At 67.0% G+C, this 57671-nt stretch carries 48 protein-coding genes, 1 tRNA gene and 1 pseudogene; 36 read left to right on the top strand and 14 right to left on the bottom strand.

Annotated elements, in window-relative coordinates:
• The first annotated feature begins 25 nt into the window (after positions 1-25).
• Both groL and VEA98_RS10175 read left to right on the top strand, forming a co-directional pair.
• A complete protein-coding gene (groL, locus tag VEA98_RS10180; RefSeq protein ID WP_324813783.1) occupies positions 26-1678 on the top strand; it encodes a chaperonin GroEL in 1653 nt (550 codons plus the stop codon).
• Positions 1679-1988: 310 nt separating this feature from the next.
• On the top strand, positions 1989-2315 hold the full coding sequence (locus tag VEA98_RS10175; RefSeq protein ID WP_324813780.1) for a DUF3592 domain-containing protein: 327 nt from the start codon (positions 1989-1991) through the stop codon (positions 2313-2315).
• A gap of 23 nt (positions 2316-2338) precedes the next feature.
• Here the strand turns inward: VEA98_RS10175 and VEA98_RS10170 are convergent, their stop codons facing one another.
• Positions 2339-2740, bottom strand: coding sequence for a hypothetical protein (locus tag VEA98_RS10170; protein WP_324813776.1), 402 nt, complete (start codon positions 2738-2740; stop codon positions 2339-2341).
• 14 nt (positions 2741-2754) lie between these two features.
• A complete protein-coding gene (locus VEA98_RS10165; protein ID WP_324813773.1) occupies positions 2755-3390 on the bottom strand; it encodes a DUF4337 domain-containing protein in 636 nt (211 codons plus the stop codon).
• A gap of 190 nt (positions 3391-3580) precedes the next feature.
• On the opposite strand from VEA98_RS10165, the gene VEA98_RS10160 reads away from it, so the two are divergent.
• Positions 3581-5257, top strand: coding sequence for an alkaline phosphatase family protein (locus tag VEA98_RS10160; protein WP_324813771.1), 1677 nt, complete (start codon positions 3581-3583; stop codon positions 5255-5257).
• Between the two features lie 128 nt (positions 5258-5385).
• Entirely contained in the window at positions 5386-5676 is a 291-nt protein-coding gene (locus tag VEA98_RS10155) for a hypothetical protein (RefSeq protein WP_324813768.1), read from the top strand.
• Positions 5677-5834: 158 nt separating this feature from the next.
• Here VEA98_RS10155 and VEA98_RS10150 read toward each other — a convergent pair whose 3' ends face one another.
• On the bottom strand, positions 5835-7940 hold the full coding sequence (locus tag VEA98_RS10150; RefSeq protein ID WP_324813766.1) for an energy transducer TonB: 2106 nt from the start codon (positions 7938-7940) through the stop codon (positions 5835-5837).
• 255 nt (positions 7941-8195) lie between these two features.
• Between VEA98_RS10150 and VEA98_RS10145 the strand changes: the two genes are divergently transcribed.
• From VEA98_RS10145 to VEA98_RS10120, 6 genes are all read left to right on the top strand, one after another.
• Complete coding sequence (locus tag VEA98_RS10145; protein ID WP_324813763.1) at positions 8196-9695, top strand: ATPase domain-containing protein; 1500 nt, start codon at positions 8196-8198, stop codon at positions 9693-9695.
• Positions 9692-11371, top strand: coding sequence for a response regulator (locus VEA98_RS10140; protein ID WP_324813761.1), 1680 nt, complete (start codon positions 9692-9694; stop codon positions 11369-11371). The genes VEA98_RS10145 and VEA98_RS10140 overlap by 4 nt, the downstream gene beginning before the upstream one ends.
• Positions 11372-11547: 176 nt before the next feature.
• Positions 11548-13446, top strand: a complete 1899-nt coding sequence (locus VEA98_RS10135; protein WP_324813760.1) for a TonB-dependent receptor plug domain-containing protein — start codon at positions 11548-11550, stop codon at positions 13444-13446.
• 28 nt (positions 13447-13474) lie between these two features.
• On the top strand, positions 13475-13999 hold the full coding sequence (locus tag VEA98_RS10130; protein ID WP_324813758.1) for a YfiR family protein: 525 nt from the start codon (positions 13475-13477) through the stop codon (positions 13997-13999).
• Positions 14000-14012: 13 nt separating this feature from the next.
• Entirely contained in the window at positions 14013-15764 is a 1752-nt protein-coding gene (locus VEA98_RS10125; protein ID WP_324813756.1) for an ATP-binding protein, read from the top strand.
• A gap of 55 nt (positions 15765-15819) precedes the next feature.
• Positions 15820-16671, top strand: coding sequence for a Ku protein (locus tag VEA98_RS10120; RefSeq protein ID WP_324813754.1), 852 nt, complete (start codon positions 15820-15822; stop codon positions 16669-16671).
• Positions 16672-16838: 167 nt separating this feature from the next.
• Here the strand turns inward: VEA98_RS10120 and ligD are convergent, their stop codons facing one another.
• The 3 genes from ligD to greA form a co-directional block, all read right to left on the bottom strand.
• Positions 16839-19436, bottom strand: a complete 2598-nt coding sequence (gene ligD, locus VEA98_RS10115) for a DNA ligase D (protein WP_324813752.1) — start codon at positions 19434-19436, stop codon at positions 16839-16841.
• Positions 19437-19503: 67 nt separating this feature from the next.
• Entirely contained in the window at positions 19504-19650 is a 147-nt protein-coding gene (locus VEA98_RS10110) for a hypothetical protein (protein ID WP_324813750.1), read from the bottom strand.
• 133 nt (positions 19651-19783) lie between these two features.
• The gene (gene greA, locus VEA98_RS10105; RefSeq protein ID WP_324813748.1) at positions 19784-20260 is read right to left on the bottom strand and encodes a transcription elongation factor GreA; all 477 of its coding nucleotides are present in this window, start codon (positions 20258-20260) and stop codon (positions 19784-19786) included.
• 49 nt (positions 20261-20309) lie between these two features.
• On the opposite strand from greA, the gene VEA98_RS10100 reads away from it, so the two are divergent.
• Together VEA98_RS10100 and VEA98_RS10095 are read left to right on the top strand one after the other, a co-directional pair.
• Positions 20310-21542: a TIGR03862 family flavoprotein gene (locus tag VEA98_RS10100; RefSeq protein WP_324813746.1), complete on the top strand. Its 1233-nt coding sequence runs from the start codon at positions 20310-20312 to the stop codon at positions 21540-21542.
• Positions 21539-22672 (top strand): serine hydrolase domain-containing protein, encoded by a 1134-nt coding sequence (locus VEA98_RS10095; RefSeq protein ID WP_324813743.1) that lies wholly within the window; start codon positions 21539-21541, stop codon positions 22670-22672. The genes VEA98_RS10100 and VEA98_RS10095 overlap by 4 nt, the downstream gene beginning before the upstream one ends.
• A gap of 10 nt (positions 22673-22682) precedes the next feature.
• Here VEA98_RS10095 and rarD read toward each other — a convergent pair whose 3' ends face one another.
• Positions 22683-23612, bottom strand: coding sequence for an EamA family transporter RarD (rarD, locus tag VEA98_RS10090; RefSeq protein ID WP_324813741.1), 930 nt, complete (start codon positions 23610-23612; stop codon positions 22683-22685).
• Positions 23613-23647: 35 nt separating this feature from the next.
• Entirely contained in the window at positions 23648-24694 is a 1047-nt protein-coding gene (locus tag VEA98_RS10085) for an aspartate-semialdehyde dehydrogenase (RefSeq protein ID WP_324813738.1), read from the bottom strand.
• Positions 24695-24861: 167 nt separating this feature from the next.
• Here VEA98_RS10085 and zapE point away from each other — a divergent pair, with 167 nt between their 5' ends.
• A complete protein-coding gene (zapE, locus tag VEA98_RS10080) occupies positions 24862-25974 on the top strand; it encodes a cell division protein ZapE (protein WP_324813735.1) in 1113 nt (370 codons plus the stop codon).
• Between the two features lie 57 nt (positions 25975-26031).
• On the top strand, positions 26032-26544 hold the full coding sequence (locus VEA98_RS10075) for a YbjN domain-containing protein (protein WP_324813733.1): 513 nt from the start codon (positions 26032-26034) through the stop codon (positions 26542-26544).
• Positions 26545-26551: 7 nt separating this feature from the next.
• On the opposite strand, the gene VEA98_RS10070 is transcribed toward VEA98_RS10075, so the two are convergent.
• Genes VEA98_RS10070 through tsaD form a run of 3 tightly spaced genes read right to left on the bottom strand, consistent with a single transcriptional unit; the run spans position 26552 to position 29033 of the window.
• A complete protein-coding gene (locus tag VEA98_RS10070) occupies positions 26552-26935 on the bottom strand; it encodes a Rieske (2Fe-2S) protein (RefSeq protein ID WP_324813731.1) in 384 nt (127 codons plus the stop codon).
• A complete protein-coding gene (locus tag VEA98_RS10065; protein ID WP_324813729.1) occupies positions 26932-27930 on the bottom strand; it encodes an NAD(P)H-dependent glycerol-3-phosphate dehydrogenase in 999 nt (332 codons plus the stop codon). The genes VEA98_RS10070 and VEA98_RS10065 overlap by 4 nt, the downstream gene beginning before the upstream one ends.
• Positions 27931-27947: 17 nt before the next feature.
• Positions 27948-29033, bottom strand: coding sequence for a tRNA (adenosine(37)-N6)-threonylcarbamoyltransferase complex transferase subunit TsaD (gene tsaD, locus VEA98_RS10060; RefSeq protein ID WP_324813727.1), 1086 nt, complete (start codon positions 29031-29033; stop codon positions 27948-27950).
• A gap of 120 nt (positions 29034-29153) precedes the next feature.
• Here tsaD and hemC point away from each other — a divergent pair, with 120 nt between their 5' ends.
• The 7 genes from hemC (at position 29154) to VEA98_RS10025 (ending at position 37836) form a co-directional block, all read left to right on the top strand.
• Positions 29154-30104: a hydroxymethylbilane synthase gene (gene hemC, locus VEA98_RS10055; protein WP_324813725.1), complete on the top strand. Its 951-nt coding sequence runs from the start codon at positions 29154-29156 to the stop codon at positions 30102-30104.
• Complete coding sequence (locus tag VEA98_RS10050) at positions 30101-30775, top strand: uroporphyrinogen-III synthase (RefSeq protein WP_324813794.1); 675 nt, start codon at positions 30101-30103, stop codon at positions 30773-30775. The genes hemC and VEA98_RS10050 overlap by 4 nt, the downstream gene beginning before the upstream one ends.
• A 43-nt stretch (positions 30776-30818) precedes the next feature.
• Positions 30819-30894, top strand: a tRNA-Thr gene (locus VEA98_RS10045).
• Between the two features lie 173 nt (positions 30895-31067).
• Complete coding sequence (locus VEA98_RS10040) at positions 31068-32795, top strand: class I SAM-dependent DNA methyltransferase (RefSeq protein WP_324813722.1); 1728 nt, start codon at positions 31068-31070, stop codon at positions 32793-32795.
• On the top strand, positions 32792-34564 hold the full coding sequence (locus VEA98_RS10035; RefSeq protein WP_324813721.1) for a restriction endonuclease subunit S: 1773 nt from the start codon (positions 32792-32794) through the stop codon (positions 34562-34564). Before VEA98_RS10040 ends, VEA98_RS10035 begins: the two co-directional genes overlap by 4 nt.
• Complete coding sequence (gene hsdR, locus VEA98_RS10030; protein WP_324813719.1) at positions 34561-36876, top strand: EcoAI/FtnUII family type I restriction enzme subunit R; 2316 nt, start codon at positions 34561-34563, stop codon at positions 36874-36876. The genes VEA98_RS10035 and hsdR overlap by 4 nt, the downstream gene beginning before the upstream one ends.
• 51 nt (positions 36877-36927) lie before the next feature.
• The gene (locus tag VEA98_RS10025; protein ID WP_324813717.1) at positions 36928-37836 is read left to right on the top strand and encodes an FRG domain-containing protein; all 909 of its coding nucleotides are present in this window, start codon (positions 36928-36930) and stop codon (positions 37834-37836) included.
• Between the two features lie 12 nt (positions 37837-37848).
• Here VEA98_RS10025 and VEA98_RS10020 read toward each other — a convergent pair whose 3' ends face one another.
• The gene (locus VEA98_RS10020; RefSeq protein ID WP_324813715.1) at positions 37849-38094 is read right to left on the bottom strand and encodes a helix-turn-helix transcriptional regulator; all 246 of its coding nucleotides are present in this window, start codon (positions 38092-38094) and stop codon (positions 37849-37851) included.
• Positions 38095-38282: 188 nt separating this feature from the next.
• Between VEA98_RS10020 and VEA98_RS10015 the strand changes: the two genes are divergently transcribed.
• From VEA98_RS10015 to VEA98_RS10000, 4 genes are all read left to right on the top strand, one after another.
• Positions 38283-38651, top strand: coding sequence for a hypothetical protein (locus VEA98_RS10015; RefSeq protein ID WP_324813712.1), 369 nt, complete (start codon positions 38283-38285; stop codon positions 38649-38651).
• A gap of 153 nt (positions 38652-38804) precedes the next feature.
• Positions 38805-39194, top strand: a complete 390-nt coding sequence (locus tag VEA98_RS10010) for a hypothetical protein (protein ID WP_324813709.1) — start codon at positions 38805-38807, stop codon at positions 39192-39194.
• An 84-nt stretch (positions 39195-39278) separates the two neighbouring features.
• Positions 39279-39674 carry a hypothetical protein gene (locus VEA98_RS10005; RefSeq protein WP_324813706.1) on the top strand — a complete coding sequence of 132 codons (396 nt, stop codon included), beginning with the start codon at positions 39279-39281 and terminating at the stop codon, positions 39672-39674.
• Positions 39671-39961 carry a hypothetical protein gene (locus VEA98_RS10000; RefSeq protein WP_324813704.1) on the top strand — a complete coding sequence of 97 codons (291 nt, stop codon included), beginning with the start codon at positions 39671-39673 and terminating at the stop codon, positions 39959-39961. Before VEA98_RS10005 ends, VEA98_RS10000 begins: the two co-directional genes overlap by 4 nt.
• 65 nt (positions 39962-40026) lie before the next feature.
• Here VEA98_RS10000 and VEA98_RS09995 read toward each other — a convergent pair whose 3' ends face one another.
• The gene (locus tag VEA98_RS09995) at positions 40027-40401 is read right to left on the bottom strand and encodes a LysR family transcriptional regulator (RefSeq protein ID WP_324813702.1); all 375 of its coding nucleotides are present in this window, start codon (positions 40399-40401) and stop codon (positions 40027-40029) included.
• Positions 40402-40797: 396 nt separating this feature from the next.
• Between VEA98_RS09995 and VEA98_RS09990 the strand changes: the two genes are divergently transcribed.
• The gene (locus VEA98_RS09990; RefSeq protein WP_324813700.1) at positions 40798-42300 is read left to right on the top strand and encodes a hypothetical protein; all 1503 of its coding nucleotides are present in this window, start codon (positions 40798-40800) and stop codon (positions 42298-42300) included.
• A gap of 301 nt (positions 42301-42601) precedes the next feature.
• Positions 42602-43756 (top strand): tyrosine-type recombinase/integrase, encoded by a 1155-nt coding sequence (locus VEA98_RS09985; protein WP_324813698.1) that lies wholly within the window; start codon positions 42602-42604, stop codon positions 43754-43756.
• Positions 43757-43938: 182 nt separating this feature from the next.
• Here VEA98_RS09985 and VEA98_RS09980 read toward each other — a convergent pair whose 3' ends face one another.
• A complete protein-coding gene (locus VEA98_RS09980) occupies positions 43939-44352 on the bottom strand; it encodes a nuclease (protein ID WP_324813695.1) in 414 nt (137 codons plus the stop codon).
• A gap of 203 nt (positions 44353-44555) precedes the next feature.
• Here VEA98_RS09980 and VEA98_RS09975 point away from each other — a divergent pair, with 203 nt between their 5' ends.
• From VEA98_RS09975 to nusA, 9 genes and pseudogenes are all read left to right on the top strand, one after another.
• Positions 44556-51995: a peptidoglycan DD-metalloendopeptidase family protein gene (locus tag VEA98_RS09975; protein WP_324813691.1), complete on the top strand. Its 7440-nt coding sequence runs from the start codon at positions 44556-44558 to the stop codon at positions 51993-51995.
• Positions 51996-52377: 382 nt separating this feature from the next.
• Positions 52378-52527 (top strand): annotated as a pseudogene (locus tag VEA98_RS15250) (helix-turn-helix domain-containing protein); the annotation flags it as partial.
• 109 nt (positions 52528-52636) lie between these two features.
• Positions 52637-52906, top strand: a complete 270-nt coding sequence (locus VEA98_RS09970; protein ID WP_324813688.1) for a hypothetical protein — start codon at positions 52637-52639, stop codon at positions 52904-52906.
• A gap of 149 nt (positions 52907-53055) precedes the next feature.
• On the top strand, positions 53056-53544 hold the full coding sequence (locus VEA98_RS09965) for a hypothetical protein (RefSeq protein ID WP_324813686.1): 489 nt from the start codon (positions 53056-53058) through the stop codon (positions 53542-53544).
• 57 nt (positions 53545-53601) lie between these two features.
• A complete protein-coding gene (gene metK, locus VEA98_RS09960; protein WP_324813684.1) occupies positions 53602-54798 on the top strand; it encodes a methionine adenosyltransferase in 1197 nt (398 codons plus the stop codon).
• A gap of 71 nt (positions 54799-54869) precedes the next feature.
• Positions 54870-55235, top strand: coding sequence for a hypothetical protein (locus VEA98_RS09955; RefSeq protein WP_324813682.1), 366 nt, complete (start codon positions 54870-54872; stop codon positions 55233-55235).
• 46 nt (positions 55236-55281) lie between these two features.
• Positions 55282-55977 carry a tRNA (guanosine(46)-N7)-methyltransferase TrmB gene (trmB, locus tag VEA98_RS09950; protein ID WP_324813680.1) on the top strand — a complete coding sequence of 232 codons (696 nt, stop codon included), beginning with the start codon at positions 55282-55284 and terminating at the stop codon, positions 55975-55977.
• A 116-nt stretch (positions 55978-56093) separates the two neighbouring features.
• On the top strand, positions 56094-56639 hold the full coding sequence (gene rimP, locus VEA98_RS09945; RefSeq protein WP_324813678.1) for a ribosome maturation factor RimP: 546 nt from the start codon (positions 56094-56096) through the stop codon (positions 56637-56639).
• A 4-nt stretch (positions 56640-56643) separates the two neighbouring features.
• Positions 56644-57671, top strand: a 1028-nt coding sequence (gene nusA / locus VEA98_RS09940; RefSeq protein WP_324813676.1) for a transcription termination factor NusA, incomplete at its 3' end; no start/stop codon positions are given.

The following is a 57671-nucleotide window of genomic DNA, read 5'->3' as shown; positions in this document are numbered from 1 at the left end:
GAATTCAGAGAGAAAGCACACGAACATGGCGGCTAAAGACGTCTATTTCGCTTCCGACGCGCGCGACCGCATGCTGCGCGGCGTCAACACCCTCGCCAACGCGGTGAAGGTCACCCTCGGCCCCAAGGGCCGCAACGTGGTCATCGAAAAGTCCTTCGGCGCCCCGCGCTCCACCAAGGACGGCGTCTCGGTGGCCAAGGAGATCGAGCTGGCCGACAAGTTCGAGAACCTCGGCGCCCAGCTGATCCGTGAAGTCGCCTCCAAGACCAACGACAAGGCCGGCGACGGCACCACCACCGCCACCGTGCTGGCCCAGGCCATCGTCACCGAGGGCCTGAAGTCGGTCGCGGCCGGCATGAACCCGATGGACCTGAAGCGCGGCATCGACAAGGCCGTCGCCAAGGTGGTCGAAGAGATCAAGAGCTCGGCCAAGAAGGTCACCACCAACTCGGAAATCGCCCAGGTCGGCACCATCTCGGCCAACGGCGACATCGAGGTCGGCGAGATGATCGCCAAGGCGATGGAGAAGGTCGGCAACGAAGGCGTCATCACTGTCGAGGAAGCCAAGACCGCCGAGACCGAGCTGGACGTCGTCGAGGGCATGCAGTTCGACCGCGGCTATCTGAGCCCCTACTTCATCACCAACGCCGACAAGATGGAGGCCCAGCTCGAGGAGCCGCTCATCCTGCTGTTCGAGAAGAAGCTCTCCTCGCTGCAGGCCATGCTGCCGATCCTGGAAGCCGTCGTCCAAAGCGGCCGCCCGCTGGTCATCATCGCCGAGGACATCGAGGGCGAGGCCCTGGCCACGCTGGTGGTCAACAAGCTGCGTGGCGGCCTGCGCGTCGCCGCCGTCAAGGCCCCGGGTTTCGGCGACCGCCGCAAGGCGATGCTGGAGGACATCGCCGTCCTGACCGGCGGCCAGGTCATCTCGGAAGACCTCGGCATCAAGCTGGAGAACGTCACCCTCGACATGCTCGGCAAGGCCAAGAAGGTCACCATCACCAAGGACGACACCACCATCGTCGACGGCGCCGGTGAGAAGGACGCCATCGAGGCCCGCGTCTCGCAGATCAAGAAGCAGATCGAGGACACCACCTCGGACTACGACAAGGAGAAGCTGCAGGAGCGTCTGGCCAAGCTGGCCGGCGGCGTCGCGGTGATCCGCGTCGGCGGCTCGACCGAGGTCGAGGTCAAGGAGAAGAAGGACCGCGTCGACGACGCCCTCAACGCCACCCGCGCGGCGGTCGAGGAAGGCATCGTCCCGGGCGGCGGCATCGCCCTGCTGAAGGCGACCCGCGCGCTGGAAGGCCTGACCGGCGACAACGCCGACCAGACCGCCGGCATCGCCATCATCCGCCGCGCCATCCAGGCCCCGATCCGGCAGATCGTGGAGAACGCCGGCGTCGAGGGTTCGATCGTGGTCGGCAAGGTGCTGGAGAACTCTTCGGCCACCTACGGCTTCAACGCCCAGACGGAAGAGTACGGCGACCTGGTCGCCATGGGCGTCATCGACCCCGCCAAGGTGGTCCGCACCGCCCTGCAGGACGCCGCCTCCGTGGCCGGCATCATGATCACCACCGAAGCCGCGGTGGCCGACGCGCCCAAGAAGGCCTCGGCCGGCGGCCAGGGCGGCGGCATGGGCGGCGGCATGGGCGGCATGGGCGACATGGACTTTTAAGTCCGCGTCGCTCGGCTAGCTAAAGCTGAAACAGAAGAGGGCGGGTCCGGAGACGGGCCCGCCCTTTTTCTTGACTTCAGCGTCTCGATTCGTCGGAGACCTTCGGCTGTTGCCGACGCGCGATGGCCGGCGGGTCAGGCCAGAGCATGGATGGGCGGTTGTGGATTTCTCGTGGCCGCGGTCGACAACCGAGTGGCGTGATGACAGGCTTAACCCCGCGTTAGGGTTGTGGGGCTTTGGTCGTTGTCGCCGACGCCGCGGGGGAGCCGGCCTTTCGTTCAGGACCTTTCGGATGCTGAAGCGTACTCTCATGATTGCCGGCATCCTGGCCGGGGTGGCCGTGCTGGTCTTCGCCGCCGTCTATTTCGAAGGCCGTCGGCTGGCCAAGCTGACCGCCAGCGCGCCGGGCCAGGTGACACGGGTGGTGGTCCAGACCGATTCCGAGTCGGACGACTCCTCGACCGTGGTGCACTTCACCTATGCGGTGAACGGGGAGACGCTCAGCGATCAATCGACCAAGGCCGGCGACGTCAGCGACGACTTCCTGCAGGGCGCACCGGTCACCGTTTGCCACGACCCCGCGAAATCTACGGAAACCGAGGTCTACGAAGTCGGCCACGCCTGCCCGCCGCGGTAGCGCGGGCGGTCACAGCACCATCGTCAGAAGCGGAAACCGGCATGGAGCGGCGCGCCGTCAAGCGTCGCGCTGACCACCAACTGCTGGCCGTCGGCGACGTCCATCACGCAATCGCCGCCGTGGGTTCCGGGGCCGTCGTCCTCGGTGATCGCGCCTGGGGCCCAGGCAAAACGGACCACGTCCCCGGTGCGCTGGACGGCCGGGTCGGCGAAGGTGGCGATGCGGCGGCGCAGAACCCCGTCTGGACTTAACTGCTCCGTCGTGGCGATGGCCCGTTCGAGCACGTAACGGCAGTGCCAGGCCGCCTTCTCGACCGGATCACGGATGCGGTCGACCTCGGGCTCGAGGCAACCGCCCAGCGGCAGACAGAGGCCGGCCGCGACGAGTGGCGCGGCGAGGCGGTCAAGCAGGGCGGCGTGCGCCATGGGAACTCCGGCGATCACAAGGGCAGGGGGACCAGCAGCAGGAAGCCGTTGAGCGTCAGCAACGCGCCAGCGACTCCGAGACCGGCCGAGGCCAGCAGCACCGGCCGGTTGAGGGCCAGAATCGCGACCGATCCCAGCACCAGGGCCAGTTGGAGGCACACCTCGGCCAAGTCGAAATTGTTGTCGCGCTGCGAGGCGATCTCAAACTGGGCCTCGAAATGCTTCGCCCGGGCGCTGATCTGCTTCTTGCCTTCGCCTCGCAGGGGATCGTCCGGGGCAGCCGCATCCGGCTCGCTGTCGTACCGGGCGATGGTGGCGACGTAGTCGGCCCGACGGGCCTCCAGCCGTTCGCGCCGCGCCGGCGACAGTCCACTTTCGGTCAGGGCCGTATCGATCTCTTCCAGGCCGATCTCATAGGCCGTCTGGCGGATATTCTTGGCCTGGAAGAAGGCCCAAGTGTCGCTGGCCTGGATGTTGCTGGCGATCATGTCGTCGGTCGCGTTGCCGCCGCCCATCCCGCCGATGGCCAGCACGGCCGCCAACACGGCGATGAGCAGTGCGGCCCGGTTTCGGAACCGGTCGGCGTCGGCGTGCTCGGCCTTCTCCTCGGCCATTTCCGAAATCAGATCGGCTGCGTCCTGCGAATCCATGAAGCCCCCCGGCATTGTCCCTCACCCGACCGTCGCCGCCCCGGGTCGTAAAATCAAGCGTTGTGGGCCGCGTGCCTCCCGCGCCCGGCCCTTGAGTCGCCATTCCCCCTCCTCTACGGAGTCATGGGGGCGGGAAATTCTCCTGCCTTCGGCGTGGTTTGGACGCTGAACCGGCGATGGGGGGATGAGGATGGACCGTCTGCGGATCGGCGCCGGACTGGCGCTGGCCTTGGCGCTGGGAGCCGCGCCCGCCATGGCTCAGGCCCAACCTGACGGCGAGCCGCCGCCCCCGCGCCTCATCGTGACCGTCGTCATCGACCAGTTCGGCAGCGACCTGTTCAACCAGTACCGGCCGGCGTTTACCGCCGGCCTGCGCGTGCTGGCGGATGAGGGGTTGGTCTATCCCAACGGCTATCAGACCCACGGCATGACCGAGACCTGTCCCGGCCATTCGACCGTGCTGACCGGCGTGCACCCCAACCGCACCGGCATAGCAGCCAACGACTGGATCGACCGGGCCACGCGCGAGGAGATCTACTGCCTTGCCGCGCCGGCGAACCGGCTGGCCGACGGCGGCGAGGGCGACAACGGGCCGGTCGGACCGGACAACCTGCGCGCCAGCGGCCTCGGCGACTGGCTGAAGGCCGCGCACCCCGACGGCCGCGTGTTCGCGGTTTCGGGCAAGGACCGCGGCGCCATCAACCTGGCCGGATCCCATGCGGACGGCAGCTTCTGGTGGGCCGACGGCTTCGGCTTCACCACCTATCTCCGGCCCGGCGAGGAAGCCGCCGACCGCCTCCGGCCGATGGCGGAGTTGAACGCCGCCCTGCGGGCGCGGATGGAAACGCGGCCGGCGCTGTGGGCTCCCATGGAGGGGCGCTGCGCCGCCCTGGCCGGCGACTGGGCAATCGGCGACGGCATCTTCCATTCGGTCGTGCCGCCCCAACGCCTGACCGTTGACACCTCGCCGCTGCTGGACGAACTGACCGTGGACGCAGCGATCACCCTGCTGCGCGAGCAGCACCTGGGGCGCGGCCCGTCGGTCGACCTGCTGGGGATCAGCCTGTCCGGCACCGACCGGATCGGCCACCGGTACGGATCGCAGGGGCCCGAGATGTGCCAGCAGATGCTGCGCATGGATGCGGCCATGGGCCGGCTGATCGCGGAATTGCGGGAAATCCCGGGGACCCTGGTGGTACTGACGGCGGACCACGGGGGCTCCGACTTCGCCGAACGGTTGGCCGCGCGGGGCTATCCAGAGGCCGGCCGGATGGACCCCGGCCTGATGGGCCGCCTCAACGCAGCCGTGCGCGCCCGTTTCGAACTCGGCTTCGACCCGTTGAAGTCCGATGGCACCAACATCTATATCCTCGGCGACGGCGGGGCCCTGCCCGAGTCCCTGCGGGGCGACATCGCCACCGCGGTCGCTGCCCTCCTGCGGGACGAGCCGGGGGTGGCGGGCGCCTTCACCATCGACGAACTTGTCGCGACGCCGTCGGCGGCCCGCGACATCCATCCAGAGGATCTGGACCTGCGCCAGCGGATCGCGCTCAGCACGGTGCCGGTGCGCTCGGCGGACGTGATCTTCGCCCTTGAGCCGGGCGTATCGCCGTTCCCCGGGTCCGTGGGCGGCTACCTCGCCGGGCACGGCACGCCGTGGGACCATGACCGCCGGGTGCCGATGATCTTCTGGAGCGCCGGTCAGGCCGGACAGGAGCGCACCCTGCCGGTGCGCACGGTGGATATCGCTCCGACCCTCGCCAACGCGGTCGGCTTGCCGGTTCCGGATGACCTGGACGGCCGCTGCCTGGCCCTGTCTCCGCTGGCGCGCGACTGCCCGGCGACGGAGGCGGCGGCCGGCCGGTAGTCCCGCAGCCCCACGCCTGGGGTGAGCCGCAACCAAGTCACGCTGCAGACCTGCGGCGCCCAAAGGACTGGCCCCCCCCTTTCCGGGGATGAGCGGATCAGGTGGGGATGTCTGGGCGTTTGGTTCGGATGACCACCTCCCGCGATCCCCAGACCTGCCGCCGCGCCCTGCGCGAGATCGGGGAGATCGCGGCGGCAGCCCGGCTGGAGGGCGGTCAGATGACCGACCAGGAGGCGCTGCAGAGCATCGCCGCCATCGCCGAATGGGTGCTGGAGACGGCGCCCGGGGCGCGGGCGGACTGCGGAGAGGTGGTGCGGCGGCTGGAGCGGATGACGGCCGGGGTGGACTTCGAGGCGCTGGGCGACCGGGAGGCGCAGGCGCTGTTCGGGGCGGTGCTGGGGGTGCTGGAGGGGGCGTAGCGCGGCGGTGTCTCACCGGGGCGCGGTGCGCTCTCCTCCACCCCTCCACCCCTTGACTGCTACGCGCCGCCCTTCGGGTCGGGGTCCCCCTCCCCATCGCAAGCGACAGGGAGGAGACCTGGCCGTTCCCGGGCGCGCCGAAGCCGCCGGTCCCGGGGCTACTGCAGGGAGAACCGCACCGCAAACCGGACCCGCGAGCCCACCGCATCCCCGTCCTCCTGGCGGGGGTTCAGCCGGGCCCGCCTCGCGCCGTTCAGCGCAGCCTGGCCGAAGCCGACCCCCTCCGGCGTCTCGGAGAGGATTTCACAGGCGGCGAGGCCCCCGGCCGGGGTGGCGGCACACGTCAACTCGACGACGCCGGACTCCAGACCGCGGCTTATGGCGCGTTCCGGAAACTCGACCGAGGGCGGTCGTCGCCAGCTCGGATTGCGGATCTCGACGGGACCGTCCTTCCGGGTGGGGGTCGCCGCCTCGTTCGGGGAGAAACCGTCGGGCGAGGCCGCCGCCGAGGCGTCCTCCTGCTCCGGCGCCTCGGCGTCGAGCGACGCCGGGTCCGGCTCCGTGACCGGTTCGGCGGGAACGGCGGGCGGGAGCGTCGCCGCGGCGAGCTCGGCCACCCGGGCCGCTTCGGCTTCGAGTGCGGCCGCATCGGCGTCGGTCGGCGCGGCCGCGGCGGCGGAGGGCGGAGCCACCACGACCGGCCAGGGCGGGGCGAAGATCATGAAGCCGGCCAGACAGGCGCTCGCCGCGACCTGCAGCAGAACACCGGCGCCGGCTTCCGACCGCTCCTTCCGGATGGCTTCCCGTCGGGCGCCGGCGGGCTCGCTCGGCGCCGCGACCCGCTGATGGAACCGCTCCATCCGCCGGCCGAACAGGATCCAGGCGATCAGGCCCCAGACCGCCAGGCCGATGACCGAGAGAATGCCTTTCCAGCCCCCGACCGCGTTCGGATCGAGGGTGAGGAACATGCTGTCGAGCAACAGAGCCGCGAAGGCCGCCACGCCCAGTCCCAACCCCGTCAGGGCGACCACGATCATGAAACCGCTGACGACCTGACCCTGCTCCTGGCGCGTCTCCCGGACGATCCGGTTGATGGCGTCGCCCACGACGTCTCCGGCGTCGGCGTGGACCGACTCTGCGAACAACTCCCGGATGATGTCGCCGATTTCTCCCGCCGGAGCGCGGCGGGCTTCCGCATCCGCGAAGCGCCTCAGACCCTCCGGGGCGTGATCTCCGATGGACTCGCTGATCAACTGGGAGACCCATGGCCGGGAGCCGGCGAGTTGTTCCAGCGCGGCGCGCCCGCCCTCCGCGGCGCGTTTCGCGCTTTCGACGAACGAGCGGGCCGTGGCTGCGAGGCGGCCGTCGATCCGGAACGCCTCGGGCCGGTTGCCGACAAAGGCGGCGCTGGCGACTTCGCCGCTCCCGCGAACATTCACCTGGTGGACGGTCAGGCGGCCCAGGAATTCGGCGGACGCCTCGCCGACCTCCCGGCCGGGCGTTTCAAACCGGGCGCAGGCTCCCGCCGCGCCCTGCCGGCGCTTGAGCAGTTTGGCGATGGGCTCGGCAAGGTCGCCCATGGGGGTCACGGCGACCGCCGGCGTGACGGTGACCTGTCCGGAGAACACCCGCGTGACAGCGCCGCTGGCGGCGCAGGTATCGCAGGGCACCCGACCGCTGGCGTTGCACCTGCCACAGCGCACCCGACCGGATGAACCGCAGGTCCCGCAGTTGATGGCGCCGCTGCCGCCGCATGGGGAGCAGGTGACGTCGTGATAGGCCTGGTTGCGGTATACGCTGCTCTTTCCCCTCCCCCGGCAGGACTGGCAGGTCATCCGCCTGGAGCCGTGGCAGGTGCGACAGGTCACCTGGCCGTCGCCGCTGCAGGATCCGCAGCGGACCTCAGCGCTGCCCCCGCAGCCCCCGCAGATCAGCTCGACGCCGCACGGCGACAGGTCCTGACGTCGGGTTTTTCCCGCCTGCCACCGCTCGGGACAGTCGCAGAGCGCCGCCGCTTCATCATCGAAGATGTCTCGCGCCTCGTCGTCGAGAGCGCGATTGGCGTCCTCGATCCGGGAAACGGGCCGTCCCCTGGCCGCGGTCCAGGGGCCCGGCAGCTCGTTCCAGCCGCCCGACCAGTCCCAACCCAGGCGGATCTTGCCGGTGACCCGGACGCTGAGTTCCGTTTCCTCAAGCTGGACGCCGGCCGCGTCATCGCCGAGGACGCCGGCGAGCGCCCGCCTGATCGCACCAATCCCCGTCATAAGCCCCCCGGCCCGGCAAAATACACGCCAAGTCAGAAGCAAGGCGAAGACGCTCGGATTAGGAGAATCGACCCGCTATGGTCAAGCTCGGCTTGTCCGTCCGTCGGCCGCCCGTGCCCGGACCGAATGCCGGAGCAGACGGGCCAAAGGCGTCCCGAGGCGCGCCGCCCGCCCCCCGAGTAGAGCCTGGGCGGCCCTGTGTAACCTTCTCGACTTATGCGCGTTACGGCCCAGCTAGAGCCATGAGAGGGGCGCATGAAGGACGGCGGGATCAAGGGCGGGAACGAGGCGCGGTTCGGGATTTCCGGGCTCGACGACATCCTCGCCGGCGGACTGGAGCGGGACCGGATCTATCTGCTCGAGGGCAATCCGGGCACCGGCAAGACGACCGCGGCGATGAGCTTCCTGATGGAGGGGGCGGCGCAGGGCGAGCGGTGCCTGTACATCACCCTGTCGGAGACCGAGGAGGAGCTGCGCGGCACGGCGCGGTCGCACGACTGGTCGCTGGAGGGCATCGAGCTGTTCGAACTGGTGCCGCCGGAGAGCCTGCTGGACGAGCAGCAGCAGCAGAGCCTGCTGTACTCCTCGGACCTGGAGCTGGGCGAGACCACGCGGATGATCTTCGACGCGGTCAGCCGCGCGGAGCCGAAGCGGGTGGTCATCGACAGCCTGTCCGAGATACGGCTGCTGGCCCAGGGGTCGCTGAGATACCGGCGCCAGGTGCTGGCGCTGAAGCACTATTTCGCCAAGCGCGGGGCGACGGTGCTGCTGCTGGACGACCTGACCACCGACATCAACGACAAGACGGTGCACAGCGTGGCGCATGGGGTGATCCAGCTGCAGGAGCTGGCGCCGGAATACGGCGCCGAGCGGCGGCGGGTGCGGGTGATCAAATACCGCGGGCGGCGCTTCCGCGGCGGCTACCACGACTTCACCATCAAGACCGGCGGGCTGGAGGTCTATCCCCGCATCGTCGCCTCCGAGCACCGCACGGCCTTCGAGCGCAACTCGGTGTCGAGCGGGGTCGAGGGGCTGGACGCCCTGCTGGGCGGGGGCATGGAGCGGGGCTCCAGCGCGCTGATCCTGGGCCCCGCGGGGACGGGCAAGTCGCTGTTCGCGCTGAATTTCGCCGTGGCGGCGGTGAAGCGGGGCGAGAAGGCGGCGCTGTTCATCTTCGACGAGGAGCTGGGCCTGCTGTTCAACCGCATGCGCGGGCTGGGCATCGATCTGGAGGCGATGTGCGAGGCCGGCTCGCTGATCGTCGAACAGGTCGACGCGGCCGAGCTGTCGCCCGGCGAGTTCGCCTCCCGCGTCCGCGCCTGCGTGGCCGAGAAGCAGATCAGGACCGTCGTGATCGACAGCCTGAACGGCTACCAGGCGGCCATGCCGCAGGAGCAGTTCCTGGTCCTGCACATCCACGAGCTGCTGCAGTATCTGAACCGCCAGGGCGCCTCGACCTTCCTGACCGTGGCCCAGCACGGGCTGGTCGGGGACATGAAGGCCCCGGTGGACGTGACCTATCTGGCCGACACGGTGATCCTGCTGCGCTATTTCGAGGCGCTGGGGCATGTGCGGCGCGCGGTGTCGGTGATCAAGAAGCGCGCCGGCGGGCATGAGAAGACCATCCGCGAGTACGAGATCGGCCAGGCCGGACTGGTCATGGGCGAGCCGCTGCAGGGCTTCCAGGGGGTGCTGCGCGGGGTGCCGAACTTCGTCGGCCAGGGCTCGGGGCTGATGGGCGACGCCTCCGCATGAGTCTCGGGGGGGAGCTGTCGGAGCGGGCGCTGGTGCTGGCGCCGACGGGGCGGGACGCCGCCATCGCGGCCGCCATCCTGAAGGAGGCGGGGGCGCCGGCGCTGGTCTGCGACAGCCTCGACAGCCTGCGCCAGCGGCTGGACGAGGGGGCGGGGCTGGCGGTGGTGGTCGAGGAGGCGCTGCGCGACTGCGACCTGACCGGCCTGTCGGGGTGGATCGAGGCCCAGCCCTCATGGTCCGACTTTCCCTTCGTGGTGCTGACCCAGCGCGGCGGCAGCGTCGAGCGCAACCCGGCCGCGCAGCGGCTGTCGGTGACGCTGGGCAACGTCAGCTTCCTGGAGCGGCCGTTCCATCCGACGACGCTGGTCAGCGCGGTGCGAACGGCCCTGCGCGGACGGCGGCGGCAGTACGAGGCGCGCGAGCGGATCGAGGACATCCGCCGGGCGGAGGCGACGCTGGAACGGCGGGTGGCGGAACGCACCGCCGAGCTGGAGGCGGCCAACCGCCAGCTGGCGGCCCAGATCGGCGAGCGGGAGAAGGTCGAGTCGGCCCTGCGCCAGGCCCAGCGGCTGGAGGCGGTCGGCCAGCTGACGTCGGGCGTCGCGCACGACTTCAACAACCTGCTGACGGTGATCCTCGGCAACGTCGAACAGATGCGCAAACACGCCGAGGACCCGGTGCTGATCCGCCGGTTGGCCATGATGAGCGAAGCCTCGCAACGCGGCGCTCGCCTGACGGCCCAGATGCTGGCCTTCTCGCGCCAGCAGAAGCTGGAGCCGCGGCCCGTCGACCTGAACGACACGGTGCTGAGCATGCGCGACCTGCTGCAGAGCACGATCGGCGGCAGCGTGGAGATCGCCGCGCCGCAGCTGGCGGCGGACCTGTGGCCGGCGATGATCGACCCGACCCAGATCGAGCTGGTCATCCTCAACCTGGCCATCAATGCGCGCGACGCCATGGATGTCGGCGGATCGCTGGGCATCAGCACCGCCAATGTCGTGCTGGGCGAACCGGACGCGCCCGAGGCGCCGCCGCCGGGGGAGTATGTGATGGTGGCGGTGAGCGACACCGGCTCGGGCATGACCGACGCGGTGCGGGCCCGCGCCTTCGAGCCCTTCTTCACCACCAAGGACGTCGGCAAGGGATCGGGCCTGGGCCTGAGTCAGGTGTTCGGCCTGGCCAAACAGTCGGGCGGCGGCGTCGGCATCGAGACCGAACTGGGACGGGGCACGACCATCAAGGTGTTCCTGCCCAAGGCGGGCGCCGCGCCCGCGGCCCGGGCTCTGGATGCGGGGGCCGGACCGCCGGCGCACGAGGATGACCTGGTCGTGCTGGTGGTCGACGACGACGATGCGGTGCGCGAGGTCACCGCGGGCCTGCTGGCCGATCTCGGCTACAGCGTCATCGAGGCGGGCAGCGGGGGCGCGGCGCTGGACCTGATCGAACGCCACGAGGGGATCAGCGCGGTCGTGCTCGACTTCGCCATGCCGGGCATGAACGGGGCGGACCTGGCGCGGGAGCTGAAGGCGCGGCGGCCGCGGGTGCCGATCCTGTTCGCCACGGGCTACGCCGACGCCGAGGCGCTGATGGGCGTGGGGGATCACCAGATCGTGCACAAGCCGTTCGTCCAGGCCGAACTGGCCCGTAAGCTGTCGCGCAGTTTCGCCGCCACGTGAGCGGACGACCCCCAAGACTGGGCCCCTCCCGTTGGGCAATTGTAAGGGAACAACAGCCGACTATGTCCGGCAACCGATTGACGGCCCGGACGTTCTGTCCGATCGCAGGATTGCGAGGGGGGTCAGATACGATGCGTCAACTCCGGCGGGGGGCCGCTGCGGCCATTCTTCTTGTCATGCCGGCCGTCGCCCAGGCCGGCGAGCCCGCGGCGGCGGAGACGCCGGCCGAGACGGCGATCAACGCCACCCAGCTGATTCAGGCCGGATTCGAGGACCAGGACCTCGCGCGGCTGTCGCTGGAGGAACTGGCGATGGTGGAGGTGACCTCGGTGTCGCGACGGCCCGAGGCGCTGGCCGACGCGGCGGCGGCGATCTACGTCATCAGCGCCGACGACATCCGCCGGTCCGGGGCGACCACCCTGCCCGAAGTGCTGCGGCTGGCGCCGAACCTGAACGTGCAGCGGGTCAATGCGGTCGACTATGCGATCAGCGCCCGCGGCTTCAACGGCTATGAGACCTCCAACAAGCTGCTGGTGCTGGTCGACGGGCGCAGCATCTATTCGACCCTGAGCTCGGGCGTGTTCTGGGACGCGCGCGACGTCATGCTGGAGGACGTCGAGCGCATCGAGGTGATCAGCGGCCCGGGCGGGGCGCTGTACGGCTCGAACGCCATGAACGGGGTGATCAACATCATCACCCGCTCGGCGAACGACACCCGGGGCACGCTGCTGAGCGTCGGAGCCGGGGACGACGAGGCCAATTTCGCCCTGCGCCACGGCGGCGGCCTGGGCGACTCCGGCGCCTGGCGCGCCTGGGTGATGGGCTTTTCGCGGGCCGAGAGCCGGGCCCTGACCGGCCAGGGCGCCAATGACGACGCCGAGGGCCTGCGGGCCGGGGGGCGGGCCGACTGGTCGGCGGGCGAGAACCGCCTGACGCTGCAGGGCGACGCCTTCGACAATCAGGTGACGATCAACGAGGACCTGCTGGGCACGGAAACGCATGTGCGCGGCGCCAATGTTCTGGGGCGTTGGACGCGGCCGCTGGCGGGCGGCGACCTGCAGGTGCAGGCCTATTACGACCGGTACGAGCGCGAGGAGCCCGGCACACTGGAGCAGTCCGACACCTGGGACGTGTCGCTGCAGCAGTCGTTCGAGGCGGGGCGGCACCGGCTCGTCGTCGGGGCCGGGCACAGGGTGGTCGACTCCCGCCTCGACGCGGCGCCCGGCGCGGCCTTCCTCGACCCGCCCCAGAGGACGCTGACGCTGACCAACATCTTCGCCCAGGACCAGATCGACCTGGGCGGCGGGGTGACCCTGACGCTGGGCGCCAAATTCGAGGACAACAGCTTCTCGGGGCAGGAATTCCTGCCCAATGTGCGGCTGGCCTGGCGGCGGCCGGGCGGCGATCTGCTGTGGGCCGCGGCCGGCCGGGCGACGCGCACCCCCAACCGGATCGAACGCGACCTGACCCTGCCGGGCTTCCTGACCGGCGCCGAGTTCCAGTCCGAGACGGCCACGGCCTATGAACTGGGCTACCGGGCCAATCCGCTGCCGAACCTGTCGTTCTCGATCAACGCCTTCTACAACGTCTATGACGACCTGCGGACGGTCTCGGTGACGCCCGTCGTGTTCCTGCCGCTGCACCTGACCAACAACGGCGAGGCGGAGACCTGGGGCGTCGAGGCCTGGGGCGGCTATGACGTGACGCCGACGTGGCGGCTGAGCGCCGGCGTGAGCACCCTGGCCAAGGACTATGATCCGACCGTGACGCTGGACGATCTCAGCGGGCTGATCTCGATCGGCGAAGACCCCGACTACCAGGTGCTGCTGCGCTCGCAGCACGACCTGACGGACAGGCTGGAGCTCGACGTGCGGCTGCGCGCGGTCGGAGCCCTGGCCTCGGTCGACGACTATGTCGAGGCGGACGCCCGGCTGGGCTGGCGGCTGACCGACAGGCTGGAACTGTCGGTCACGGGCCAGAACCTGCTCGAGGACCGGCGGGTCGAGACCGCCGATCCGGTGCGCGCCCGCGTCTTCGGACGCAGCGTCTACGGCGCGCTGCGGGTGAGCTTCTGACATGGGCCTTGGGCGGGGCGCCTTGCGAGTGCTGATCGCCCTCCTCTGGAGCGGCCTGCTTCCGGCCGCCGCCAGCGCGGGGCAGCCCGCGCCCCTGCAGGCGAACCTCGAATATTCGGTCAAGGCCAACTACCTGGTGCGGTTCGCGGCCTTCGTCGAATGGCCGCCGCGCGCCTTCGCCACCGCGCAGTCGCCGGTGGTCATCTGCGTCGCCGGGCATGACCCGTTCCGTGGCTCCCTGGAGACCGCGGCGCGGGCCCAGACGGCCTATGGACGCCCGCTGGCGGTGCGGCGCCCGAACAGCCGCGAGGCGGCGGCGGGCTGCCACATCCTCTATGTCGGCCAGGGCGGCGCCGGTCTGGTTCCGGAAGGACGGCCGTCGATCCTGCTGGTCACCGACGCCGCCGCGCCCCCGGCCGACCGGGGCATGATCCACTTCGCCATCAGCGACAACCGGGTGCGGTTCCACATCGACCTGCAGCAGGCGTCCCGGGCCGGGCTGTCGATCAGTTCGCGCCTGCTGAACCTGGCCCTGAGCGTGCGGGGGGGCTGAGACCATGCCCTGGGTGGCCCGCCTCCGTTATGGCCGTTTCCCCGTCGTGGCCCTGGTGTCGCTGCTGGTGCTGCTGGTCGCCGGCGTGGCCATCGCGGTGCTGAACGAACAGGCGCTGAAGGTGCAGACGGCGCGCGAGGCCGGGGCCCAGGCCGACCTGCTGGCCTCGGCCGTCAGCGGGGCGCTGGCCTTCGACGACGCCGCGGCGGCCCAGGACTATGTCGATGCGGTGCAGGTCAATCCCAGCGTGCTGGCGGCGGCGGTCTATGACGAGAACGGCCGGCTGGTGGCCAGCTTCGTCCGCGACGGGGAGACGATCTTCCACGGGGCGGCGTCCAGCGAACGCGCCACCCTGTTCGACGACGGCCGCCTGCTCGTCGCCCGACCGGTCGAGGAGGCGGGGCAGAGCCTGGGCGTGGTCCACCTGAAGCTTCTGGAAACGCCGCGGGCGCAGCGCTTCGGCCGCTACGCCGGACTGCTGCTGGTGCTCGGTCTCGCGGCGCTGGTGGTGGTGGTTCTGGCCGTGGCGCAGGGCGCGCTGAGGCGGGCCAACCACCAGCTGGCCGACCGGGCGGCGGAGCTGGTTCGCGCCAACAGCCTGCTGCAGCAGCAGATGATCGAGCGGGAAAAGGCCGAGGAGGCGCTGCGCCAGAGCCAGAAGATGGAGGCCATCGGCCGGCTGACCGGCGGCATCGCCCACGACTTCAACAACCTGCTGATGGTCGCCTCCAGCGGCATCGAGCTGCTGGATCGGACCAGCGATCCGAAGCGACGCGAAAGCCTGAGCGCCGGCATACGGCAGGCGGTGGAGCGGGGCGCGGCTCTGACCCGCCAGCTGCTGGCCTTCTCGCGGCGTTCGCCGCTGAAGGCCGAGGTGCTGGACGCGCGCGCCCATATCGAGGGGCTGCGCTTCCTGCTGGAGCGGTCGCTGCGCGAGGACATCGAGGTGGTGCTGGACCTGCCCTCCGACCTGTGGCCGGTCGAGGCGGATCGCGGCGAGCTGGAGCTGGCGCTGCTCAACCTCGCGGTCAATGCGCGCGACGCCATGCCCCAGGGCGGGCGGCTGATCATCTCGGCCAGCAATGCGGCCGGCGAGGGCGAGGCCGGCGACATGGTCTGCCTGCGCATCGCCGACACCGGCGGCGGCATGCCCGAGGCGGTGGCGCTGCGCGTGTTCGAGCCGTTCTTCACCACCAAGGAGGTGGGACGCGGCACCGGCCTGGGCCTGTCGCAGGTCTATGGCTTCGTGAAGTCGTCGGGCGGCGAGATCAGCGTCGAATCGCGCGAGGGCCAGGGCACGACCTTCACCCTGTGCCTGCCGCGCACCGACAAGACGCCGCCGCCGCCAGGCGAGGCGCCGGCCGCGCCGGCCGGCGGAGCCGCGCGCGCCGGCGAGGTCAACGCGCGGCTGCTTCTGGTCGAGGACGACGACGCCGTGGCCATCGGCGTGGGGCATATGCTCGACGACCTCGGCTACAGCCATGTGCGGGTGGCCAGTGCGGCGGAGGCGCTGGAGGCGCTCGACCAGGACCCCGGCTTCGACCTGATCTTCTCGGACATGGTGATGCCGGGCGAGATGGACGGGCTGGGACTGGCCCAGGAGGTGCGGCGGCGGATGCCGTCGACGCCGGTGCTGCTGACCACGGGGTTCAGCGAGGCCGCCTCGGCGGCGACGGGCGAGGCCTTCCGCCTGCTGCCCAAGCCCTACGGCATCGAAAGCCTGTCGGAAGCGCTCGCGGCCACGCTTTCCGATCCGAAGCCCTGAACGAATCGGCCGCCGCCCGCGTTCGAGTCCGCGAACAGTGGACACGGAGGCGATCATGGCCGCGAGACCGACCTGGCAGGGGCATCTGAAGCTGTCGCTGGTGACGTGCCCGGTGGCGCTCTACACGGCGACGTCGTCGTCGAGCCACGTCAGCTTCCACCTGATCAATCCCGAGACCAACAACCGCATCCGCATGGTGCCGACCGATCCCGACACGGGGCCGGTCGAGCGCTCGGACCTGGTCAAGGGCTATGAGGTGTCGAAGGACGAATACGTCCTGTTCGACGACGAGGATTTCGACAAGGTCAAGCTGGAGTCGACCCGCACCATCGACATCGGCCAGTTCGTCGACGAGGACGATATCGACCGGCTGTACTGGGACTCGCCCTTTTATGTGGTGCCCGAGAAGGGCGTCGGGACCGAGGCCTTCGCGGTCATCCGCGACTCGATGAAGGCGGCGGGCAAGATCGCCATCGGCTGCCTGGTGCTGCGCAACCGCGAGCGGCAGATCGCGCTGGAGGTGCGCGGTAAGGGGTTGGTCGCCTACACCCTGCGGCCGCACGAGGAGGTGCGCGACGCGGCCGACTTCTTCGACGACATTCCGACGGTGAAGGCCGACAAGGACATGGTCGACATCGCCACCCGGATCATCGCCCAGAAGGAGGCGGAGTTCGACCCGAGCGAGTTCCGCGACCGCTATGACGAAGCCCTGAAGGAGATGGTCAAGGCCAAGCAGAAGGGCGGCAAGGGCCTGGTCGAGGCGCCCGAACCGGACGACACCAATGTGGTGGACCTGATGGCGGCGCTGCGGGCGAGTTTGAAGGGGTCGGCGGGCGGCGAGCGCAAGGCGCCGGCGAAGAAGGCGGCGGCGAAGAAGAAGGCCCCTGCGAAGAAGAAGGCGGCGTGAACCCCGTCTCCTCCCTGTCGCGAAGCGATGGGGAGGTGGCGCGGCGCGAATACGCGCCGTGACGGAGGGGCCCTTTCAGACACAACGACCGTTGCGCCGCTTCGCCCCTCCACCCCTTCGGGATCCCCCTCCCCATTCGCAAGCGGCGAACGGGGAGGAGACTGCGATTACAGCACCTTCTTCAGCACCGGCCTCAGGTTGACCGCGCCGGCGCGGAAATCCTTCCACGGATCCGGCTTCTTCAGCAGGGCGGCGGCGTCGTGGAGGGTGTAGGCCTTCGGGTCGAGGCCGGATTTCACCTGGCTCCAGGACAGGGGGAAGGCGATGCCGGCGCCGGGACGGGCGCGGGCGGACCAGGGGGCTACGGCGGTGGCCATGCGACCGTTGCGCAGGTAGTCGAGGAAGATCTTCCCGCCCCGCGCCTTCTTGGCGAGGGTGGTGGTGAAATGGTCGGGATCGCGGCGGCGGACGATCTCGGAGACCTCCTTGGCGAAGGCCTTGCACTGGTCCCATTCGATGCGGCTGCGGGCGTCAGCGAGGATGGGAACGACGACGTGGAGACCCTTGCCGCCGGTGGTCTTGACGAAGGGGTTGAGGCCGAGGCCTTCCAGCTCCTTCTTCATGGTTTTGGCGGCGGCGATCACGTCGTTGAAGTCGAGGCCCTCGTCGGGGTCGAGGTCGAAGGTGATCTGATCGGGGGTCTCCGGATCGCCCGGCTTGCAGCCCCACGGGTGCAGCTCCAGCCCGCCCGACTGGCCGATGGCGACGAGGCCGCCGACGTCGGTGACGCCGACATAGGGCTTGCGCTCCTTCACATCGATCAGCTTCAGCCGGGGATTGGAGCCGGGCATGGCGTGGCGCTGGAAGAATTTCTCGCCGCCGATGCCCTCGGGGGCGCGGATGATCGAGACCGGGCGGTCCGCCACGTGGGGCAGGAGGCGGTCGGCCGCCATTTCATAGTAGCGGACGAGCTCGGCCTTGGTGATCGGGGGTTTTCCGTCGGCGGCGGGCCACAGCACCTTGTCGGGATTGGAGATGGTGACGCCGGAGACGACCAGCTTGCCCTTCGCCGGCTTGCCGGGGCGCTCGCCGGGCATGGCCAGCGGCGAGGACGACGAATGCTTGCCCGGCTCCTTCGCCAGGTCGGGCGGCGTATGCGGGCGTTCGGTGACCTCGGCCGACGGCTTGTCCTCGCGCAGGCCCTTGAAGGCGGCCTGACGCAGCGAGCCGGTGTCGGTGTAGCCCCCGTGCTCGACCTCGGCGACCAGCACGGGTTTGACCCAGTGGACCGTGGCGCCGGCGGCGCGCGACTTCTTCGGCGCGGTCTTGCCGACGAAGGGGCTGCGGTCGGTCTCGGCGGCCTTCAGCTTCGGCAGCAGGGTCTTGAGCAGGGCCTGGTTGTAGCCGGTGCCGACGCGGCCGAGGTGGCGCAGGCCGCCCTCGTCCTGCACCCCGACGATCAGGGAGCGGAAGCGGGACCCTTCGGAGGTCCAGCCGCCGATGACCACCTCGTCCCCGCCGCGACATTTGGACTTCAGCCAGGTGGTCGAGCGGCCCTCCGTATAGGGCGCGTCCAGCTTCTTGGAGATGACGCCTTCCAGGTCCATGCGGCAGGCGCTCTCGAGGATGGCCTGACCGGTGGTGGCGAAATGGTCGACGTAGCGGATGCGCTTGCGCGCCGCCTTGGGGATACGATCGATGTAAGCCTGAAGCCGCGCCTTGCGGTGCGACAGGGGCAGTTTGCGCAGGTCCTCGGGGCCTTCGAACAGCAGGTCGAAGGCGAAATAGACCAGCTCGCCGGTGTGGCCGTCCGAGATCCGCGCCTGCAGGGCCGAGAAGTCCGGCATGTGGTTCTCGGCCAGGGCGCACAGCTCGCCGTCGACCACGGCGTCGGGCCACTGGGCGGCGTCGGCGGCGAGCTCGGGGAATTTGGCCGACCAGTCGAGGCCCCTGCGGGTGCGGACGGTGGCGCGGCCGCCGCCGGAGGCGACCTGCAGCCGATAGCCGTCGAACTTGATCTCGTGGGCCCAGCCGGCGCCCTGGGGCGGATAGTCGGCGATCTTGCACAGCTGGATCGGGACGAAGGGGTGCGGCTTCGAGGCGTGGCTGGTCACGGCGGGACGGGCCTCGGGCTTGGCGGGGGCTGCACGCGTGGTCTTCTTCGACGAGCCCCACTGCTTCCGGCCTTCGGCGATCTCGGCGAGGCTGCGGCCGCTGGCGACGGAGGCGTCGATCTCCATATTGGCGTCGCCCTCGCCGGGAACGGCGAACTCGTCCTTCTCCTTGATCAGCAGCCAGTTGTTGCGCTTGGACGGCTTGCCGCGGTCGGTCTTCATGCGGATCAGGGCCCATTTGCCCTGCAGCCGCTCGCCATGGACGATCATCTTGACGTTGCCCCGTTCGAAGGCGGCGTCGATGTCATCCTCCTGCGGTTCCCACGTTCCGCGATCCCACATCTGCACCGTGCCGGCCCCGTAGTTGCCGGCCGGGATCGTGCCTTCGAAGGTCCCGTAGTCGAGCGGATGATCCTCGACCTCGACCGCCAGCCGCTTGACCGAGGGGTCGCGCGACGGCGCCTTGGTCACGGCCCAGGACTTGAGCACCCCGTCCAGCTCAATGCGGAAATCGTAGTGCAGCCGCGTCGCCGCGTGGCGCTGGATCAGATATTTGAGGCCGGCCTTGCGCGCCTTGCCCTTGCGGCCTTTCGGCTCGGGCGTGTCGCTGAATTTCCGCTTGGCCTTGTAGGTGTCCAGCTCGCCGCGCACTCGCGTCTCCCGTCCCTGACCGATGGGTCACGGACGAGGAACGCATCGCCGCCGATTTGGCTCAGCTTCAGTCCTGGGTCGGCTCTTCCGGCGGGGTCTCGCCCCGGGCGGCGGCGCGTTTCTCGGCCTTGGCGGCGGCCTTTTCGGCGGCCTTCTTGGCGTCGGCGCGTTCGCGCTCCATGCGTTCGAAACTGTAGTTGGGCTTACGGGCCATCGGCGGGACTTCCTTTCCGGCGCGGAGGCGCCTGACGCGAGGGGCGCCGGTAGAACGCCGGGGAAGCGGCGCGGGATGCATGCAGGGTGGGCCGTGTCGGTCGCCGCGACAACCGTTGAATGGGAGGGGGCGTTCAATCGACGGCGACGATCTCGACCGCCTGGCCGGCGACCACGGCCTCGTCGCCGACGCGCCTGCCGATCAGGGCCACCGCGAGCGGCGAGACGTGGCTGACCGAGCCGTTGGCGGGATCGGCCTCGTCCTCGCCGGTGATGCGCCAGGTCTGGGTGCGGCCGTCCTCGCGTTCGATGGTGACGGAACCGCCGAATCGGACGCGGCCGTCGGGCGGCGTCTCGACCAGCTGGGCCGAGGCGCGGCGGGCCGACCAGTAACGCAGATCGCGGGTGGCGCGGGCCATGGCGGTGCGGTCGGCCTCGATCGAGCCCTTCGACTGGGCGGCGTTGTAGGCCGCACGCGCCCCGGCCAGGGCGGCGTCGATCCGGGCCAACCCCTCGGGCGTGACGAGGTTGGGGTGGGGCGAGATCGGGCGGTCGGGAAGGTCGGCGGCGGTGGCCTCCAGATCTTCCTCGCGGGTGAATGCGACGCTCATGGCGATGAAGCGTATGCCGGTCGCGGGCGTTCCGGTCTAGGAAGTCCTGATGAGTTCCCCAGATACGAAGAGCGTCCATGTCATCGGAGCCGGGCCTGCCGGGCTGATGTCGGCCGAACGGCTGGCGCAGGGCGGGGCGGCGGTGGTGGTGCACGAGGCGATGCCGTCCGTGGCGCGGAAATTCCTGATGGCCGGGCGAGGCGGGCTGAACCTGACCCATTCGGAGCCGCTGGAGGGATTCACCGGACGCTATGGCGAGGCGAGCGACACGGTGGCGGCGTGGCTGGAGCGGTTCTCGCCGACGCATCTGATCGGCTGGGCCGAGGGACTGGGGCAGGCGACGTTCACGGGGTCGTCGGGACGCGTGTTCCCGCGGGCGATGAAGGCCTCGCCGCTGCTGCGGGCGTGGCTGGCGCGGCTGGCGGGGCTGGGCGTGGAGGTGCGGACGCGGTCGCGCTGGAGCGGCCGGCGGGACGGCGGCTGGGTGTTCGAGACTTCTGAAGGCGAGCGGGTCGAGCGGCCGGATGCGGTGGTGCTGGCGCTGGGCGGAGCCAGCTGGCCGCGGCTGGGGTCGGACGGCGGCTGGTCCGCGAGGCTGGAGGCGGAGGGCGTCGATGTGGCCCCGTTCAGGCCGTCGAACGTCGGCTTCGACGTGGCGTGGTCGGAGGTGTTCGTCGAGCGGTTCGCGGGTCAGCCGCTGAAGCCGGTGGCGCTGACGTTCGGCGAAACCAGCGTGCGAGGCGAGGCGATGGTGACCCGCTACGGACTGGAGGGCGGGGCGGTCTACGCCCTGTCGGCGGCGCTGCGCGAGGCGGTGGAGCGGGCCGGATCGGCGACGCTGGTCGTGGACCTGCGGCCCGACCTGTCCGTGGAGGCGCTGGCCGGGCGGCTGGCCAAGGGGCGGGGCAAGGACAGCGTCTCGAACTGGCTGAGGAAGGCGGCGGGGCTGTCGCCGGTCGGGGCCGGCCTGCTGCGCGAGATTCCGGGCGCCCTGCCGGAGGGGGCGGACAAGCTGGCGCGGCGGATCAAGGCGGTGCGGCTGACGCTGACGGGGGTGCAGGGGCTGGCGCGGGCGATCTCCTCGGCCGGCGGCGTGCGGCTGGAGGCCGTGGATGAACGGCTGATGCTGAAGGCGCTCCCCGGCGTCTTCGTCGCCGGCGAGATGCTCGACTGGGAGGCGCCGACCGGCGGCTATCTGCTGCAGGCCTCGATGGCCTCGGGCGTGGCGGCGGCGGAGGGGGCGCTGGACTGGCTGGCGCAGGACGGTAGGACGAAGGGATGAGCGACCTCCCCCACATCCACGGCGTCTGCCCGTCCCGGTTCGCCGCGGTGAAGGACGCCTTCGCCGCCAATTTCTCCGACGCCCCCGAAGGGCTGAACGAGCGGGCGGCGCGGTTCAGCGTCTGCATCGGGGGCGAGCCGGTCATCGACCTGTGGGGCGGCTGGGCCGATGCGGCGCAGACCGCGGCCTATGGCCCCGACACGCTGACGCCGGTTTTCTCGGCGGGCAAGGCGGTGATGGCGCTGCTGATCGCCACCTGCGTCGAGCGCGGCCTGCTGGACTACGAACGGCCGGTGGCGCGCTATTGGCCGGACTTCGGCCAGGCCGGCAAGGAGGAGATCACCGTCGGCGAGCTGATGAGCCATCAGGCGGGGCTGCCGGGGTTCGCCGATCCGATCGATCCGCAGGACTGGTTCGATCGCCAGCGGGTGCTGGCGAAACTGTGCGCCCAGGCGCCGATGTGGCAGCCGGGGACGGCGTCGGGCTATCACCCGATCACCATCGGCTACCTAGCCGGCGAGTTGTTCCGGCTGGTCGACGGCCGGACGATGGGAACGGCGTTGCGCGACGACTTCCCGGGGCTGGACCTGTGGATCGGCCTGCCGGAGGCGGAGCACGGGCGTGTGGCGCAGATGCGCAAGCCGTCGGCGCCGCCGAGCCTCGGCGTGCTCGACCCGATCAAGCGCTCGGCCTTCTTCGACAAGGGCTCATCGCCCGGGCCGCGCGAGGCGCCGCAGTGGCGCGAGATGGAAATTCCGTCCGCCAACCTGCACGGCACGGCGGCCGATCTGGCGCGGATCATGGCGGTGGTGGCGACCGGCGCGTTCGAGGGGCGCGAGGTTCTGTCGCCTGCGACGCTGGCGGCGGCGCGGCGCGAGCGGGTGCACGGACAGGACCGGGTGCTGCCCTTCGTGATGGGCTGGGCGGCGGGCTGGACCGCCAACCGGGGGCTGGAGATCTTCGGCCCGAACCCGGAGGCGCGGGGGCATTACGGCTGGGGCGGCAGCTGCGTCTGGGCCGACCCGGAGATCGGGCTGTCGGCCGCCTATGTGATGACCCGCCAGTCGCCCCACCTGATCGGCGACCCGCGGGCGTTGCGGCTGCAGGACGCGCTCTACTCGGCGTTCTGAGACCGCCCGTTCACACCGGTTCGGCGGCGTCCTTCAGGGCCAGTCGGGCGGCGCGGACGCGGAACCAGGCGGCCGCGGCGAAGACGGCCGCGCCGCCCCAGATGAAGGCGAAGGAGACCACGCGCAGCGGCGTCAGCGCCTCTCCGGCCCAGACGCCGACCATGAACTGCAGGGTCGGGGCGAGGAACTGGATGAAGCCGATGGTGGACAGCGGCAGGCGCCGCGCCGACCAGGCGAACAGGGCCAGCGGCAGGACGGTGGCCGGGCCGTTGGCGAGGGCCCAGATGGTGTTGGCCGGACTGTCGAAGGCGACGCCCGCGCCGGTGTTCTGCAGCCACAGCACCCAGGCCAGGCCGAACGGGACCAGCAGCAGGCACTCGACCAGCAGGCCGGCCTGGGCGTCGATCGGGACGCGCTTGCGGATGACCCCATAGGTGGCGAAGCTGAGCGCCAGGACGATGGAAATCCACGGCGGGCGGCCCAGCGCCAGGGCCTGGAACAGCACCCCGACCGCGGCGAGGCCGATGGCGATCCAGCCCCAGCGGTCGATCTTCTCGCGGAACAGCCACAGGCCCACGACCATGTTGAGCAGCGGGTTGATGTAGTAGCCGAGGCTGGCCTCGAGCGTCGCCTCATGGGTGGTGGCCCAGACGTAGATGCCCCAGTTGAGCCCGATCAGCACGGTCGAGAAGGTCAGCCAGGCGAGGGTTCGGGGCGTGCGGAACACGGCCGCGACCTGACCGCCCTGCCTCGCCAGCCAGACCAGCAGCCCCGCCACCGGCACCGCCCAGAGGGCGCGGTGGGCGAGGATCTCGAGCGAGTCGAAGCCGACCGCCGCCTGTCCCATGAACAGCAGCGGCATCACGCCCCACAGGGCGTAGCAGCCGAAGGCGGACAGCAGGGCGGCGCGGCCCTGATCCGGGCCGATCGAAACGGGCATGGTCATCTCCTTCGCCGCGGAGGGCGAGCGGAAGGTCAGACGGTGAGGGTGCGGTATCCGGAGGACGGCTTGATCGTCCCCGTCTCGTCGAGCAGCTGCGCGATCTGGACGGCGTTGAGGGCCGCCCCCTTGCGCAGGTTGTCCGAGACGATCCACAGCGACAGGCCGTTCTCGACGGTGTGGTCCTTGCGGATGCGCGAGACGTAGACGGCGTGCTCGCCGGCGGCGTCGACGGGGGTGATGTAGCCGTCGTGCTCCTGCTTATCGATGACCATGACGCCGGGGGCCTCGCGCAGGATGGCGCGGGCCTCGTCGGGGCTGATCGGACGATCGAACTCCAGCGTCACGGATTCCGAGTGGCCGACGAAGACCGGGACGCGCACGCAGGTGACGGTCAGCTTGATGTCCGGGTCGAGAATCTTGTGGGTCTCGTCCCACATCTTGGCTTCCTCGTTGGTGTAGCCGTCGTCGCGGAACGAACCGATCATCGGGATGACGTTGAAGGCGATCTGTTTGGGGAACAGTTTCGGCGTGGCGTCGCCGAGGCCGTAGATGGCCTTGGTCTGGTTCCACAGCTCGTCCATGCCTGCCTTGCCGGCGCCGGAGACCGATTGATAGGTCGAGACCACGGCGCGGGTGATCTTCGCCGCGTCATGCAGGGGCTTGAGCGCCACCACCAGCTGGGCGGTCGAGCAGTTCGGGTTGGCGATGATGTTCTTTTTCTTCGCCAGCCTGATGTCGTCCGGGTTCACCTCAGGCACGATCAGCGGCACGTCAGGGTCCTTGCGGAAGGCCGAGGAGTTGTCGATCACGATGGGGCCGGCCTTGCCGATCTTTTCGGACCATTCGCGCGAGACGTCGCCGCCGGCGCTCATCAGCACGAGGTCCATCTTCGAGAAGTCGAAGCCGTCGATGTCCTGGCATTTGATGGTGCGGTCGCCCCAAGCGACGTCCATGCCCTTGGACTTGCGCGAGGCGACGGCGTGCATCTCGTCGACGGGGAATTCGAGTTCCTCGAGGATGTTCAGCATCTCCCGGCCGACATTGCCGGTGGCGCCCACGATGGCGACTTTGTAGCCCATATTGGTTTGTCCTTCGGACGCGCTACCGCTCGGCTCGCGGAGCCTCGCTGCTTGAGCGCAAGAATGTTGTGAGGCCGGCTACCCGGACTGTGCGGCTGTATGTGGGCCTTCGCAGGCGCGAAGCAATCGCTTTTCAGCGGCGGCGGGCGCCGTTAAGCCCGAGAACGATGGGATCACGCATTCGCGCTGCTTATGAGAAGCGGCTGGCCGACGGCCGGCTGACGCCCGACCCGTCGCAGGTTCCGGTGGTCGAGGTGCTGGCGCGGGTCGAAACCGACCTGTCGCGGAAGGGGCCGCTGGGCGGACTGCTGGGCGGGCCGCCGGAGGTGCGCAGCGTCTATCTGTGGGGGCCGCCGGGGCGGGGCAAGTCGATCCTGATGGACCTGTTCTTCGCCTGCGCGCCGGAGAAGCGGAAGACGCGGGCCCATTTCCACGCCTTCATGGCCCGGGTGCACGGACTGATCCGGCAGTGGCGCGAGGGCGACGCCGCGGCGCGCAAGGCGGTGTTCGGCCAGTGGAAGGGCGACGACCCGATCCGGCCGGTGGCCGAACTGATCGCGTCCGAGGCGCGGCTGCTGTGTTTCGACGAGCTGCAGGTCACCGACATCGCCGACGCCCTGATCCTGGGCCGGCTGTTCGAGGCCCTGTTCGAGAAGAAGGTGGTGCTGGCGGTGACCTCGAACCGGGCCCCCGACCAGCTGTACCTGAACGGGATCAACCGCGAACTCTTCCTGCCCTTCATCGACCTGATCGAGGCGCGCTGCGAGGTGGTGTCGGTGGCCGGGGCGCGGGACTGGCGGCTGGACCGGCTGATGGGCGACCGGGTCTGGTTCGCCCCGCCCGATGAGGCCGCGAGGGCCGGGTTCGAGTCTCTGTGGTCGGATCTGAAGGGCGAACAGGCAGAGGCGCCGTGCCACCTGTCGGTGCTGGGCCGCGACGTCGTCATCGAGCGCACCGACGGCGGACTGGCGCGCGCGACTTTCGACGAGCTGTGCGGGCGGCCGCTGGGACCGCAGGACTATCTGGCCGTCGCGGAGCGGTTCCACACCCTGTTCGTCGAGGCCGTGCCGGTGCTGGGCCCGGCCAATCACCACGAGGCGCGGCGGTTCGTGACCCTGATCGACGCCCTGTACGAGGCCGGAACGCGGCTGGTGGCCCTGGCCGAGGCGGCGCCGGAGGGGCTGTACACCAGGGGCGTCGGGGCCTTCGAGTTCGAGCGCACGGTGTCGCGCCTCAACGAGATGGGCGGCGCCGAGTGGCTGGCGCGCGAACGGGACTGAGCCCGCCTTGATTTCGCCGGGCATCCGTCATCAGGTGAGCCTCCGCAGGAGAAAACGATGATCCGTCTGGCCACCCTCGCCGCCGCCGCCGTGATGGCGATCGCCGCCCCCGCGGCCGCGGCGCCCGTCTCCGCGTCCGTCCAGACCGCCGCCGACCCCGGCGTTCCGATCGAGGCGGTCCGCGCCTGGCTGACCGAGAAGGGCGGCACGGTGAGCGAGATCAACCGGCGCGACGGCGAGACCTGGATCACGGTCCAGGACGGGCCGCTGAACTGGGCGGTGTTCTTCTACAGCTGCGAGGCCGACGTGTGCGGCGACATCCAGTACGCCGCCAGCTTCTCGAACGCGACCATCACCCAGGCGGTGGTCAACGACTGGAACCGCGACCGGCGCTTCCTGAAAGCCTTCTATGCGCCCGGCGAGAGCGGCGGCGACGGTACGGCCGTGGTCCAGTACGACGTGCTCATCCACGAGGGCGGCGTCGACCAGCTGACCGACCACACCGCCCTGTGGCTGGAGCTGGTCAGCGCCTTCGGCGCCGCCGTGGGCTATTTCGCCCCGACGGAATAGCGACGTCTCAGGCCGTCCGGATCAGTCCGTCCGAGACCGCCACCGGCCACGGCGTCAGCCGTCCGCCGGCGCAGGGGCCGCCGGTGCAGTCGCCGGTCAGCGGCTCGAACACCGCCCCGTGCCAGCCGCACAGGATCAGCGATCCGTCCGGCGTGAGATAGCGGTCCAGCTCCAGGGCGAGGGGGAAGCCCTGATGCGGGCAGCGGTCGACGTAGCCCGCGACCTGGCCGTCCTTGCGCACCACGAAACCGTGGAAGAAGGCCTCGCCGATCTGCAGGACGAAGCCGCGCGCGCCGGGGTCGGCGATGGCGGTCTCTGGGCAGAGCGGCACGTTCGGCGGGGTCGACCAGACGCGCCTGCGCTCGGGCTGCGGGGCGGGCGTGTCGTTCAATGCCGCTCGGCCTTGAGGGGACGGGACAGCAGGTCGTCGATGACCTCGGGCACGGTCGTCTCGCCGGCCAGCAGGGCGGCGACGGCGAGAGAGATGGGCATGTCGACTCCCATCTTCGCGGCCAGTTCGCGCACCGCCGGGGCGGATTCATAGCCCTCGGCGACGGAGCGTTTGCCGGCCAGGGCCTGCTCCACCGTCTGGCCCTGCCCGAGCGCGAGGCCGAGGCTCATGTTGCGCGACTGCGGGCTGGAGCAGGTCAGCACCAGGTCGCCGAGGCCGCACAGGCCGGCCACGGTCTCGGCCTGGCCGCCGAGAGCCACGCCCATGCGGGTCATCTCGGCGAAGCCGCGGGTGATCAGGGCGGCGTGGGCGCTGCGGCCGAGGCCCTTGCCCTCGGCCATGCCGCAGGCGATGGCCAGCACGTTCTTGATCGCCCCCCCGACCTCGGCCCCGACCAGATCGGTGGCGAGGTAGGGTCGGAAGGCGGGGGCCGACAGGGTCTCCATCAGCGCCTCGCCGAGGGCCGCGTCGGCGCAGGCCAGGGTCACGGCGCTGGGCAGGCCGCGGGCCACTTCGGCGGCGAAGCTGGGGCCCGACAGGACGGCGGCGGGCGCGGCCGGCAAGGTCTCGGCCAGCACGTCGGTCATCAGCTTGAGCGAGCCGCGCTCGATGCCCTTGGAGCACAGCACCACCGGCACGCCTGGCCGGTGATGGGCCGCAAAGGCCGTCAGGGTCGAGCGCATGTGCTGGGCCGGCGGGACGGCGAGGATGACGTCGCAGGACGCCAGGTCCGAGAGTTCGCCGGTCACCCTGACGTGGTCGTCGAGGGTGATGCCCGGCAGAAAGGCCTCGTTGACGCGGCGCTCGCGGATGCTCTCGACCACGTCGGGCTCGCGCGCCTGCAGCAGGACGTCGAGCCCCGCCCAGCCCGCGACCTGGGCCAGGGCGGTGCCCCAGGCGCCCGCGCCGATCACTCCCGCCGTGCGAAATTCCATACGCGTCCCTTGAGCCTTCAAGCCTTGGCGCCCTTGCGGCCCGGTTTGTGGGCCGGATCGGCGAGCGCGCTTCGTTCATCCAGCGGCCAGCGCGGCCGGGCGACGGCGTCGATGTCGGAGACCCAACCCTTCTGCAACCGTTCCGCTCCCGCCAGGGCGATCATCGCCGCATTGTCGGTGCAGTAGGCCATGGGCGGGGCGAGGAAGGCAAAGCCGTTCTTCGCCGCAGCCGCCTCGAGGGTGGCCCGGATGGTCCTGTTGGCCGCGACGCCCCCCGCCACCACGAAGAGCCGGTGATCGTGCGCTTCGGCATAGGCCTTCATGGCGCGATCGGAGCGATCGCTGAGCTGGCGGGCGATGGCGCTCTGGACGGCGTCGGCGAGGTCCGCGCGGTCCTGATCGGTCTCGCAGGCGTGCGCCAGCCGCGAGGCGGCGGTCTTGAGCCCCGAGAAGGAGAAGTCGCAGTCCTTGCGGCCCAGCAGGGCGCGCGGCAGGTCGAAGCGGGCGCCGTCGCCGCCTTCCGCCAGCCTCTCCAGGGCCGGACCGCCGGGGTAGCCGAGGCCCAGCGCCTTGGCGATCTTGTCGAAGGCCTCGCCGGCCGCGTCGTCGATCGTCGTGCCCAGCCGGGTCATGTCGCCGACCCCGCGCACCTCCAGCAGCTGGCAATGCCCGCCCGAGACCAGCAGCAGCAGGAACGGATAATCGACCGGCTCGCCCAGCCGCGCCGACACCGCGTGACCCTCCAGATGGTTGACGGCGATCAGCGGCAGGTCCCGCGCCAGCGCCACCGCCTTGCCGAAGCTGAGACCGACCATCACGCCGCCGACCAGCCCCGGCCCCGCCGTCGCCGCGACCCCGTCCAGCCCTTCGTAGCCCAGCCCCGCCTCATCCATGGCCCGGCGGACCACGCCGTCGATCATCTCGACGTGGCTGCGGGCCGCGATCTCGGGGACGACCCCCCCGTAGGCCGCGTGGTCGTCGATCTGGCTGTGCACCACGGAGGACAGCACCGTCGCCGCCCCGTCCGGCGTCAGCCGCACCACCGAGGCGGCGGTCTCGTCGCAGCTGGTTTCGAGCCCGAGCACGGTCAGCACGCGGCCCATGCTGCGCCCCAAGCTGCGCCCCGGGGTCGCGGTTGCCCGGCTCCCCTCGCTGCTATAGTCGGCGGACCTGTCCATCGGGTCGAGGTAACGGCCCCGACCCCCCGGCGCAACGGCTGTCTCATGGCTCCTCTCGTCCGCATCGGCACGCGCCGCTCCAAACTGGCCCTGACCCAGTCGGGCATGATGCAGCGCGCCATCGGCCGGGCGCTGGGCGTCGCCGACGCCGATCTGGCCGGGGCCGTGCCGCTGGTCGAGATCGTCACCACCGGGGACCGGGTGCAGGACGTCCGCCTGATGGAAATCGGCGGCAAGGCGCTGTTCACCAAGGAGATCGAGGAGGCGCTGCTGGACGGCCGCGTCGACGTGGCGGTGCATTCGATGAAGGACGTCCCCGCCGAGCAGCCCGCCGGCCTGTGCATCGCCGCCACGCCGCCACGCGAGGATCCGCGCGACGCCTTCGTCAGCGAGGCCTTCGCCTCGTTCGCAGACCTGCCGAACGGGGCGCGGCTGGGCACGGCCTCGCTGCGGCGGCAGGCCCAGGCGCTGGCGCTGCGGCCGGACCTGCAGATCGAAATGCTGCGCGGCAATGTCGACACCCGGCTGCGCAAGCTGGCCGACGGCGAGTTCGACGCCATCCTGCTCGCCGTCTCCGGATTGAACCGGCTCGGCTTCGAAAGCGTCATCCGCGAGCGCCTGTCCCTCGACGACTTCCTGCCGGCGCCGGGGCAGGGGGCGCTGGCGCTGCAGACGCGGGCCGAGGACCGCGAGGCGGCCTGGGTGGCGGCGCTGAACGATCCGGCGGCGGCTCTCGCCGTGGCCGCGGAGCGCGGCGCGATGACCGCGCTCGAGGGCTCTTGCCGCACCGCCATCGGGGCCCATGCCGGGATCGCCGCCGGCCGGCTGCGGCTGACCGCCGAGAAGCTGGCCCCCGACGGCTCGGTGCGCTGGCGGCGCACGGGCGAGATCGGCGACGTCGACGCCGTCGGCGCCACGGAGCAGGCGCGCGCGCTGGGCCTGCGGCTGGGGGCCGAGGTGCACGCCATGGCGGGCGACGCGGGGGAAGGGTCCTGACCGACATCCGCCGGGTCTGGATCACCCGCGCCGAGCCCGGGGCCGCCCGCACCGCCGCCCGGCTGTCGGCGCTCGGCTTCGAGCCCGTGGTCGCCCCCCTGCTGCGCCTGCGGCCCATCGCCCAACCGGCGCCGGACCTGGCCGGGATCGCGGCGCTGGCCTTTACCAGCCGCAACGGCGTCGCCGCCTTCGCCGCCCTGTCGGAGGCGCGCGATCGGCCGGTGTTCACGGTCGGCGACGCGACGGCCGAGGCGGCGCGCGAGGCGGGCTTCGCGAACGTGCAGTCGGCGGGCGGCGCCCTGGACGACCTGGCGCGGCTGCTGGCGGCCGAGGCGCCCGGCCCCGTGCTGGCCCCGGGGGCCCTGGAGCCGGCCGGCGACCTGCCCGCCCTGCTCGCTGGACGGGTCGAGGTCCGTCTCCTGCCGGTCTATGCCGCGGTCGAAACCGGGACGGCGGCGCCCGCGGCCTTCGACGCCGTCCTGGTCCACTCGCCCCGCGCCGGCCGCGCCCTGGCGGCGCTGGGCCCGTTCGCGGGGCCGGTCTGCGCTGCGATCTCCCAGGCCGCGGCGGCGCCCCTGGCGGATCGCTTCGGGCTGGAAATCCGCGTCGCCTCGCATCCCGACGAGGCGGCGCTGTTGCAGGCGCTTGGCAAGCCCGCCCCCCGCGTATAAAGAGCGCCTCTCGCGCGGGCGGACATCACCCGCCGCGCCCAAGGCCGCTTTAGCTCAGCTGGTAGAGCATCGCATTCGTAATGCGGGGGTCGCGTGTTCGAGTCACGCAAGCGGCACCACCTTTCCAAAGCAGCGCTAGCTTTGACGCCCGGTCGGGATAAGCCGGAGGGCGCTTCCGCTTGGGAGTTGCGTGGGTATGCGGTGGGAAGGGCTCTAGCAGGGAACACCCACCGGCATTGCGCGCGCTCAGCAACCCAAGCTAATCAACTTCTCTGGTTGTACAGGGGGCGTCGTGGGACGGCAGGAAAGGTTTCTTGAGGTCCTGGAGGAACTCGGTGGGAGCGCAGGAAACGGACGCCTGCGGGCAGAGCTCGGCTGGCAGGAAGAGACCTACGAGCGGGCACGTGACGCCTTGGTCGAAGCAGGGCTGATCACCAAAGGGCGAGGACGCGGAGGGTCCGTGGCGCTGGCCGGGAGTGAGCGGCCGAGCGCGAGGGTGATCGATCCCTCGCAGCCAAAGACCGCTACGGCCGCGAAAACGGCCCGCAGCAAGTCAGCACGATCCGGCGGTTTCGACCAGACTTTCAATGCGCTGGATAAGGTGCTGCGCAACGAGGCCGGGCAGACGACGGAGCTGGATTACACCGAGCAATCGTCGTGGATGCTGTTCCTCAAGTATCTGGACGATCTGGAACGTGATCGCGAAGCCATCGCGGAGCTGAAGGACGAGGCCTATTCGCCGATCATCGACGAGGAGCATCGATGGGGCGTATGGGCCGCGCCGAAGACGGCGGACGGCGCGTTCGACCACGACAAGGCGCTGACCGGGGACGACCTGATCGCCTATGTGAGCAACGAGTTGTGGCCCTATCTTCAGGGTTTTAAGAAGCGGGCGAGCGGGTCGGACACGATTGAGTACAAGATCGGTGAGGTGTTCGCGGAAATCCGCCCGAAGTTCCTGTCCGGCTATTCGTTGCGGGACGCGCTGGAGCTGATCGACGGACTGAGCTTCGGATCACAAGACCAGAAGCATGAGCTGTCCTCGCTATATGAGGACAAGATCAAGCGGATGGGCAACGCCGGGCGGAACGGCGGTGAGTACTACACCCCCCGGCCACTGATCCGGGCGATGATCAAGGTGATTGATCCGCAGATCGGCGAGCGTGTCTATGACGGTGCCTGCGGCTCGGCTGGGTTCCTGTGCGAGGCCTACGACTATATGCGGCCCCAAGCTGCGACGACGGCGGATCGCGAGACGCTTCAGAGGCGGACCTTCTATGGGAAGGAGAAGAAGAGCCTCGCCTACGTCATCGCCATCATGAACATGATCCTTCACGGGATCGACACGCCCAACGTCCTGCACACCAACACTCTGGCGGAAAACGTCATGGACCTGCAGGAGCGGGACCGGTTCGACGTAGTGCTTGCCAATCCGCCATTCGGCGGCGGCGAGCGCGCCGAGGTGCAGCAGAACTTCCCTATCCGCTCGGGCGAGACGGCCTATCTCTTCCTGCAGCACTTCATGAGGTCGCTGCGCCCCGGCGGGCGCGCGGCCATCGTCATCAAGAACACCTTCCTGTCAAACGCCGACCAAGCGGCGACGGCGCTGCGGAAGGAACTGCTGGAAACCTGCGACCTGCACACGGTACTGGACATGCCCGGCGGCACCTTCCAGGGCGCGGGCGTGAAGACTGTGGTGCTGTACTTCGAGAAGGGCCGCCCCACGCAGCGGACATGGTTTTACCAGCTCGATCCGGGCCGCAATCTTGGCAAGACGAACGCCCTGAATGACGCCGACATGGCGGAGTTCGTGGCGTTGCAGGCGGGGTTTGAAGTCGGGCGGAAAAGCTGGGTGATTGAATCGGCCGCTGTGGATCAGGAGAGCTGGGATCTGTCGGTTAAGAACCCTAATGCGACAGAGACGGCGGAGCTACGGTCGCCGCACGTGATCTTGGAAGAGATCGCGAAACTAGATGCGAAGAGCGCGCAAGCTCTGGAGCGGGTAAGGGTCTTGTTGTGAGGACGACGTGGGATTCTGTCAGCTTGGGCGAGTTGTGCCACATTGCTCGCGGGGGCTCTCCGCGGCCTATCGAGAGGTACCTGACCGACCGCGATGACGGGATCAACTGGATCAAGATCGGAGATGCTTCTGCAGGAGATGGCAAACACATCTCAGCAACTAAGCAAAAGATTATTCCGGAGGGAGAGAGGATGTCCCGCCGAGTTCAGCCCGGCGACTTCCTGCTAACCAACTCAATGAGTTTTGGCCGTCCGTACATCATGAAAACGGACGGATGTATCCACGACGGATGGCTCGTTCTGAGGGATGAATCGGGTCGTTTGAACCCGGATTATCTCTATCACTTCCTCGGGTCAGATGCAGCCTACCGTCAGTTCGACGCTTTGGCGGCTGGATCAACCGTACGGAACTTGAATACTGACCTTGTAAAGCGAGTAAAGGTGGTTGTTCCGCCACTCGCAGAGCAACAGCGTATCGTCGCCTTTTTGGACCAGGCATTTGCGGAAATCAGAGCCGCCGCTGCAAATACCGAACAAGCGCGAAGGGCGGCAAAAGAGCTCATTGATAGCGAGGTCAGCGCGATCTTGGATGACGCGGCGCGCCTCTATCCGTCCACCGAGTTGGGCGGCGTTGTAGACATACTCGATAGCCGCCGACGGCCCATCACCAAAATTGATCGTCAGGTGGGGCCTTATCCATATTACGGGGCGACCGGTATACAGGATTATGTCGCCGGCTATCTGTTTGAAGAGCCACTGGTCCTGCTGGGCGAGGACGGCGCGAAGTGGGGACGAGGCGATCGCAGCGCTTTCGCCGTGTCGGGCCGGGTTTGGGTGAACAACCACGCCCACGTCTTGCGCCCTCGTCGGGATCGCCTGACCGACTCTTGGCTGATCTACGCCCTGAACTCCCTTGATCTCACTCCCTACATTTCCGGCGTAACGGTGCCAAAGCTCAATCAGGCAAAAATGCGGGAGGTCGTCCTACCTATACCGCCGTTGGCGCGACAGGTGGAACTCGTTGAACGATTGGATCAGGTTGTGGCGACGGCAGAAGAACTAGTCCGCCTCTATGGTCAGAAGCTCGCCGCCCTCGCCGAGCTCAAACAATCCCTCCTCGCCCGCGCCTTCTCGGGCGAATTGACCGCTGCGAACGACAGCGCCTTCGCGAACCCGATGCAAACCGCCAACGTCATGGCGCTGCTGCACTGGCACCACGAAAGAGCGCAGCGAGCGAAGACATACGGACACGTCAAGGCGCAGAAGGGATTGCATCTGCTTGAGTCGACGGGTCGCGTGAACCTCGGGCGAAACCCGATCAAGGATGCGGCAGGACCAAACGACTTCGCGCACATGAAGGCGGCGGAGGCTTGGGCCAAGGAGAACGCCTTCTTTGAGTTCGTCCAGCGCGATGGCGGATACGATTTCAAGAAACTGGCGAACTACGGCAAGCTGTTGGCCGACGCGAAGGATGCTCTTTATCCCATACAGAGCGCGATCGAGCGGGTGACCGACCTGATTGTGCCGTTGGACACCGAGGGTGCCGAAGCGCTGGCGACCGTGCATGCTGCCTGGAACAATCTGCTGGTCGATAAGCGTGATCCGACGCCCGAGGCCATCATTCGGGAGGCGCGGGAGGACTGGGGGCCAAGCAAGGCGAAGTTCTCGGACGGCGACCTCTTGGCGGCGATCAAGCTGATCGAAGCCAAGGGCATCGTTCCTGACGGTAGCGCCAAGCCCGTTCGCCACCTCCAGCTTGCTCTGCTGTGAACGAGTCCGAGACCCGCGCCGAGCTGATCGATCCCGCTCTGAAGGCGGCTGGCTGGGGCGTTGTCGAAGACAGCAAGGTAAACCGCGAGGTCATTTGTCCGGGGCGCATTCTAGGCGCAGGCCAGCGAGGCGAGGCGACGACGGCGGACTATGTGCTGAGCTATCGCGGGCGAAAGCTGGCGGCCGTGGAGGCCAAGGCGGTCGGTAGGGGGGTCACCGCAGGGCTGGGACAGGCCAAGATCTACGCCAGCAAGCTGAACACGCGTTGGGCCTTCTCTACCGACGGGACCGGCCAGTACCGGGTCGACATGACGACCGGCAAGGAGGGGCCGTTCGAGACGTGGCCAACGCCGCAGGAACTTTGGCACTGGACATTCGCCGAAGAGAGCGCTTGGCGAGACCGCTTCGCGGCGGTGCCATTCGAAGACAAAGGCGGCAGCCAGCCCGCGCGCTACTATCAGGTCAATGCCGTAGAGGCGGTGCTGGACGCCGTGGCAGAGGGCGGGAAGCGCGTTCTGCTGAATCTCGCGACCGGGACGGGCAAGACCTTCATCGCCTTCCAGCTGGCATGGAAGCTGTTCCATGCGCGATGGAGCTTGACTGGCGCACCTACGCGGCGGCCACGCATCCTGTTTCTGGCGGATCGGAACATTCTGGCGGATCAGGCCTACAACTCGTTCTCGGCCTTCCAGGCGGACGCGCTGGTGCGCATCAAGCCGGACGAAATCAAGAAGAAGGGGGCGGTGCCAAAGAACGGCAGCATCTTCTTCACGATCTTCCAGACCTTCACGAGCGGCCAGCCGGATGCGAAGGGCGTGCGCGAGCCGTATTTTGGCGATTATCCGCCCGACTTCTTCGATTTCATCATCATCGACGAATGTCACCGGGGCGGGGCCAACGCGGAAAGCGAGTGGCGGTCGATCCTTGAGTACTTCCAGCCGGCGGTCCAGCTGGGTCTGACGGCGACGCCGCTGAGGAAGAACGAGAACAAGGACACCTACGCCTATTTCGGTGCGCCGGTTTACACCTACTCGCTAAAGGAGGGGATCGAGGACGGCTTCCTGACGCCGTTCAAGGTGCGGCAGCATAAGACCACGATGGACGATTACGTCTGGACGTCTGGCGACACCGTCCTGAAGGGCGTCGCCGAGCAGGGCCGGGAGTACAGGTCCCGGGAGTTCAACAAGACCATCGAGATCGAAGATCGCGAGCGGTATCGAGTGAAGGTCGTCCTGTCGGAGATCGATCCGCGCCAGAAGACGCTGGTCTTCTGCGCCGGCCAGCCGCACGCGGCGATGGTGCGCGATCTCATCAACCAGATGAAGGTCGTCCCCGATCCCAACTACTGCGTCCGGGTGGGCTCCGATGACGGAGCGATGGGCGAGCACTGGCTGCGACAGTTCCAGGACAATGAGAAGACCATCCCGACGATCCTGACGACCTCGACCAAGCTGTCGACAGGCGTGGACGCGCGTAACGTGCGCCATATCGTTCTGCTGCGGCCCGTGAACAGCATGATCGAGTTCAAGCAGATCGTGGGACGCGGAACGCGGCTGTTCGACGGGAAGGAGTATTTCACGATCCATGATTTTGAGGGTGCTTATCAGCATTTCCTCGATCCGGAGTGGGACGGGGAGCCGATGGACCCAGTCCCGGTGGGACCCAAAGCGCCGACACCGCCTGAAGATCCCATTGCACCTCCCAAGGAACCGAAGGAGCCGGGCGAACGGCCCGAGAAGGTCGTCATCAAGCTAGCCGACGGAAAGGTGCGAACGATCCAGCACATCAGTGCGACCAGCTTCTGGGGGCCGGACGGGCGACCGCTGTCAGCGGCAGAGTTTATTCAGAGCCTGTTCGGCAAGGCGCCGGAGCTGTTTAGGGATGAGGACGAACTGCGTCGTCTATGGGGTGCGCCGGGCACGCGGAGGTCGCTGATGACTGCGCTTGCCGAGGCCGGATTTGGGGCCGGACCGCTACAGGAGATGGCGCGGATTATCGATGCCCCGGACAGTGACGTCTTCGATGTACTCGCCTACGTGGCTTTCGCCCTTCCTCCGATCACAAGGGCAGATCGAGTGGCCTCTCGCAAAGACGTGACTCTCAATGGATACGGTGCCGACCTGTCGGCGTTCTTGGATTTCGTGCTGGGCCAGTATGTAGCGCAGGGAGTTGATGAACTCGACAGCGACAAACTGCCAAGATTGCTTGAACTTAAGTACCCGAGCGCCAGCGAGGGAGCAGCTATACTAGGGGGCGTTCGAGGAGTGCGTCAGGCATTTCTGGATGTTCAACGAGGCTTGTTTGAGCATTAAAGCGCATGAAGTCGAGCGCCGGCATTTAATCGTCGATAAGCACCAGCTGCGTTGAACCTGCCGGGTCATCTGCTTGGTTGGTTCTTTTGGACAAGGGAGGTGGCGTTGGCAGTTCTTGGCGAGGTAAAAAGCATCGTTGAATTTATTGATGTCGTGCGCAAAGCGACAAAGCCTGCCCCCGGCGGCGTAGCGGCGTTTCGAGGTCAGCAAAACAAAGAGTGGAAATTGCAGCCGGGACTTCTGCGCGCGCCGCAGAAGCATCTTCATCACGAGCGGGAAATGTCTCGCGATCTTATGGCGATCCACCCGCAAGAATTCGCTGCAGACCAGACCATGTTCGACAGACTGGTCCGAATGCAACACTACGGGCTCCGAACCCGGCTTCTGGATGTTACCCTCAATCCGCTAGTAGCGCTCTACTTTGCCGTCCAACGAGCGCAATCGGGAGGTCGTCCTGTCGATGGCGCGGTTTGGTTAATTAGAGCTCCTCCATCTCGCAAGAAATACTTCGATAGTGACGCTGTCAGCTGCGTAAGCAATCTCGCCAATTTGAGCGCCATCGAAAAAGACGAGATACGTAATGTTCCAACCTCGTACTCAAAGGACCTGTTCAACGAAGTCGACGCGGTAGACAAACTCTTGCAGTTTATTCGCGCCGAGAAGGCCTATTTTCGCGCGCAGATCGACCGTGACGACTTCTTCAAGCGATACCTCGTGACGCCGAAAATGAGCAACAGGCGCATAATCGCTCAATCCGGAGCGTTCGTAATCTTCGGGCTCGAGCTACCGCCAAGCGCCGCGAAATTTCCCGACACCATCAAAACTGACCGGATAGACATTCCGGAAGGTGCCAAGACTGAAATTCGTGCGGAACTGGATACGCTAGGCATCAATGAAAGCACGCTTTTTCCGGAGTTGGACAGAGCGGCGAGCTACATCATGCGGCGGTATTCGAGCTAGCCTCAGCCACGCTTATGGGTGGGCGCTGTTGAAGAACTCTGCAAGCAGGCTCGCCGGATCACGACCGAGCGCCTCCGCGACCTGACAGAACTCAATCACGTCCAGACGTCGCTCTCCTCGCTCCACCTTAGATACGAAACTCTGCGGCTTCCCTAGCCGCTCCGCGAGCTCGACCTGAGTGATGCCGGCTGCATTCCGCGCCGAAGCCATGAAGGCAATGAAGTCCTGATGCCGCTGCGTGAAGATCGATGACGGCAACGCGCGCCCCTGACAGGTGAGGCGCTTTCGCTAAATCCCAATTCGGGATATCCCAGAATCGGTTATTGGGCGGGGAGGGAGAGCGCCGTGAAACCGCGCCAAGCGGGGCGGCTGACCGCGCGCAGAGATCGGTATCTTATATGATGTGCAGATCATGGCGCATCGAAACGCAGTCATGAGAGAACAAAATGAACAACAACAATGCAGTCCGCCTTGCGCTGGCGGCCGTTGCAGCATTCTACGTCGTAGTCGGAGGGTTATGGGCAGCTGACTACTTCCCGCTGCAGAAATTCTACGCCCAGATAGAGATCAAGGACGCCATCGCGGAGGAGGTCGGATATCTGCGGGCCTTCGAGACTCCGGAGTACAAGGAAGCATCAGCTTACCAGCAGAGCTACGCTCTGACGCATCCCGACATCCTTGAGACTGAGAAGAATCTCGCCCTCCTCGGGTCCCTTCTGCTCTGGGGAACGATCGCCTTGGGCGCAGGAGGCGGCGTCCTTTTCCTGACCCGCCGAAACGCCAGAGGGCTGCCCGCCGCTCCTAAGGCGGAATAACGGGCGCACCTTCACAACCAGCCCCGCCGGCCATCGTGGCCGTGAAAAACGCCAAGGTCGCCAACCGCTTTCGCGCGATCACTGGCCGCCCTCAACCCGAGCCCTCGTGACCACCGTCGCGAGGGCGTTTTTGATGCCCTGAAAGGATCCCCCATGCTTTCACTGACCGACCGCGACGCGGTCACCGCCGCCCTCACTGACCCGACCCTGGACGCCGATATCCGCGCCCTCATTGGGCTTCGGGTGTGGCAGGTGGACACCGACCGCCGGCGCCCCCTTAGGGACATCCTGCAGATCGTCGTGGTCCAGCCCGGGGATCCACCCGAGGTCATCCATGACGCCGTCGGCTTTCCGATCTGTTGGGATCAGGCGGAGCAGCCCGGCTGGGAGTGGTTCAACGACCACGGCTCGTGGTTCGAGCTGGCGTACGTCCTGACCGACGACTTCGGAATGTTGGTCTTCGTGCCGGACCATCCCGACACCAACCACACCCTGCGCTTCAACTGTCTCGGCTTCGCAGATCGTCCGCCGACGACCAACTGAGCCACCACCGACAATCCCCATCCGACCCGAGCTCTCCCGGCACCGCCGCGAGGGCTTTTTTCTTGCCCGAAAGGTTACCTGCCTATGCTTACGCTGACCGACCGCGCTTCGGTGTCGCGCGCGCTTTCCGACACCACCCTCGACCTCGACCTCTGCGCCCTGCTCGGCCTTCGCGCTTGGCAGCTCCAGATCGAGGAAGGACGCCTCATCGGAACGGGGTTCCGGCTCATCGTCGTCCAGGGGGGAGATACCCCGGACGTCATCAACACTGCCCTCGGCTTTCCGATCACGGGAGACGGTGCCCAGGACCCCGGCTACGACTGGATCGAGGACCATGGCCTCTGGTTCGAGATTAGCTATGGGGCCGATGGCGAGGCGCTCACCCGCGTCTTCGTCGAGAACGGCCCCGGCACCGAGATGGGAATCCACGCCCTCTGTCTGGCCCACTTCTGGTCGACCGAAGAGGAGAGTCAGGCATGAGGTGGGCCTTCGGCTTTCTCACCCTCTGCATCGTCCTGGCCGTCGTTAGGGCCATGCTGATAGCGATCGCCGTCGCGACGGTGCTGGCTCTGCTCTTCTACTTCGCGACCAAACCGCGCGAGACGCTCCTCTTTATGGGCGTACTCGTCGTCACCGGTCTGGCGACGGCCCGGCCGGCCCTCTTCATCGTCATGCTGGGGATCATCGGCGTGGCCGTGGTGGCGGGCGGCGTGAGGCGAAGGACGTCGCGCAAGCTACAACGAAAACTCATCGACCATTTGTCCTGATTGCCGACCAGATTGGAGGCGGTCCCGCCCGGCCGCTTCCTTTCGGCATCACCGTGATCGAGGTTTCAGGCCTTCGAGGGCTTGGGCACGCTCGGAGGGACCCGGAGGTCTTTGGCCGAGAGCCTTTTTGGCTCTGCCGGACTCACCGCGAGCTTTCGCGCAGCCGCCATGACGTCCACGACACTGTCCGCGACCGATACGAGCGCCTCTCCCTGTTCGGTCAGCTTTGTCGGAACGCTGTCGTGATAGACCAGCACCTTCTGGCTCCACCTTTCGAGGTTCTGGATGTGCTTCGTGACCGCGCTCTGGGTGATCCCCAGCTTCTTGGCGGCCACCGACCGATTTTCCGACCGCGAGACGACAACGAACGTCTCCAGCCAGGACAGGCGCAAGTCTCCGAACTTCAGCTCGGGGTAACTGCGTTTTAGCGGCTTTCGCACGGCTGGCTCGCTCCACACCCACTCTGGGATGACGCTTCGACGGCATTCCATAACGGAATAGAGCGCGGCGGGAAATCCCAAAAGCGCATGTTTCCATAACGGAATACTGACCAGGAAATTGTTGTTTTAAAACGGATTTTTTCGCTCATGATTTGACCATCGGCCTGAGGGACGACACCGAACTCGACGCATTAAACAGGCGGCGGGAAGGCGTCTGAAGACGGGTCGATCCATCAACCTCATGAGGATCAAACCGTGGTTCTTCGACCAAGACCTACCCCGCCCCCGCCCGACCTGCGGGTGCCACCGCCCCCGCCGCCGATGCCTATGAAAGAGGTGAAGGGGGAGGCCCTATCCCTCGCCGCAACGTCCCCCTCTCCCCCTTTGCGGGCACCGATGGCCACCAGCGCGCTCGCTGTTGTGGCCACCCATCCGGCGGCCATCATCAAGGCCAAGCTCATCATCCAGATCACGCCCGGCGAGGAGCACCTCGCTGTGTACGAGGCTGAACGCGTCTTGGCGGAAACAGGGCTGTACTACGTGTCGGGCGGCCAACTGGCCCGACTGGTCCCGATCAAGGGCTCCGTGCAGTGCGAGGTCGTGAACTCGCAGACTCTCTACGTCGTCCTGTCCGAGATGATCGAGTGGCAACGCCCGAACCCGAAGGGCGACTGGGTGACGTGCAACCCTCCCCACCATCTCCTGAACACCCTGATCTACACTCAGGATCGCAAGCACCTTCTGACGCTCACGGGCATCGCGCATCAGCCCTACTTTGACGCCAACGAGCAGCTGGTGACGACGCCGGGGTTCAACACTTCGACCGGCATCTACGCCAGCTTCGGCGTCAATGAGTATGCAATCTCTGCCCCCACGATGGACGAGGCGCGCCAGTGCCTCATGATGCTGAAGGCCGAGCTGGCGGAGTTCGAGTTTGACAAGCCGGAGGATCTGTCTGCGGCCCTGTGCGCGATGCTTACGGCGGTCATTCGTCCAGGCCTTCCGCTAGCGCCGGCCTTCAACATCAACGCCGCCACCTCAGGCAGCGGGAAGAGTTTCTTGGCGGGCATCATCGTGTTGTTCGCCACGCCTTTGCACCCTTACGTCACGAGTTACCCCACCTCAGCGGCTGAGGCCGTCAAGGTGGTTCTGGCTATGCTGCTGGAGAAGCCACCCGTCATCCTCTTTGACGACATGCAGACCGAGTGGAAGCCCTTCGGGGCCATCAACAAGGCGCTGACCAGTCAAACCACCACCGAACGCCTTCTTGGCAAAAGCGGTACCGCTACAGCGCGGACAAATTCGCTGTTCCTCGGGACTGGTAACAACACAGGGCCGATCAAAGACATGCGTCGGCGCGTGGTCACCACCAGGCTTGCGGCCAAGTCCAGCCTGCGGACTTTCCAACACAACCCTCATAAGCAGATATCGAAACACCGTTCTGGCTATGTCGGCTTTGCCCTCACCATCATCCAGGCCTTCCTGCTGCATGGGAGGCGTGACGACACCCTTACATCGATTGGCTCCTATGAAGACTGGTCGAGGTTCTGCCGCGAGCCCCTCATCTGGCTGGGTGAGCCGGACCCGGCCTCAAGCCTGATCAATCAGGTCAGGGACAGCTCCGACAACGAATCCTTGGCGGTGCTCCTGAAGCTGTGGCGCGACATCTACCACGACGAGTCCGTGACGGTTCGCGAACTCCTTTCTGACGCCCGGAGTAAGCCTAGACTCCAGGAAATCATCGATGAGATTCTCGTCGTCGAGCGTGGCGCCAGCCTCCCGCACCTGCTGGGGCAATATCTCAAGCGCCACCGTGGCGTCCGGGTGAACGGCCTCCGGATCGAGGATGGAGAAAGCAGCGAGCGCAAGGCTTGGCGCGTCCTGACGGACGAGGAGTAGTCAACGCCCTCCAGCCCCGCGCCCCTCGGGCCGGTGCAAAGTGGAAAAGAGGTAGCTCCCCCTTTCCCCCTTTGATTTCGGCACGGTGCCCGTCACCCACGCCCCAAAACGCGGCCCCCTGAGGCCGCTCCCGGGTCCCCCATGGCCCGACCATCCCCGCCCCCGACGCGTGGCCCCTGCGGCCCACTCTGGGGCAACGCGGGCCTGACCCGCTCCAGACCACCCCACACCAACCGACCGCCCTTCGGGGCGGCCTGACGGCGCTCGCCCGTCGATCATCAAACACGCAAGGAGACTACCCATGCCCAAGGCTCACCTTACCGCTGCGTTCGTCGCCAACGCCGGCTGCGAAGTCGGCAGGAAGAAGACCGATTGGTACGACAAGACTGTTACCGGCTTCACGCTGGAATGCCGCTGCACTGGCGGAAAGACCTACTACCTTCGCTACCCCGACCCGGCCGGTCGCCAGAAGCAGTTCAAGATCGGCCGCTACGAGGACGTCACCTTCGCCGCCGCCAAGAAGCGGGCGGTGCAGTTGCGGTCCGAAGCCGTGATGGGCGGCGACCCGGGGGCCAAGAAAGCGGAAGCGAAAGCCATCCCGCTGTACCGGGAGCTGTCGGCCATGCACCTCGCGGACGCCAAGCTACATCAGCGGTCCTATTCCACGACTGAGATGTACGTCCGGCGGCACATCATCCCGAAGTGGGGGAAGGTCCGGCTGACCGACATCAACAGCCGGGCCGTCGCCCACTGGCTGGCCGAGAAGCGTGCCGAGGGTCTGGCTCCGGCCACGGTCGAGAAGATCAGGGTGATCTTCGGCCGATCCTTGGAGCTGGGCGCGCGCTGGGGCATCCCGGGCGCTGAGAAGAACCCGACCCGTGGGGTGGCCAGGATGGCCTTCGACAACGCCTGCGAGCGGTTCTTGACGGCGGAGGAGGCCGCCCGGCTCCGGGAGGCGGCAGCGCAGTCTCATAACACGCAGCTGCAGCACATCGTGGGACTGCTGCTCCTCACCGGCGCCCGGGTACGCGAACTCCTGGACGCCCGATGGGAGCATGTGGACGTTGAAAAGCGGACGTGGCTGATCCCGACCAGCAAGACGGGCAAGCCTCGACGGGTGCCGCTCTCGACGGCGGCGCTGGCGATCATTGAAGCCCTTCCTCGCTTCAAGGACTGTCCGTGGCTGGTGCCGAACCCCGACACCCTCAAGCCCTTCGTGTCGATCAAGCACGGATGGCAGCGGGCGATTAGGGTCGCGAAGTTGCCGGGCCTACGAATCCACGACCTGCGGCACAGCAGTGCCAGCTTCATGATTAACAGCGGCGTCGACTTGTTCGCAGTCGGGAAGGTGCTGGGCCACGCCAGCTATCAGTCGACGCAGCGGTACTCGCACCTCGCCAACGACACCCTGCTGGCTGCCGTCGAGGCCGGCGCGGCGAAACAGGCTGCGGCCTAACCCCTACCCCGCCTCGCGCGCTGGCTTCGGCTGGTTCGCGGGGCGGGGGCCCTTTTTTTTCGTTTTGATCCGTCGTGCACGTCAGCGCGCCTAATTGGACATTCCACGAAACGGGCTGCGGAGGCCGCGAATGGGGGCATGTGACCTAGCCCGCGAGCACTCGCCGCTATCTGGAATGCGGTTTAGTTGCCGCCCTGCGGAGTTCGCTGCGCCCTCAGCAGATCGCCGAGCCGCTGCCCGTTCAGTCGACAGGATGCGATAACTCGGTCGTGCGAAACGACCCGGCCGCTACGGCCCCAAGAAGCGGTGCAGCTGACCTGACGACCCCGCGCCAGCCGCGTCAGAATCTCATGGCCTCGCCGGCCGTCCCGCTCCCGAAGTTCGGGGGCGTCAAAATCGGCCAGGCGAACCTCAATCCACTCGTTAGGGTTCGACGTCCGGCCTACGCAGAGGCTGTCGCCGTCTCCGACATATCGAACCGTTCCGGCGAACGTCTCACCATGCCGCGTCGGAAGCCGTCCCTCGCACGGATCGGCGCGGGCCATCGTGGCGGCCGTCGGGGAGAGCAGTGCCGTGGCAAGGATGATCCGGAACATGACTCAAGGCTGACACCCGGTGGTTTCGGATTGGTGTGCAGGCAGTCATGCTTCAGAACTCGATCGGCTTTCTGCAATCGGAAGGAGCGGGCACCGCCGGATCGCGACCTTCTCGGAAAAATGCAGCCTCTATCAGCGAGATCGATGTTATCTAAGCCGTGCGGTTTCTGTTTCCGGTCGCGGCAAGACAAAGAGGCGTCGACATGCGCCAGATGCGCAAAGGAGCAGAAGCAATCCTGCGCCTCGAAACAAGCGATGGTCCTACCGGGCATTGTTGCCCGCTACCGCAGCCAACCCCGAATGTTCCTGCACTCGGTTCGCTGCAATCTCTAAGGCCGGGGACGCGCGCAGGGGACTACGTGGCAACACGGCTGGGGGACCAAGCTCCCACTGGTTCAACGTCCCCCATAGCAACTGCTGTTGCGGCCGGCGGAGAGTTCCGGGTCAATACATATACGGAGGGCAATCAGGAGGGGCCGGAGATCGCGGCACTCGAAGGGGGCGGTTTTGTCATTGTCTGGACTTCCAACGGTCAAGACGGCTCCAGCTACGGTGCCTACGCCCAAGTCTATGACGCCACCGGCTTACCCGCGGGACGCGAATTCCGGGTGAACACTTATACGACCGGCGTTCAAGCAGTTCAGAACGTCATCGCGCTTGAGGGGGGTGGCTTCGTCATCACCTGGTGGAACCCCGATCAAGGCGGCGTTTATGCCGAAGTCTATGATGCCACGGGAACGCCCTTGAGCGCCGAGTTCCAAGTCGTCCCATACACCGCCACCACCAACAACGTTCTCGTGCCCCTAGAGGGCGGCGGCTTCGTTATCGCTTGGACGTCCTTTGACCAGAACGGTTCAAGCCACAACGTTTACGCTCAGATATACGGTGCGGGGGGCGTCGCGGAGGGCGTGCAGTTCCGCGTCAACACTTTCGTAGACTCCTCGCAGGCTTATCCCCAAATGGCGGCCTTAGAGGGCGGCGGCTTCGTCGTTACGTGGACCTCCAGAGATCAAGACGGCCCCGGCTCTGGGACTTTTGCTCAAGTCTATAGCGCCTCGGGCGTGCCAGTGGGTGCCGAGTTCCGGGTCAACACGACCACATACAGTTTTCAAGACAACAATCGGATCACGGCCGTAAAGGGCGGCGGCTTCGTCGTTGTTTGGGAATCATTTGATCAGGACGGTTACGGACTCTATGGCCAAGTCTTTAGCGAGGCGGGGATCCCACTCGGCGGCGAGTTCCAAGTCAACAATGAAACGGTCGGCGACCAACGCAATTCACAGATTGTCGCGCTGACAGACGGCGGCTTCGTCGTCTTCTGGCATTCGATATACCAAGGCGAAGTACAGGCCCGCGCTCAAGTCTATGATGCCTCGGGCGCCCGCGTGGGTGTGGAGTTTCGGGTCCATCCTCAATCGCAGCTAACTGCCTTGATGGACGGCGGCTTTCTCGTCACCTGGGATCCTTGGTATCAGGATGGCTCTGGCGTCCACGATGGTTCCGGCAACGGAGTCATTGCCCAAGTCTATAGCGCTGGGGGAGAAGCACTCGGCGACGAGTTCACAGTTAATACCCATGTGGTTGGTGACCAGTTCCTCCCCCGAATTGCTGCCCTCGATAGTGGCGGCTTCGTCATTGCCTGGACGTCCGATGGCCAGGACGGCTCCGGCTACGGCGTATACGGTCGGCGATTCCAGGCGACGGGGTCACCGACAGACGACTATGCCGGTTCGATCACCACGACCGGAACAGTTAGCGTCGACGGGCCTAAAACAGGCACCATAGAGATTGCCGGGGACACCGATTGGTTTCGGATCACACTCACTGCTGGTCTGACCTACCAGTTCGATCTGGACACGTTCGGGTCTCCTCCCCCGCCGGCTGGACCCGGGGGGCTTGCCGATCCCTTCCTGCGGCTGAGGGACAGTGCAGGGAACCCGATAACCTTTGACGACGACAGCGGCCCAGGCCTCAACGCCCAGTTGACATTTACGGCGACCACCTCCGGCACCTACTACCTCTCGGCCGGATCGGCGACGGCGATCGGAACAGGGACCTACCGGGTCAGCGTCCAACAGAGTACCGCACCGACTGACGATTTCTCAGCCTCGATCTCAACGGTGGGTGCCGTGGGCGAAGATGGATTTCGCACCGGAACCATTGAGACGGCCGGCGACACCGATTGGTTCAGGATCACTTTAACGGAGGGAGTGATCTATCAGTTCGACTTGGAAGGGAGCCCGACCGGTCAGGGTTCTCTGATAGATCCCTTCCTGCGACTGCGCGACGGTTCGGGCAACCCGGTCCCTCAGGCGTTCAGCAATAATGACGGCGAGGGTCAGAACGCACAGATCAATTTTCGGGCACCCGGGTCGGGCGTCTACTACCTGTCGGCGGGTTCGGCGACCTCAGACGGAACTGGAACATATCGGATCAGCGCTACCCCGGTATCCGACCAGCCAATGAGTGGGGACTTTGAGTTGCCGCTTGGCCCCTGGGCGGGAGCCATCGTTTCAGGGGGCAGGATCAGTCATAATTTTGGAGACAACTTGTCTTGGGGCGAGCTTGGCGGCCCGCAGCCGAGCTATCCCCTAACCCACGCTGGAACGGACATCGCGGCACCTTCAGGTTCGCTAGTTTTTGCGTTTGGGGCCGGAGTAGTCGCGGATTCCGGTAATCGAAGCGGATTGGGAAATTACATACTGATACGTCACTCAACCGAAGATTCCGCGAACAATGCGGCAGTAGCGAACGGGCAGACATTCTACACGCTATACGCCCATTTGAGAGACCTCCCTGCTCGGAGAGACGGATCACTTCTTCGGGACGGCGATTCTGTTCTGAGTGGTTCCCAAATTGGAGTAGTCGGCAACACGGGCACGGGGACAGGGCCGCACCTCCATTTCGAAGTCAGGCTCTTCAGTGGGCTTTTTAATCCCTTCAGTGAATGGTGGCGGGTGAGTGATGACACTCCGAACATATACGTTTTCAACGATATAAGTCAGGCGAGCCTGCAGCGTGCCGGCGGGTATCTGAATTCCGACCTTATGTTGGCGCGGTTTCCCACGGGCGTAGGGTTTTCCGCTCAGTCAGGTTCTGCCCTTCTCGTTTTGAGTGACGAGGATGACGGGGAGTACTCCTCTGGCGGCGACAACAGCGTCGCTCAGGTCACAGGTAGCGAAGGCCATGCCAATCTGATCTCCGTCACGAGTGTAGAGGGCGACGTCCGAATTGAAAGAAAGGCCCGGCTGGAAACCGACTTGATCCTTAGCGGTTTCGAATCGATCCGAGTGAGTGGCGGAGACGGGGACGACGCAATTTCGCTGGACGCGTTGGGCGCGAGTGAGCTTGGTGGTTCTGCGGTGAGCGTCTTTGGCCTGGACGGCGACGACGTCATCGACGCTGCTCGACACGATCAGTCAGTAAGCGCTCATGGCGGCGCTGGAGAGGACCACCTCACAGGCGGTACCTTTGACGACCGACTAGACGGGGGAGACGGCAACGACACGCTGATCGGCGGCCTCGGTAACGACTGGATTGACGGCGGCTCAGGCCACGACATCCTGACCGTCTCCGGCGTGGCCTCCAGCTTCCGCCTGCTGATGAACGGCGACGACTTCATCCTCAAGGGACAGGACGGCGGCGACCGTTTGACCGGGGTCGAGAGTATCCGCTTCAGCGACGGGCGGGTGCTGGAACTGAACCGGATGTACGGGCCGGACGTCGATACCCGGGCGTGGGCGGACGGCCGGATTCCGGAGGCGCTGCTGTCGGGCGGAGAAGCGGGTGGGCCTCGGCCACTGGTCCTCCCTCGTGCGGATGACACGAGCTACCAAGGTGCAAAGGGTTCCGATCAGCCGGAGGTTTTGCCAGGGTCCGAAGGACGGACTTCCTTCGCATATGACCGGACAGGTCTGCTGGACCGGTGGCAAAGCCAGATGCGTACTGCAGAAGAACAGGGGCTTATCCCCGAACACTACGGCCACAGGAGCAGCCGGAACAACGGCGACGAGCGAGATGGTCTTTTCACGGCCACCGCCGGAGCCTCCCAGCTAAAGCCGGTCGGTAGCGGATTCCGGGTTAACACCCATACAAACGACGAGCAGGTCGGGCCCAAGATCGGCGTCCTTGAGGGCGGCGGCTTCGTCGTCACCTGGGCGTCCTGGGGCCAGGAAGGTCCAAACTGGGGCGTCTACGCGCAAGTCTATGACGCTGCTGGCGCCCCAGTCGGCAGTGAGTTTCGCGTCAACACAGCTACAACGGGCGAACAAGAGGGCCACCAGGTGTTAACACTCCCTGGGGGCGGTTTTGTTGTCACTTGGGTGTCTTACGAAGAGGGCGCTCACAATGACGGCGTTTATGCCCAAGCCTACGATGCTCTCGGCGGCTTAGTTGGTCCTGAACTACGGCTAAGTCAGTACGGGTCTAGTTATCCACAACTTGCCAAATTTTCGGACGGGCGTTTTGTCTTGACTTGGGTCTCCCCTGGGCCCGATGGCTGGGGCGGAGCGGTGTACGCTCAAGTGTTCGATCAGACCGGCCAACCCGCTGGCAACTTGATCCAAGTGAGCGCCGACTCAAGTCACCCCAAAGGGGAGCAGAAAGTCTCAGTTCTTGACGACGGCGGATTTGTTGTAACTTGGAGTGAGGGGCAAGGAATTTTTGCCCAAGTATTTAACTCCGCGCATCTACCTACTGGTGTCGAGATTCGCGCCAGTGCCGAGACAAATGGCCATCAGTATTCTCCGTCGATTCAAGCTTTGACGGATGGCGGCTTTGTCCTGATATGGCATGCTCAGGATGGCTCAAATGAAGGCCTCTACGCCCAAGTCTATAATGCCTTTGCTCAACCTATCGGTGCGAACTTCCGGGTCAACACTTACACAATCAATCACCAGGTTAGCCCGCAGCTTGCCGCCTTGGACGGGGGCGGTTTTGTTGTCACTTGGGAATCTTTTCAACAAGACGGGTCCGCCTTCGGGATATATGCACAGGTCTACGATGCATTTGGCGCATCCATCCGAGAAGAGTTTCGAGTCAATACGGAAACGGATGGAAATCAGTCGGGCCAGCGAATATTGGTCCTAGAGGACGGCGGCTTCCTAGTTGCTTGGACTTCCGATTCGAGAGTCCACGCCCAACTCTATAGCGCTTCGGGCTTGGCTTTGGGCGGCGAGTTCGTGCTGAGTGACGGGGCTTTGAGCGACATCTCGGCCATGGGGTACGGCGAGATTCTGATCGCTTTAGGAAGAACGGACGGTTCCGGCTCCGGGGTTTATGGACAGCGCTACCGGCTTTCGGACCCGCCCCCAATGGACGTCGAAATGGCGTACCTGTTGGCCGAGTTTTCCGATCTGGCATACGAGGAAGGCGACCTTTGGGAGCGCTCCCCGTTCAACGGAGAGCATTGTCGGCCTTCAATGGCCGGCTGGAGTTTGCCGAGCTACGAGGAATTGAAACTGCCGGCGAGTATGTTCGACGATTCCGGCTACTTTTCAGTCCATCTCGGCCTACACAGACTGCAAGCCTTCGTGGCCTACAATGAACACAACGGTCAGGTGATACTCTCATTCAGGGGATCCGAACCTGAACTTGCGGAAATCGGCGATTGGATCGGATCGGACTTACGGATCTTGCTCGGCGACCTCGACGCGGTAATGGCCCCTTTTGCTCCATTCGTCGCGGCCGTCTTCCAGTTCGCCCGTGATCGCGGTGCCGAACTATTCGTTACCGGTCACAGCCTAGGCGGGGCCGTAGCTGAAGGATTTGCACACGACTATCCTTCTCAATTCGATGGGGGAGTTTTCTTTGGCTCCCCTGGATCGGTCACGCTTACCCAGCAACTTGATCCGCAAAGGTTCTTTCACATCACTCACGAACAGGATGTCGTCGGTGCTTCGGACGGCAATTTCCACGCAGCCGCCAGATTAATCTTGGACGACTACGGTCTCGCAGATGTTGCCCTATCCGGACACCAACTGGACCGATACCTGCGGCATCTCGAACTGATGGCCGATTCGCCGCTCAGCGCCAATCTGCTGTACCAGTGGGAGGGAACAGGATTCCTGCCGCAGTTCGTCGGAGGCCATTTCCAGATCGGGTCCGCGGCCAATCTTCACGGTCTCGACCCCGTCCTGTTCGGAAGCGAATATCGGGATTTCATATCCGGGGCCGGCATAGAGACCGCGATATGGGTGGAAGGGAGTAGTGGCGACGACGTCCTGATCGGCGGCCACGCGGCCGACACGCTGTCCGGTGGCGATGATCAGGACGCACTGGACGGCGGGCAAGGGGATGATCTGCTCATTGGTGGGGAGGGGAGCGACTCTGCCCGCTTCACGGGGCAGCGTGATGAGTACACCATTCAGGACCTCGGCGGGGGGCGGATGCGGGTAACGGACCAAGTCACCGACCGCGACGGCGTAGACACTCTTCAGGACGTCGAAATCCTCTGCTTCGGCGGGTCCATGATCTGCGTTACGCCAACTGGCGACGTCGACTTCAATGTGGACCTGTCGGACTACGTTCCGCACGAGGTTCTCGGGATCCGAGGGGGCCGGGACAGCCTGACCATAGGACTGACGGCAAACAGCACCGTTATGACCCTTAGCGACTTCAACCTTGCAGACTCAGTGGTGGGCTTCCTCGTTCGCGTCCTCAACGGCTCAGGAGCGTCTGACGGCTCCCTGCAGGCTTTGGAAGCGCCGATCGAGATCGGCGTCGCGGATGTTGAAGTGCTTCGCCTGAAGGTTTCTGGAGACGGGGCGCTCGTGGTCGAAGGGGGACTTGCCGGTCCGGTAATCTCACTCGAAATAAGCGGCGGGGCGGGGGCGAACGAAATCAACACGCGAGGGGTCACCGGCGTGAGCTCGGTCTACGCGCAAGGGGGCGACGGCGTCGATGCCCTGACAAGCGGAATGAGCGATGACTTCCTGTTCGGAGGGGCCGGCGACGACCAGCTTGACGGGGGGAGAGGCAATGACTGGATCGACGGAGGCTCCGGCCACGACATCCTGACCGTCTCCGGGAATTATTCCGACTATCGCCTGCTGCAGAACGGCGATGATTTCATCCTCAAGGGGCCGGACGGCGGCGACCATCTGACCGGCATCGAGAACATTCAGTTCGGGGACGGGCGGGTGCTGGAGCTGAACCGGATGTACGGGCCAGACGTCGATGCGCGGGCCTGGACAGACGGGCGGATTCCCGAGGCGCTGCTTTCGGGCGGGGCTTGGGACGGCGAGCGACCGCTGGTGCTGCCCGGCCCCGGCGGGGACGGCTTCCTAACCGACAAGGATGGTGCGGGGCCTGAGGTATTGCCAGAGGCGGACGACGGTGATCGCGGGTTCTCGAAAGATCCTGACACGCCGTTGGTCCTCCCGGGGGCAGACGACGTCTTCATTGTCGGCACCAAGGGTTTTGGCGGACGGGAAGTGCTGCCAGGCGTGGACGACTGGGCGGGCGGGAAGGGATTTGATCAGCCCGAAGTGCTGCCAGGGCCGGATGGATGGACGTTGATCTGGGTGGATCGCGCGGCCCTGTTTGACCGGTGGTCCGGCCAGATGCTGAGGGTAGACGAGCAGGGTCTGGTGGTCGATCACTACACTCGAGGCGACTGGGGATGGGACGGTTGGACCTTCTGACATTGTTCGCCGGTGCTTAGGATTCCAGCCTTGACGGCCATGTCGGCAGGTATGGCGCAGGTCGAATTTTCGTCGGTTCCCACGTTAAGTCGCGTAACATAGGAACCGACCCTACCGGCCCCTCGGGCCAATCTGGGAAGGGGCTGGGTTGCGGCGCCCGACCTCGGTAAAATCTGGCCGAGATCCATTGTCCGCAAGGCTTCCCGTCCGAGGCTGGAGTAGCCTTCGTAATGCGGGGGTCAGGTGTTCGAGTCACCTAAGCGGCACCACTTCTTCGACATCCGATCTGACGCCTGGCCGGGTTTCGGCGGGCCGGTCAGGGTCCGATACTGGACGACACGGTTCGCACGCCGTAGCTATCTGGCTTGTACCGGAGCGTAGAATGTCGAAGCGCCTCAGCGCCCGCCAGGAAGAGTGTCTGAGGCTCACCGCGTTCCTGACGGACAAGGAAATCGCCGCCCGGCTGGGTCTGTCGGAGGCCACGGTCAAGAAACATGTGCACGAGGCCTGCCGCCGGATGGGGGTCAATCGGCGCAAGGCGGCGCTGGCCCAGCTGGAACGAAACGTACCAGGGCCGAAAGACCCCATTGGCGGCGCGGGCGCTTCGGCCGTTGATCCCTCCCTCGACAGGGAGTCCGATCATGGCATTGACGAGTCCGCCGCTTCCCCACTGGACGTGGGAGGATCTGGAGGCCGCGCTGGACGCCTTCAGTCCGCTGGGGGCGAACGATCCGGTCCGCAGCCATCTGATGAGGGGGCTGGCGGACGACGCGGCGGGGGCGAACCCGCGCGAGTTGCTGCGCCAGGTGCTGAGCGCCGGCTGGGTGATGGCGCAGGTGGGAGCGCAGAGCGGGCCGGGGGTCGGCTCGGCTACCGCGCCCCGCCGCGCGGCTGGCGCCTCCGCCTCCTGATCCTGCTGCTCGCCGTGGTTCTGGCGGCGGTCATGATCAAGGCCGTCGCGGACCTGGTGGTCGCCTACACGGGACAGGCCGAAGCGATCGACCAGGCCATCAATCCCGGCCTCTGACCCGGCCGGCGCGTTCGGCGCGGAGACCCGACCATGACCCCGTTCCAGATCGCCACGCTCTGTTTCACCCTTGTCGCGCCCCTCGCCGCATGGGTCGGGGGCGGGCCGCCCGAGCGCTTCGGCGCCCTCGTCACCCTGGCGTGGCTGGCCGCGGGCCTGGCCGGTCCGGCAGGGCTGATGCCGGAGGCGGTGACTGGTTTCGACGTGTCGCATGCGCCCGTCTACGAGACGGCCGTCGAGGCCGCCTTGCTGGTGGCCTTCCTGGTGCTGGCGCTGAAGGGGAACCGCTGGTGGCCGTTCGCGGCCTCGGCGGTGATGGTGCTGGGCGTGCTGGTCTATCTGTCCCTGCCGTTCGTCCCGCCCATGCGCGGCCGGGCGGAAATCTCGGCCCACCTGGGCCTGGCCCTGATGCTCGACCTGGTCCTGCTGGCGGGCGTCGGCGAGCGCTGGCTGGCGGGGGAGACGGCCGCCCGGGGGCTGACCATCTGGAATCCTTTCGGGCGACACGCGCCCGCGCCTTGAACATATAAACATATCTTTATATGTCTGGCGGCCGTTCCCGCGCTCCAGGAGTCCGCCTTGGCCCGTTCGTCCTTTCTGTTCACCTCCGAAAGCGTGTCCGAAGGACATCCCGACAAGGTCGCAGACCAGATTTCAGACGCCATCGTCGACCTGTTCCTGTCCAAGGATCCGGAGGCGCGGGTGGCGTGCGAGACCCTGACCACGACCAATCTGGTGGTCCTGGCGGGCGAGATCCGCGGCCGGGGCATCATGGACACGAAGGGCGAGTGGGCCCCGGGCGTGAAGGACGAGATCGAGGCCACGGTCCGCACGGTCGTGCGCGACATCGGTTACGAGCAGGACGGCTTCCACTGGGAGAAGCTGACCTTCGAGAACCACCTGCACCCGCAGTCGGCCCACATCGCCCAGGGCGTCGACGCCTCCGGCGACAAGGACGAGGGCGCCGGCGACCAGGGCATCATGTTCGGCTACGCCTCGAACGAGACGCCGGAGCTGATGCCGGCGACGCTGCAGTACAGCCACAACATCCTCCGGAAGCTGGCCGAGGCGCGCCATGCCGGCAAGGAGCCGAAGCTGGAGCCGGACGCCAAGAGCCAGGTGACCCTCTATTACGAGAACGGCAAGCCGGTGCGGGCGACCTCGATCGTGCTGTCCACCCAGCATGCGCCGGGGCTGTCGTCGGACGATGTGGCCGCGATCGTGAAGCCGTACATCCGCGAGGTGCTGCCGGACGGCTTCATCACCAACGAGACCGAGTGGCACGTCAATCCGACCGGTTCGTTCGAGATCGGCGGACCTGACGGGGACGCCGGCCTGACCGGGCGCAAGATCATCGTCGACACCTACGGCGGCGCGGCCCCGCACGGCGGCGGCGCCTTCTCGGGCAAGGACCCGACCAAGGTCGACCGCTCGGCCGCCTACGCCGCCCGCTACCTGGCCAAGAACGTCGTCGCCGCCGGCCTGGCTGACCGCTGCACCATCCAGCTGAGCTACGCGATCGGCGTGTCGCACCCGCTGTCTGTGCACGTCGACCTGCACGGCACCGGCCGGATCGATCCGGCGGTGCTGGAGGCCGAGCTGCCGAAGATGATCGGCGGCGCCACGCCGAGGGCCATCCGCGAGCATCTGGGCCTGAACCGGCCGATCTATGCGCGGACCGCGGCCTATGGCCATTTCGGGCGCGCGCCGGAGGCCGACGGAGGGTTCTCGTGGGAGCGGACAGATCTGGTCGGGAAGCTCAAGGCGCTCGCCTGAATCCTTCCAGGATTTAACTTGACGTTGAACGGCGTTCGGCGGTGTGATCGGGTTCCAGACGGAGGCCGGACATGAAGACCCAGATGCTCGTTCTCGCCCTTGCGGCGGTCGCCCTGCCGGCGTGGGGGCAGGATTCGGCCGCCATCGGCCGCATGCAGACCCAAGGTACGTTCGAGCGCTTCAGCAACGACATCCGGATGCAGGGCATGGAGCAGCAGCAGGACGCCTGGCGCGAGAGCCGCAATCCGCGCGTCGTGCGCCGCGCCGAGGAGGCCGCCGCCCTGATCAACAACGGCGACTGCGACGGCGCGCGGGCGCTGGCCACGCGGGCCAACGACCGGCGGCTGCTGGCCGGGATCAACCGGGTGTGCGACGCGGAGGCCGCCGCCGCGCCCGCCACGGCGCCCGCCGCCGCTCCCGCGTCCGCTCCCAACTGATCCGTCGCGGGCGACAGCGGCCGCGCGGGCGGCTATAGGCCCGCGCATGTCCGCCTCCACCCCCCCGATCCGGGGCCCCCTCCGCTCGTTCGGCCGCATCAAGTCGCGCGCCCTGAAGCCGCGGCAGGCCGCCCTGTTCGACACCCTGCTGCCCTCCGTCGCCGTGCCCGATCCGCTGGCGGGGCCGATCGATCCGCAGGCGTTGGCGCCGGGGGCGAGAGAGGTCTGGCTCGAGATCGGCTTCGGCGGCGGCGAGCATCTGGCCGAGCAGGCGAGCCGTCATCCCGAGGCCCTGATGATCGGCTGCGAGCCGTTCCTGAACGGCGTCGGCTCGGCTCTGCGCCATATCGACGAGCGCGGGCTGAAGAATGTCCGGCTGCACGCCGGCGACGCCCGCGACGTGATGGCGGCCCTGCCTGACGGCTGTCTGGACCGGGTGATGATCCTGTTCCCCGATCCCTGGCACAAGGCGCGGCACAACAAGCGGCGGCTGGTGCAGGACGAATTGGCGGTCGAGATCGTGCGCCTGCTCAAGCCCGGCGGGCGGCTGCGCTTCGTCACCGACTGGAAGGACTATGCCGACTGGGCGCTGGAGCGGTTCGAGCGGACGCCGGGGCTTCAATGGACCGCGGACCGGGCCAACGACTGGCGTGTGGCCCCGCCCGACCATGTGGTGACACGCTACGAGGAGAAGAAGCTGGGCGACACCGCGCCGATCTTCCTTGATTTCGTCAGGGGCTGACAAACCGGTTTCGCCGGTCTATATGCGCCCTCACATCGTTAGACCGGCGTCCAACGGCGCCGTTTGAAGCGGCGGCCCCGGAGGCCAGCCGCTTTTGTTTTGTCCGGGATCCAGCCTTGAAGGCCAAGACCGTCGAAGACCGCGCTCTGCTGGAGCTGATCGAACCCGTGGCGGAAAGCCTCGGCCTCGACATCGTGCGCGTGCGGCTGATGGGCGGCACCCTGCGCCGGCGGCTGCAGATCATGGCCGAACGTCCCTCCGATCACGATATCGCGGTTGAGGAATGCGCCCGGCTGAGCCGCGCCGTGTCGGAGGTGCTGGACGCCGCCGATCCGATCAGCGGGGAGTATCTGCTGGAGGTTTCGTCGCCCGGCGTCGACCGTCCGCTGACGCGCCAGAGCGACTTCGACCTGTTCGAAGGCTTCGAGGCGCGGCTAGAGACGGACCGGATGATCGAGGGGCGGAAACGCTTCAAGGGAACCGTCGCCGGAACCGACGGGGAGAATATCGCCATCGATCTGGAGGGGGAGGAGGACACCGCCCTGATCCCCTTCGCCTGGCTGGTCGACGCCAAGCTGGTGCTGACCGACGAACTGATGAAGGCGGGCGCCGAGAAGCGCGCCGCGCGTAACGACAACAACGAACCTGAGACCGAGGACTAAGAGCATGGCTGTCGCCGGCGTTTCCGCGAACCGACTCGAACTGCTGCAGATCGCCGATGCGGTCGCGCGCGAGAAGAACATCGACAAGGAGATCGTCGTCGAGGCGATCGAGGAGGCGATCCAGAAGGGCGCCAAGTCGCGCTACGGCGCCCACCACGACATCCGCGCCAAGATCGACATCAAGTCGGGCGAGCTGGCCCTGACCCGTCACGTCACCATCGTCGAGGACGACTGGCAGCCGGAAGACGAGCTGGAAGAATTCAACGACAGCGCCATGGTGCGCCTGAAGGACGCCCTGAAGCGCGATCCGGAAGCCGTGGTCGGCAAGGAATACGTGGAGAACCTGCCGCCGTTCGAGTTCGGCCGGGTGCAGACCCAGATGGCTCGCCAGGTCGTCATGGGCAAGGTTCGCGACGCCGAGCGCGCCAACCAGTACGAAGAGTTCAAGGACCGCGTCGGCGAGATCGTCAACGGCACCGTCAAGCGCGTCGAATACGGCAACACCGTCGTCGATCTGGGCCGCGGCGAGGGCATCATGCGGCGCAACGACTCGATCCCGCGCGAGGTGTTCAACATCGGCGACCGCATCCGCACCTACATCTACGACGTGCGCCCGGAAGCGAAGGGGCCGCAGGTCATGCTGTCGCGCTCGCATCCCGGTTTCATGGCCAAGCTGTTCGCCCAGGAAGTGCCCGAGGTCTACGACGGCGTGATCGAGATCCGCGCCGCCGCCCGCGACGCCGGCTCGCGCGCCAAGATGGCCGTGCTGTCGAACGACTCCTCGATCGACCCGGTCGGCGCCTGCGTCGGCATGCGCGGCTCGCGCGTGCAGGCGGTGGTCGCCGAGCTGCAGGGCGAGAAGATCGACATCATCCAGTGGAACCCGGACGAGGCGACCTTCATCGTCAACGCCTTGGCCCCGGCCGAAGTCTCCAAGGTCGTGATGGACGAGGAGGACGAGCGCGTCGAGGTGGTGGTGCCGGACGACCAGCTGTCGCTGGCCATCGGCCGCCGCGGCCAGAACGTGCGCCT

The organism is Brevundimonas sp. (assembly GCF_035627055.1).
In the GTDB taxonomy this organism is placed as follows: Bacteria; Pseudomonadota; Alphaproteobacteria; order Caulobacterales; family Caulobacteraceae; genus Brevundimonas.
This window is presented reverse-complemented; position numbering and strand designations above follow the sequence as displayed.

Bases quoted from the DNA above. Each gene is read 5' to 3' on its own strand.
- VEA98_RS09965 (WP_324813686.1), top strand. From the start codon at position 53,056: ATGACCCCGTTCCAGATCGCCACGCTCTGTTTCACCCTTGTCGCGCCC.
- VEA98_RS10000 (WP_324813704.1), top strand. From the start codon at position 39,671: ATGAGGTGGGCCTTCGGCTTTCTCACCCTCTGCATCGTCCTGGCCGTC.
- VEA98_RS09980 (WP_324813695.1), bottom strand. From the start codon at position 44,352: ATGTTCCGGATCATCCTTGCCACGGCACTGCTCTCCCCGACGGCCGCC.
- VEA98_RS09975 (WP_324813691.1), top strand. From the start codon at position 44,556: ATGCGCCAGATGCGCAAAGGAGCAGAAGCAATCCTGCGCCTCGAAACA.
- VEA98_RS10165 (WP_324813773.1), bottom strand. From the start codon at position 3,390: ATGGATTCGCAGGACGCAGCCGATCTGATTTCGGAAATGGCCGAGGAG.
- VEA98_RS10100 (WP_324813746.1), top strand. From the start codon at position 20,310: ATGAGTTCCCCAGATACGAAGAGCGTCCATGTCATCGGAGCCGGGCCT.
- VEA98_RS10120 (WP_324813754.1), top strand. From the start codon at position 15,820: ATGGCCGCGAGACCGACCTGGCAGGGGCATCTGAAGCTGTCGCTGGTG.
- VEA98_RS10175 (WP_324813780.1), top strand. From the start codon at position 1,989: ATGATTGCCGGCATCCTGGCCGGGGTGGCCGTGCTGGTCTTCGCCGCC.
- VEA98_RS09985 (WP_324813698.1), top strand. From the start codon at position 42,602: ATGCCCAAGGCTCACCTTACCGCTGCGTTCGTCGCCAACGCCGGCTGC.
- VEA98_RS10160 (WP_324813771.1), top strand. From the start codon at position 3,581: ATGGACCGTCTGCGGATCGGCGCCGGACTGGCGCTGGCCTTGGCGCTG.
- VEA98_RS10145 (WP_324813763.1), top strand. From the start codon at position 8,196: ATGAAGGACGGCGGGATCAAGGGCGGGAACGAGGCGCGGTTCGGGATT.
- VEA98_RS10170 (WP_324813776.1), bottom strand. From the start codon at position 2,740: ATGGCGCACGCCGCCCTGCTTGACCGCCTCGCCGCGCCACTCGTCGCG.
- VEA98_RS09990 (WP_324813700.1), top strand. From the start codon at position 40,798: ATGGCCACCAGCGCGCTCGCTGTTGTGGCCACCCATCCGGCGGCCATC.
- VEA98_RS10150 (WP_324813766.1), bottom strand. From the start codon at position 7,940: ATGACGGGGATTGGTGCGATCAGGCGGGCGCTCGCCGGCGTCCTCGGC.
- hemC (WP_324813725.1), top strand. From the start codon at position 29,154: ATGGCTCCTCTCGTCCGCATCGGCACGCGCCGCTCCAAACTGGCCCTG.
- greA (WP_324813748.1), bottom strand. From the start codon at position 20,260: ATGAGCGTCGCATTCACCCGCGAGGAAGATCTGGAGGCCACCGCCGCC.
- VEA98_RS09970 (WP_324813688.1), top strand. From the start codon at position 52,637: ATGGCATTGACGAGTCCGCCGCTTCCCCACTGGACGTGGGAGGATCTG.
- VEA98_RS10065 (WP_324813729.1), bottom strand. From the start codon at position 27,930: ATGGAATTTCGCACGGCGGGAGTGATCGGCGCGGGCGCCTGGGGCACC.
- VEA98_RS10015 (WP_324813712.1), top strand. From the start codon at position 38,283: ATGAACAACAACAATGCAGTCCGCCTTGCGCTGGCGGCCGTTGCAGCA.
- VEA98_RS10095 (WP_324813743.1), top strand. From the start codon at position 21,539: ATGAGCGACCTCCCCCACATCCACGGCGTCTGCCCGTCCCGGTTCGCC.
- VEA98_RS10085 (WP_324813738.1), bottom strand. From the start codon at position 24,694: ATGGGCTACAAAGTCGCCATCGTGGGCGCCACCGGCAATGTCGGCCGG.
- VEA98_RS10005 (WP_324813706.1), top strand. From the start codon at position 39,279: ATGCTTACGCTGACCGACCGCGCTTCGGTGTCGCGCGCGCTTTCCGAC.
- VEA98_RS10075 (WP_324813733.1), top strand. From the start codon at position 26,032: ATGATCCGTCTGGCCACCCTCGCCGCCGCCGCCGTGATGGCGATCGCC.
- VEA98_RS10135 (WP_324813760.1), top strand. From the start codon at position 11,548: ATGCCGGCCGTCGCCCAGGCCGGCGAGCCCGCGGCGGCGGAGACGCCG.
- tsaD (WP_324813727.1), bottom strand. From the start codon at position 29,033: ATGGGCCGCGTGCTGACCGTGCTCGGGCTCGAAACCAGCTGCGACGAG.
- VEA98_RS09955 (WP_324813682.1), top strand. From the start codon at position 54,870: ATGAAGACCCAGATGCTCGTTCTCGCCCTTGCGGCGGTCGCCCTGCCG.
- VEA98_RS10010 (WP_324813709.1), top strand. From the start codon at position 38,805: ATGCTTTCACTGACCGACCGCGACGCGGTCACCGCCGCCCTCACTGAC.
- trmB (WP_324813680.1), top strand. From the start codon at position 55,282: ATGTCCGCCTCCACCCCCCCGATCCGGGGCCCCCTCCGCTCGTTCGGC.
- zapE (WP_324813735.1), top strand. From the start codon at position 24,862: ATGGGATCACGCATTCGCGCTGCTTATGAGAAGCGGCTGGCCGACGGC.
- groL (WP_324813783.1), top strand. From the start codon at position 26: ATGGCGGCTAAAGACGTCTATTTCGCTTCCGACGCGCGCGACCGCATG.
- rarD (WP_324813741.1), bottom strand. From the start codon at position 23,612: ATGCCCGTTTCGATCGGCCCGGATCAGGGCCGCGCCGCCCTGCTGTCC.
- VEA98_RS10155 (WP_324813768.1), top strand. From the start codon at position 5,386: ATGACCACCTCCCGCGATCCCCAGACCTGCCGCCGCGCCCTGCGCGAG.
- VEA98_RS10140 (WP_324813761.1), top strand. From the start codon at position 9,692: ATGAGTCTCGGGGGGGAGCTGTCGGAGCGGGCGCTGGTGCTGGCGCCG.
- VEA98_RS10110 (WP_324813750.1), bottom strand. From the start codon at position 19,650: ATGGCCCGTAAGCCCAACTACAGTTTCGAACGCATGGAGCGCGAACGC.